Origin of the sequence: Vibrio salinus (assembly GCF_021272385.1) — a bacterium.
Classification (GTDB): domain Bacteria; phylum Pseudomonadota; class Gammaproteobacteria; order Enterobacterales; family Vibrionaceae; genus Vibrio; species Vibrio salinus.
The window spans coordinates 1-57,671 of the sequence record NZ_JAJSDZ010000005.1 but is presented as its reverse complement, the minus strand read 5'-3'; the positions used below and the strand labels follow the sequence as shown (position 1 = coordinate 57,671).

General features: G+C 42.1%; 45 protein-coding genes and 2 tRNA genes (1 of these 47 running past the window's edge). 24 read left to right on the top strand and 23 right to left on the bottom strand.

Annotated elements, in window-relative coordinates; translation table 11 throughout:
* Nucleotides 1–645: the end of an L-serine ammonia-lyase gene (locus LRQ06_RS00415; protein ID WP_232764462.1), read on the top strand. It extends 711 nt beyond the left edge of the window; the window shows 645 of its 1,356 coding nt (coding positions 712–1,356); the start codon falls outside the window, past its left edge; the stop codon is at nucleotides 643–645.
* Nucleotides 646–686: 41 nt separating this feature from the next.
* Here LRQ06_RS00415 and queD read toward each other — a convergent pair whose 3' ends face one another.
* Entirely contained in the window at nucleotides 687–1,046 is a 360-nt protein-coding gene (gene queD / locus LRQ06_RS00410) for a 6-carboxytetrahydropterin synthase QueD (RefSeq protein ID WP_232764461.1), read from the bottom strand.
* A 293-nt stretch (nucleotides 1,047–1,339) separates the two neighbouring features.
* On the opposite strand from queD, the gene asnS reads away from it, so the two are divergent.
* The 3 genes from asnS to LRQ06_RS00395 all read left to right on the top strand — a co-directional run bounded on the left by asnS (nucleotide 1,340) and on the right by LRQ06_RS00395 (nucleotide 4,899).
* Nucleotides 1,340–2,737 carry an asparagine--tRNA ligase gene (gene asnS, locus LRQ06_RS00405; RefSeq protein WP_232764460.1) on the top strand — a complete coding sequence of 466 codons (1,398 nt, stop codon included), beginning with the start codon at nucleotides 1,340–1,342 and terminating at the stop codon, nucleotides 2,735–2,737.
* A 263-nt stretch (nucleotides 2,738–3,000) separates the two neighbouring features.
* Entirely contained in the window at nucleotides 3,001–4,191 is a 1,191-nt protein-coding gene (locus tag LRQ06_RS00400; protein WP_232764459.1) for an amino acid aminotransferase, read from the top strand.
* Nucleotides 4,192–4,314: 123 nt separating this feature from the next.
* A complete protein-coding gene (locus tag LRQ06_RS00395) occupies nucleotides 4,315–4,899 on the top strand; it encodes a class I SAM-dependent methyltransferase (protein ID WP_232764458.1) in 585 nt (194 codons plus the stop codon).
* Nucleotides 4,900–4,957: 58 nt separating this feature from the next.
* Here the strand turns inward: LRQ06_RS00395 and LRQ06_RS00390 are convergent, their stop codons facing one another.
* Nucleotides 4,958–5,221 (bottom strand): hypothetical protein, encoded by a 264-nt coding sequence (locus LRQ06_RS00390; protein WP_232764457.1) that lies wholly within the window; start codon nucleotides 5,219–5,221, stop codon nucleotides 4,958–4,960.
* A 340-nt stretch (nucleotides 5,222–5,561) separates the two neighbouring features.
* Between LRQ06_RS00390 and LRQ06_RS00385 the strand changes: the two genes are divergently transcribed.
* On the top strand, nucleotides 5,562–5,891 hold the full coding sequence (locus LRQ06_RS00385) for a hypothetical protein (protein ID WP_232764456.1): 330 nt from the start codon (nucleotides 5,562–5,564) through the stop codon (nucleotides 5,889–5,891).
* Nucleotides 5,892–5,972: 81 nt separating this feature from the next.
* Here LRQ06_RS00385 and LRQ06_RS00380 read toward each other — a convergent pair whose 3' ends face one another.
* Together LRQ06_RS00380 and LRQ06_RS00375 are read right to left on the bottom strand one after the other, a co-directional pair.
* A complete protein-coding gene (locus tag LRQ06_RS00380) occupies nucleotides 5,973–6,329 on the bottom strand; it encodes a YibL family ribosome-associated protein (protein WP_232764455.1) in 357 nt (118 codons plus the stop codon).
* 118 nt (nucleotides 6,330–6,447) lie between these two features.
* Entirely contained in the window at nucleotides 6,448–7,182 is a 735-nt protein-coding gene (locus LRQ06_RS00375) for a Rossmann-like domain-containing protein (RefSeq protein WP_232764454.1), read from the bottom strand.
* Nucleotides 7,183–7,758: 576 nt separating this feature from the next.
* Between LRQ06_RS00375 and LRQ06_RS00370 the strand changes: the two genes are divergently transcribed.
* Together LRQ06_RS00370 and LRQ06_RS00365 are read left to right on the top strand one after the other, a co-directional pair.
* Nucleotides 7,759–9,696, top strand: coding sequence for a HAMP domain-containing methyl-accepting chemotaxis protein (locus LRQ06_RS00370; protein ID WP_232764453.1), 1,938 nt, complete (start codon nucleotides 7,759–7,761; stop codon nucleotides 9,694–9,696).
* A 292-nt stretch (nucleotides 9,697–9,988) separates the two neighbouring features.
* Nucleotides 9,989–10,516: a PEP-CTERM sorting domain-containing protein gene (locus LRQ06_RS00365; RefSeq protein WP_232764452.1), complete on the top strand. Its 528-nt coding sequence runs from the start codon at nucleotides 9,989–9,991 to the stop codon at nucleotides 10,514–10,516.
* A 70-nt stretch (nucleotides 10,517–10,586) separates the two neighbouring features.
* On the opposite strand, the gene LRQ06_RS00360 is transcribed toward LRQ06_RS00365, so the two are convergent.
* On the bottom strand, nucleotides 10,587–10,799 hold the full coding sequence (locus LRQ06_RS00360; protein ID WP_308218809.1) for a cold-shock protein: 213 nt from the start codon (nucleotides 10,797–10,799) through the stop codon (nucleotides 10,587–10,589).
* A gap of 274 nt (nucleotides 10,800–11,073) precedes the next feature.
* On the opposite strand from LRQ06_RS00360, the gene LRQ06_RS00355 reads away from it, so the two are divergent.
* Both LRQ06_RS00355 and LRQ06_RS00350 read left to right on the top strand, forming a co-directional pair.
* On the top strand, nucleotides 11,074–11,445 hold the full coding sequence (locus LRQ06_RS00355; RefSeq protein ID WP_232764450.1) for a hypothetical protein: 372 nt from the start codon (nucleotides 11,074–11,076) through the stop codon (nucleotides 11,443–11,445).
* A 22-nt stretch (nucleotides 11,446–11,467) separates the two neighbouring features.
* Nucleotides 11,468–12,850, top strand: coding sequence for a class II fumarate hydratase (locus LRQ06_RS00350; RefSeq protein ID WP_232764449.1), 1,383 nt, complete (start codon nucleotides 11,468–11,470; stop codon nucleotides 12,848–12,850).
* A gap of 100 nt (nucleotides 12,851–12,950) precedes the next feature.
* On the opposite strand, the gene LRQ06_RS00345 is transcribed toward LRQ06_RS00350, so the two are convergent.
* Nucleotides 12,951–14,444 (bottom strand): UxaA family hydrolase, encoded by a 1,494-nt coding sequence (locus tag LRQ06_RS00345; protein WP_232764448.1) that lies wholly within the window; start codon nucleotides 14,442–14,444, stop codon nucleotides 12,951–12,953.
* A gap of 301 nt (nucleotides 14,445–14,745) precedes the next feature.
* Here LRQ06_RS00345 and LRQ06_RS00340 point away from each other — a divergent pair, with 301 nt between their 5' ends.
* The 6 genes from LRQ06_RS00340 to LRQ06_RS00315 are packed head-to-tail and all read left to right on the top strand — an operon-like array spanning nucleotide 14,746 to nucleotide 20,684.
* Nucleotides 14,746–16,188, top strand: a complete 1,443-nt coding sequence (locus tag LRQ06_RS00340) for a tagaturonate reductase (RefSeq protein WP_232764447.1) — start codon at nucleotides 14,746–14,748, stop codon at nucleotides 16,186–16,188.
* 35 nt (nucleotides 16,189–16,223) lie between these two features.
* Nucleotides 16,224–17,216 carry a C4-dicarboxylate TRAP transporter substrate-binding protein gene (locus tag LRQ06_RS00335; RefSeq protein WP_232764446.1) on the top strand — a complete coding sequence of 331 codons (993 nt, stop codon included), beginning with the start codon at nucleotides 16,224–16,226 and terminating at the stop codon, nucleotides 17,214–17,216.
* Between the two features lie 57 nt (nucleotides 17,217–17,273).
* Nucleotides 17,274–17,804 carry a TRAP transporter small permease gene (locus LRQ06_RS00330; protein ID WP_232764445.1) on the top strand — a complete coding sequence of 177 codons (531 nt, stop codon included), beginning with the start codon at nucleotides 17,274–17,276 and terminating at the stop codon, nucleotides 17,802–17,804.
* Nucleotides 17,805–17,806: 2 nt separating this feature from the next.
* The gene (locus LRQ06_RS00325) at nucleotides 17,807–19,093 is read left to right on the top strand and encodes a TRAP transporter large permease (RefSeq protein WP_232764444.1); all 1,287 of its coding nucleotides are present in this window, start codon (nucleotides 17,807–17,809) and stop codon (nucleotides 19,091–19,093) included.
* Nucleotides 19,094–19,104: 11 nt separating this feature from the next.
* Nucleotides 19,105–20,061: a sugar kinase gene (locus LRQ06_RS00320; RefSeq protein ID WP_232764443.1), complete on the top strand. Its 957-nt coding sequence runs from the start codon at nucleotides 19,105–19,107 to the stop codon at nucleotides 20,059–20,061.
* On the top strand, nucleotides 20,058–20,684 hold the full coding sequence (locus tag LRQ06_RS00315) for a bifunctional 4-hydroxy-2-oxoglutarate aldolase/2-dehydro-3-deoxy-phosphogluconate aldolase (RefSeq protein ID WP_232764442.1): 627 nt from the start codon (nucleotides 20,058–20,060) through the stop codon (nucleotides 20,682–20,684). Before LRQ06_RS00320 ends, LRQ06_RS00315 begins: the two co-directional genes overlap by 4 nt.
* 36 nt (nucleotides 20,685–20,720) lie before the next feature.
* Here LRQ06_RS00315 and LRQ06_RS00310 read toward each other — a convergent pair whose 3' ends face one another.
* On the bottom strand, nucleotides 20,721–21,632 hold the full coding sequence (locus tag LRQ06_RS00310; RefSeq protein ID WP_232764441.1) for a GntR family transcriptional regulator: 912 nt from the start codon (nucleotides 21,630–21,632) through the stop codon (nucleotides 20,721–20,723).
* Nucleotides 21,633–21,761: 129 nt separating this feature from the next.
* On the opposite strand from LRQ06_RS00310, the gene LRQ06_RS00305 reads away from it, so the two are divergent.
* From LRQ06_RS00305 to LRQ06_RS00295, 3 genes are all read left to right on the top strand, one after another.
* On the top strand, nucleotides 21,762–22,781 hold the full coding sequence (locus LRQ06_RS00305) for a zinc-binding alcohol dehydrogenase family protein (RefSeq protein WP_232764440.1): 1,020 nt from the start codon (nucleotides 21,762–21,764) through the stop codon (nucleotides 22,779–22,781).
* Between the two features lie 399 nt (nucleotides 22,782–23,180).
* On the top strand, nucleotides 23,181–24,167 hold the full coding sequence (locus tag LRQ06_RS00300; protein ID WP_232764439.1) for an aldo/keto reductase: 987 nt from the start codon (nucleotides 23,181–23,183) through the stop codon (nucleotides 24,165–24,167).
* Nucleotides 24,168–24,179: 12 nt separating this feature from the next.
* On the top strand, nucleotides 24,180–25,013 hold the full coding sequence (locus LRQ06_RS00295) for an amidohydrolase family protein (protein ID WP_232764438.1): 834 nt from the start codon (nucleotides 24,180–24,182) through the stop codon (nucleotides 25,011–25,013).
* Nucleotides 25,014–25,166: 153 nt separating this feature from the next.
* Here the strand turns inward: LRQ06_RS00295 and LRQ06_RS00290 are convergent, their stop codons facing one another.
* The 5 genes from LRQ06_RS00290 to LRQ06_RS00270 form a co-directional block, all read right to left on the bottom strand.
* Nucleotides 25,167–25,814: an L-fuculose-phosphate aldolase gene (locus LRQ06_RS00290; protein WP_232764436.1), complete on the bottom strand. Its 648-nt coding sequence runs from the start codon at nucleotides 25,812–25,814 to the stop codon at nucleotides 25,167–25,169.
* A gap of 4 nt (nucleotides 25,815–25,818) precedes the next feature.
* Nucleotides 25,819–26,268 carry an L-fucose mutarotase gene (fucU, locus tag LRQ06_RS00285; protein WP_232764434.1) on the bottom strand — a complete coding sequence of 150 codons (450 nt, stop codon included), beginning with the start codon at nucleotides 26,266–26,268 and terminating at the stop codon, nucleotides 25,819–25,821.
* Nucleotides 26,269–26,270: 2 nt separating this feature from the next.
* Nucleotides 26,271–27,737: an L-fuculokinase gene (gene fucK, locus LRQ06_RS00280; protein ID WP_232764433.1), complete on the bottom strand. Its 1,467-nt coding sequence runs from the start codon at nucleotides 27,735–27,737 to the stop codon at nucleotides 26,271–26,273.
* 66 nt (nucleotides 27,738–27,803) lie between these two features.
* The gene (fucI, locus tag LRQ06_RS00275; RefSeq protein ID WP_232764429.1) at nucleotides 27,804–29,570 is read right to left on the bottom strand and encodes an L-fucose isomerase; all 1,767 of its coding nucleotides are present in this window, start codon (nucleotides 29,568–29,570) and stop codon (nucleotides 27,804–27,806) included.
* Nucleotides 29,571–29,972: 402 nt separating this feature from the next.
* Nucleotides 29,973–30,731 (bottom strand): DeoR/GlpR family DNA-binding transcription regulator, encoded by a 759-nt coding sequence (locus LRQ06_RS00270; protein ID WP_232764431.1) that lies wholly within the window; start codon nucleotides 30,729–30,731, stop codon nucleotides 29,973–29,975.
* Nucleotides 30,732–31,013: 282 nt separating this feature from the next.
* On the opposite strand from LRQ06_RS00270, the gene fucI (LRQ06_RS00265) reads away from it, so the two are divergent.
* Nucleotides 31,014–32,780, top strand: a complete 1,767-nt coding sequence (fucI, locus tag LRQ06_RS00265) for an L-fucose isomerase (RefSeq protein WP_232764429.1) — start codon at nucleotides 31,014–31,016, stop codon at nucleotides 32,778–32,780.
* Between the two features lie 44 nt (nucleotides 32,781–32,824).
* Nucleotides 32,825–34,147: an L-fucose:H+ symporter permease gene (fucP, locus tag LRQ06_RS00260; protein ID WP_232764428.1), complete on the top strand. Its 1,323-nt coding sequence runs from the start codon at nucleotides 32,825–32,827 to the stop codon at nucleotides 34,145–34,147.
* Nucleotides 34,148–34,262: 115 nt separating this feature from the next.
* On the opposite strand, the gene LRQ06_RS00255 is transcribed toward fucP, so the two are convergent.
* A tRNA-Val gene (locus tag LRQ06_RS00255) sits at nucleotides 34,263–34,339 on the bottom strand.
* A gap of 23 nt (nucleotides 34,340–34,362) precedes the next feature.
* Nucleotides 34,363–34,439, bottom strand: a tRNA-Val gene (locus LRQ06_RS00250).
* A 260-nt stretch (nucleotides 34,440–34,699) separates the two neighbouring features.
* Between LRQ06_RS00250 and LRQ06_RS00245 the strand changes: the two genes are divergently transcribed.
* Nucleotides 34,700–35,752 (top strand): GGDEF domain-containing protein, encoded by a 1,053-nt coding sequence (locus LRQ06_RS00245; protein ID WP_232764427.1) that lies wholly within the window; start codon nucleotides 34,700–34,702, stop codon nucleotides 35,750–35,752.
* Here the strand turns inward: LRQ06_RS00245 and LRQ06_RS00240 are convergent.
* Nucleotides 35,749–36,423: a DUF2726 domain-containing protein gene (locus tag LRQ06_RS00240; RefSeq protein WP_232764426.1), complete on the bottom strand. Its 675-nt coding sequence runs from the start codon at nucleotides 36,421–36,423 to the stop codon at nucleotides 35,749–35,751. The two genes, LRQ06_RS00245 and LRQ06_RS00240, sit on opposite strands and share 4 nt — an antisense overlap.
* A 64-nt stretch (nucleotides 36,424–36,487) precedes the next feature.
* Entirely contained in the window at nucleotides 36,488–37,462 is a 975-nt protein-coding gene (locus LRQ06_RS00235; RefSeq protein ID WP_232764425.1) for a chemotaxis protein, read from the bottom strand.
* A 353-nt stretch (nucleotides 37,463–37,815) separates the two neighbouring features.
* Here LRQ06_RS00235 and LRQ06_RS00230 point away from each other — a divergent pair, with 353 nt between their 5' ends.
* Nucleotides 37,816–38,052, top strand: a complete 237-nt coding sequence (locus LRQ06_RS00230; protein WP_232764424.1) for a hypothetical protein — start codon at nucleotides 37,816–37,818, stop codon at nucleotides 38,050–38,052.
* Nucleotides 38,053–38,056: 4 nt separating this feature from the next.
* Here LRQ06_RS00230 and LRQ06_RS00225 read toward each other — a convergent pair whose 3' ends face one another.
* Complete coding sequence (locus LRQ06_RS00225; RefSeq protein ID WP_232764422.1) at nucleotides 38,057–38,425, bottom strand: ATP-binding protein; 369 nt, start codon at nucleotides 38,423–38,425, stop codon at nucleotides 38,057–38,059.
* A 146-nt stretch (nucleotides 38,426–38,571) separates the two neighbouring features.
* Here LRQ06_RS00225 and metA point away from each other — a divergent pair, with 146 nt between their 5' ends.
* Nucleotides 38,572–39,516, top strand: a complete 945-nt coding sequence (metA, locus tag LRQ06_RS00220; RefSeq protein WP_232764420.1) for a homoserine O-acetyltransferase MetA — start codon at nucleotides 38,572–38,574, stop codon at nucleotides 39,514–39,516.
* 124 nt (nucleotides 39,517–39,640) lie between these two features.
* Nucleotides 39,641–40,252, top strand: coding sequence for a hypothetical protein (locus tag LRQ06_RS00215; protein WP_232764414.1), 612 nt, complete (start codon nucleotides 39,641–39,643; stop codon nucleotides 40,250–40,252).
* A gap of 182 nt (nucleotides 40,253–40,434) precedes the next feature.
* Here the strand turns inward: LRQ06_RS00215 and rlmF are convergent, their stop codons facing one another.
* The 6 genes from rlmF to LRQ06_RS00185 all read right to left on the bottom strand — a co-directional run.
* On the bottom strand, nucleotides 40,435–41,418 hold the full coding sequence (gene rlmF, locus LRQ06_RS00210) for a 23S rRNA (adenine(1618)-N(6))-methyltransferase RlmF (protein WP_232764412.1): 984 nt from the start codon (nucleotides 41,416–41,418) through the stop codon (nucleotides 40,435–40,437).
* A 14-nt stretch (nucleotides 41,419–41,432) separates the two neighbouring features.
* Nucleotides 41,433–41,939 carry a YgjP-like metallopeptidase domain-containing protein gene (locus LRQ06_RS00205; RefSeq protein WP_232764411.1) on the bottom strand — a complete coding sequence of 169 codons (507 nt, stop codon included), beginning with the start codon at nucleotides 41,937–41,939 and terminating at the stop codon, nucleotides 41,433–41,435.
* Nucleotides 41,940–42,273: 334 nt separating this feature from the next.
* A complete protein-coding gene (locus tag LRQ06_RS00200) occupies nucleotides 42,274–46,857 on the bottom strand; it encodes an Ig-like domain-containing protein (protein ID WP_232764410.1) in 4,584 nt (1,527 codons plus the stop codon).
* A gap of 139 nt (nucleotides 46,858–46,996) precedes the next feature.
* The gene (locus tag LRQ06_RS00195) at nucleotides 46,997–54,154 is read right to left on the bottom strand and encodes a hypothetical protein (RefSeq protein WP_232764408.1); all 7,158 of its coding nucleotides are present in this window, start codon (nucleotides 54,152–54,154) and stop codon (nucleotides 46,997–46,999) included.
* A complete protein-coding gene (locus tag LRQ06_RS00190) occupies nucleotides 54,117–56,534 on the bottom strand; it encodes a beta strand repeat-containing protein (RefSeq protein WP_232764407.1) in 2,418 nt (805 codons plus the stop codon). The genes LRQ06_RS00195 and LRQ06_RS00190 overlap by 38 nt, the downstream gene beginning before the upstream one ends.
* The coding region (locus LRQ06_RS00185; RefSeq protein WP_232764405.1) for an autotransporter outer membrane beta-barrel domain-containing protein at nucleotides 56,531–57,671 on the bottom strand (1,141 nt) is incomplete at its 5' end. The genes LRQ06_RS00185 and LRQ06_RS00190, both read right to left, overlap by 4 nt.

Genomic DNA, 57,671 nt, shown 5'->3' with positions numbered 1-57,671 from the left:
GCTGCAGCTTTGAAGCAACAACTACAGGCTTCAGAAAGAACATCAAATGATCCGATGGCTGTTGTAGACTGGGTAAATATGTATGCTTTTGCCGTAAATGAAGAGAATGCAGCCGGTGGACGGGTAGTAACAGCGCCGACAAATGGTGCCTGCGGCATTATTCCTGCCGTTCTTGCCTATTATGATAAATTTGTTCAGCCAATTTCATCTGATGATGAAATTCGTTATCTTGCCACCTGTGGTGCAATTGGCGGTTTATATAAAAAGAACGCATCAATCTCTGGAGCCGAAGTTGGATGTCAGGGTGAAGTTGGTGTTGCATGCTCAATGGCAGCTGCCGGCCTTGCGGAGCTGATGGGGGGAAATCCTGAGCAGGTATGCATGGCGGCTGAAATCGCAATGGAACACAATTTAGGGCTAACCTGCGATCCGGTTGCCGGGCAAGTTCAGGTTCCCTGCATTGAACGAAATGGTATTGCTGCTGTTAAGGCGATCAATGCAACAAGAATGGCGTTACGGCGTTCTTCTGCCCCTGCCGTATCTCTCGACAAAGTCATCGAAACAATGTTTGAAACTGGGAAAGATATGAATGCTAAATACAGGGAGACCTCTCAGGGAGGACTTGCAATTAAAGTCATTTGTTAAGAAAATAAGGCCTGTTCAAATAAACAGGCCATTGACAATTGTTATTCCGAGTAGACACATCCTGCCGTGCAGGTTTCTTTCACTTCTACTTTGCTCAATAGAGGTAAGTCCGGCTTTAGTTGTTGCCAAATCCATTTTGCTAAGACTTCACTGGTTGGATTTTCCAGCCCTTCTATATCATTCAGATAATAATGGTCTAAACGATTATAAATAGGTTTAAATGCGGCTTTTATATCACCAAAATCAATAATCCATCCGGTCTGAGGGTCCACCTCACCTTCAACATAAAGACGAACCAGAAATGAATGACCATGTAAGCGACCGCACTTATGACCTTCAGGCACATGAGGAAGTCTATGAGCGGCTTCAAACATAAACTCTTTGTATATTTCTGTTTTCATCTTCAATCTCTAGTAAAAAAACGACGGGCTATGTTAAGAAATATCATTCAAATGCACAAGATTAAACTAATTTAGCTGGTGTACAATGGTCAATTCGTTTATAAACGCATTATAAATACGCGATTTATCCGCGAAAATGACATTAATGGTTGAAGCTGGCAAATTCGCAGGTAAACTGTGCCGTTAAATAAAAAAGTAATGTGTAAGCTCAATCATTATTCTATTTTCAGAAAATGATCCGATTTTCTTGTAAATAAACTTCAATGATTGCCTCAATGGAGAATTAAATAAACATGACTTACGTGCCTGTAGTTGACGTATTAAGCGGAAAACTTTCAGTAGATACTGAAGTAACAGTCAAAGGCTGGATTCGCTCTCGTCGGGATTCTAAAGCCGGAATCTCTTTCCTTGCCATTTATGACGGCTCTTGTTTCAACCCGATTCAGGCCGTGGTTCCGAATTCATTAAATAATTATGCTGACGTACAGAAACTGACAACAGGGTGTTCAGTAAATGTAACCGGAAAAATTGTCGAATCTCCTGCTAAAGGTCAGGATTTTGAACTGGCAGCAAATTCTGTTGAAGTGATTGGTTGGGTGGAAGACGCAGATACTTATCCGATGGCAAAGACCCGGCATTCTATTGAGTACCTTCGGGAAGTTGCACACCTAAGACCAAGAACAAACATAATCGGTGCCGTTGCCCGGGTACGAAACTGCCTGTCTCAGGCTATTCACCGCTTTTATCATGAAAATGGTTTTATGTGGGTTTCTGCTCCACTAATTACAGCTTCTGACTGTGAAGGCGCAGGAGAAATGTTCCGAGTGTCCACTCTGGATATGAACAACCTGCCTCTGACAGACAAAGGTCAGGTTGACTATAACGAGGATTTCTTTGGCAAAGAAACCTTTTTAACAGTATCTGGTCAGCTAAATGCGGAAACGTATGCTTGCGCTCTTAGCAAAGTTTACACTTTCGGTCCAACATTCAGGGCAGAAAACTCAAATACCAGCCGACACCTTGCTGAATTCTGGATGGTTGAACCTGAAGTTGCTTTTGCTGAACTTGACGATGTTGCAGGGCTTGCAGAAAACATGCTGAAGTACGTCTTTAAAGCAGTTTTGGAAGAACGTCGTGATGACCTTGAGTTTTTTGCTCAGCGTGTTGACAAAACCGTCCTTGATCGTTTGGAAAAATTTGTTACATCCGATTTTGCCCAGGTAGATTATACAGATGCTATCGATATTCTTCTTAAATCCGGTAAGAAATTTGAATTCCCTGTAGAATGGGGAATTGATATGTCTTCAGAACATGAGCGCTATCTTGCTGAAGAACATTTCAAAGCACCTGTAATCGTTAAAAACTACCCTAAAGATATCAAAGCATTTTACATGCGCCTTAACGATGATGGCAAAACGGTAGCCGCAATGGATGTTCTTGCCCCCGGAATTGGTGAAATTATCGGTGGTTCTCAACGTGAAGAACGTCTCGATGTGCTCGATGCCCGAATGACAGAAATGGGTATTCAACCAGAACATATGAGCTGGTATCGTGACTTACGTCGTTACGGAACAGTTCCTCACTCTGGTTTCGGACTTGGTTTTGAGCGCTTAGTTTCTTACGTTACTGGTGTATCAAATGTCAGAGATGTTATTCCATTTCCACGAACTCCCCGATCCGCAAATTTCTGATTTGAGTTAATACTTTAGAAATGAAAGCCACTCACTACGAGTGGCTTTCTTTTAGGTGAAATATGCTAAAAAAAGGAAATAAATGCGTGTTTAATTTCTAAGAAATTGTCAATTTACATAGTGTTAACAACATTTAAAAAATAATTTCGGTTTTTTCTTCTGTGACTGTTGTAACATGTTTGCCATAAAGGTATAAATAGCTAAAACCGCCAGGTTCAAAGACGAATTTTAATTCCCACCAATTTAATACATGGATGAAGATTATGTTTGAAAAAGTTGTTGCCGCACCGGCTGACCCTATTCTTGGATTGACTGAAGAATTTAAAAAAGATACCCGGGCTGAAAAAATCAATCTGGGTGTTGGTATATACAAAGATGAATCCGGTCAAACCCCTGTTTTAGCTACAGTAAAAAAAGCGGAAGCAGCCTTGCTGGAAAATGAAAAAACCAAGTCATATTTAACCATTGAAGGTACTGCTGAATATGGGCTTGCCGTGCAAAAACTATTATTTGGAACTGATTCTGATATCGTGATCAACAAACTGGCCAAAACAGCTCAAGCCCCTGGCGGCACAGGTGCATTACGTCTTGCTGGTGAATTTATTAAACGTCACTTACCAACCAACAAAATCTGGATTAGTAATCCAACATGGGCAAACCATAATGGTGTTTTCAAAGCAGCAGGACTAGAAACGGTTCAGTACCGTTACTACAATGCGGAAACAAAAGCGAAAGACTTCAGTGCGATGGTTGCAGATTTGAAAAATGCATCGGAAGGTGATGCGGTGCTCTTTCATGGTTGCTGTCACAATCCAACTGGCATTGACCCCACCATCGAGGAATGGGAAATTTTGGCAAAATTAGTGTCTGAAAAAGGATTACTGCCATTATTTGACTTTGCATATCAAGGTTTTGCAAAAGGTGTAGAAGAAGATGCTCAAGGCCTTCGTATTTTTACTAAATATAATAAAGAAATCCTTGTTGCCAGTTCTTTCTCCAAAAACTTTGGCCTATACAATGAACGTGTCGGTGCATTTACTCTTGTTTCCGAATCGGAAGAAGTGGCAACTTCTGCATTTTCACAGGTGAAAGCGATTATTCGCTCAATCTACTCTAATCCACCAGCACATGGCGCTGCTGTTGTAACATACGTTCTTAACAACACTGAACTTCATGCTGAATGGGAAAAAGAAGTTGCAGAAATGCGTGACCGTATTCAGGAAATGCGAGACCTGTTTGTTGCAACGCTAAAAGAAGAAGGTGTCAAGGAAGACTTTAGTTTCATCTCCCGTCAAAACGGCATGTTCTCTTTCTCCGGTTTAAATAAAGAACAGGTTGCACGCTTAAAAGACGAGTTCGGTATCTATATTGTTGGGTCAGGACGAATCAGTGTAGCAGGAATGACCAAATCAAATATGGTACCTCTTTGTAAAGCAATTGCTGCCGTACTTTAATTTCTCTTAAATCAAAGACTAATTTCAAAGCGCCCTTTTTTGGGCGTTTTTTGTCTGCCGTATTCGTTTCTCTGTGCTACTTTTAAAAAGTCATGGTTAGGAAAAATAATCACAGAGGATATTATGCTTGCAGATGTCAAGGATGAAAAAAAAACCGCGTATAACATTTGCCCGGATGAATTTATTTTTAAAAATCATCACCTTATTCCATCAAATAAAGTATTACTGATTAATGACTGCAATTGTAACAATTCAATCTTTTTGGCAAAACGAGGATTCGATGTTACAACACTTTGTCATTCTAAGTATGCGGTTAGAAAAAGCAAACAAATCACCAACTCCAACCAGACTTCAGTAAATTATATCTGTTCCGATCCCAACGATTTTGATTTAGGAAAAGACAACTGGGACGCTATTATTTCGTTATTCTGCCATTTATCTCCCATTTCCCGTCAGTCATTTCATCACAGACTTGCGCAAGCACTACGTAGCAAAGGTATCTATATTACCGAAAATTGTGTACATATTATCCCAAACGAAACTCGGAAACCTATTGCCCCCCTGGAACAACCTATTAATGTCTCATCAATACGGAATGAATTGAGTCAATTGCAGATTTCTCATATCCAGGAGTTAGAAAAAGAGATAAAAATAAACAACAGGAAAGAATGCAAAGCACAGATAATACAGGCAGTTGCATTCAAATAAATGTGTATCATATGTGAATTACATCAATCGTTTTTGTATGCAAACCAAAAACAGGACATCAACTTGTTTGGCCCGATGCCATTTCTTTGATAATTATTGATCTAAAGTGAGTCAAAACATCAGCAGAAATTTTTATCATTGCCACTACATCCACTCCTTGATACAACATTAATTCATTGTCTTTTGACACACCGAAGTCATCGAAGAAAACTCTCATAGAGGCTTCTTCCATCTGAATCTGATATTTAAATTCACCTGCACATTCAAACACATAATTTGCATCGTTTGTGTCTTTGAATTTATATTGATATGGTTTGATCACTTAATAACCGTATTTTTAAACAACTAATTTACTTATTTTAGCTCAAATTTTACTTAAGATTTTATGCATCAATTCACTTATCTGCAATTTTCACCAAATTCAGCGGCAAAAATTGTCGCAACCATTCATTTATAAATATTACTGATAGCAAGCATTCGATGAAACAGCAACAGATTATATTTTATAAACAAAGGGTTATAAAAAAACACTTATTCATTAAAGAGTTGTTCTAAATGGAACGCAAATTGCTTGTTCATTATTTGTTCAAGATAGTCAGATTTACGTCGATAACCTGATAGAACCTCTATCCGTTAACACAAGTAATGTAGGAGACACAGCAATGCTTAAACAACTACTATGCTCTCTACAGCAGTTTGCTCGAATGAAACATAATGAGGTAAAAAAAGGCTTTTATAGCTGTGAGTTTGCTGCCTCACTTATTCAATCATACACAAAAAGTATGATAAAGGCTTTAACTATAATAGGCAGAGAAGCATATACAAAAAAAATACAGTCCGAGGCAGACAAACTTTGTTTATCTATCTATTCTGGCTATAAGCCGCCAAAACTTAAACTGACAAAGAAGAAAAAAGTTACCCGGCAATCTGGTATAAGGTCACTTAAAAAATGTGCTTCCAGATTTGGTCCTCAGCGAGCTGAAACACACTAAATCTGTATCAGATAAAATAGCCGTAAAATGGATTCTTCCTTTAAAAGTGAGAATCCAAGTTTATTCTTATCCCCCCGACCATCAGAACTTTTTCGGTGCAAACCCCGTCATAACGTCCAAATGAAGAAGTTTGCCCAATTTTGTCATGGGATGAACAATAACCATACCTTTCACTGATTTTTTCAATTTCCCAATATCTGCCTGCTCGCTTTTCGTTATTTCCCGGGAAAATGGCATATCAAGTAATTTCTTACGCTCTTTATTAAGGTTGTAATCCTGTTTACCTTGTAATGACTTAAGCTGTATCTTTAATTCATCGATTTCATTGGTAAATTTGGAAATCATATCATCGTCAGCACGAGATCTTGCGGCTTCCAGCTTATGTTTGCACTTATCTAACCGATTTTTAAGCTGCTGGGTCTGCTCTTTTATACTCATGTAAATTATTCCGTTTTTCTGTAGAGACGAATTATAGCACAGACAAATAATCGAGTATGATTTTAAGTATCAAAGGTAACTAAACAAAACCAGCTAATATAGGTCATATAATTAGGTACTACTGAGCACACAAGCAAAAACGGGGTAAATTCATTAATGCTGCGACACCACTAATCGTTGTCCCATAAAACAACACTGGTTTCTTATGCAGATAATGGACAATGGATCCGTTAGTACATGTGCTGCCGGTTGCAATAATGATGTCGCACCAATCAAGAACTTCATTCAACTTGGCTTCACCATCTTCTATTTCAATACCAAACTTTATCTTACCTATTTTATCTTTATCCAAATCTAAATTACGAACAGAAAAAAAACTTGCAAGTGATTCAAGCATACTTGGTTGAAGCCCAATCAGAGCAATTTTGGGATTTCCAAAATGTTTTTTTACATAATCAACTAAACCTTTGGCGCATTCTTCAGGTTCATTATTCTTGCAATGGACGGTTCGATCTGTAACGCCCAGATAAGCACATACTGCGTTGACCGTAGAAATTAACACCGCTCTTTCCCAGTTATTTTCAGGTTCTTTTTCTATAATTGATGAAATCGTACCACTAAAAAGGCCAGGCATATCTGTAAATGCCTGGCCTCTGAAACCTTTAAATTCAGCCTGCATCAGGCGTTCTTTCCCGGTAAGAAGTGGGTAATCTTTTCGGGTTGGATGACCTATTGCTTCTTCATTTGTTAATACCGTACCGGCAATCGAAATATTTTCATTTAAAAAATCATAGTCATTAACAATTTTCCGAAACTTATTCAATAAATTTGTAAAAAAATCATCTTGATCCATTTTTCTCTCCAACATATTCCTTGCATTTTTTGATATAGAATATCCAAATAAACATCATTTTATTGCATATTCCACTTACCATTATGACACTAAGCACAATTTTCTACAACTGAATAAAATTGGTTGATGTGATTAATAAAAATAAACATTACTACTCCAGTAAAACTGGATAATATTAAATTTATTAGGTGCAAATATAAATATTAAAATCTTATCAATTTAATTAAATTAAAAACAAAGTTATTAATTTATTTTCATTTATTTAATTCACGTAAAATTTGATAGTTTATTTTTCATAAAATGCAGTAAATAGCATATGTATGGTATACATAACTAAATTGTCATTTATTTCCTTTTATTATTCACAGTGCAAATATATAATCAATATATAATCAATATCAATAATTTGTTTATAATTTTTTATGCTCGAAATATATTAGTTGCATATTGACTACTCAATAGTTTAGTCGCAACATCATAGAAAATCATTGAATTAACAATTTCTTAGCTGTTAATCACGGTTTAATATTTTATAAGTCTCAATTTTTAGAATTAGAACAATATATAAGGCTGATTATGAATATTGGAAAAAAAATAGGTGTGGGCTTCGGGGCTGTTTTATTACTGCTATCTTTTGTAATTGGCATTTCTATCAATGCACTGAATAATGCTGATGATGGAATTAGTAAATATCAAAACATGGCACGAGATACTAATTCCATTGGAATATTACAAACTAATATGTTAATGACCCGAATGAGCGTTAAAGATTATCTTATTAATCAAAAAAAAACAGCCATTAATGAATACGATGGCTATATAAAGAAAATGCTTCACACCATTAAAAAAATAAACACCAGCAACTCTAATCATGAGCGAAATGCTTTTATTACAGATCTAAAACCATTAATAAATAAGTATAACGACGGTTTTAAAGAGATTGTGTCGGTAATGGAAAACCGAAAAACTGTTTACAATAGCAAGCTGGTCCCTCATGGGAAAACCATGAAAAAAAACATTTCCCAAATTATTAATTATGCCAAAATGAATGAAAATTCTGCTGTTGCTTATTATGCGTCTTTGGTTCAGGAAAAAATGCTAACCGGAAGAATACTAGCGTTAAAATATTACCAATCAGGAAAGGAAGATGATTACAACACGACAATTAAGTATATAGATTCTTCACTGAAAAACAGCCTTAACGATTTAGAACATCAAAAACAAGATAAGTTGTCAGAAAAGTTATCAAATGAATTCAAGCAGGCTCACAAAGATTACATCAATGACATCAATAAAATTCACGCCCTGACAGTTGAAAAAGACAAAATTATTGGTAGTACACTGGCACCTATCGGAAAAGAAGTCGCGAAACAAATCAATAAGATCAAACTATCGTTGATCAGGCAGCAGGACTCATTAGGACCTAAATTAAAAGAAAAAACAGATTCAGGTGTCAGAATATCACTGATACTTGCCGCTGTTGCACTCATTGTTGGCATTGTTGCGATTTTCCTATTACGTAATTCTATTACTACACCTATCCACAAAGCCATTAACATCGCAAATCGACTTGCCGAAGGTAATCTGACTATAGAGCATAGCAACACCAGAAAAGATGAACTTGGCTTACTTCTGAATGCCATACATAACACAGCACAAAATCTGAAAAGTATGGTCACAACTATTTCAGGTGCAAGCATTGAACTGGCATCTTCCTCGGAAGAGCTGGCCGTTGTTACAGAACAAACTTCAAAAGGAATCATTCAGCAAGAATCTGAAACCAATATGGTTGCAACAGCAATGAATGAAATGACAACCACGGTTCGGAATATCACTAATAATGCAGCAGGAGCTGCAGATGCCGCAGAACAAGCAGAGAAGGAAGCACAAACTGGGAATGTCATTGTGGAAAAAGTCATTGACTCTATCGGTTCTCTGTCTGCCAACGTCACGCATTCATCACAGGAACTTACCAATGTCGAACACGAGGTGCATCACATTAGTAAAATTCTGAATGTTATCCATGAAATATCCGATCAGACGAATTTACTCGCGCTAAATGCGGCTATTGAAGCAGCCAGAGCCGGGAAATACGGACGTGGGTTCGCAGTCGTTGCTGATGAAGTCCGTTCACTTGCAGCAAGAACTCAGGGATCCACGGCTGAAATACAAACTATCATAGAGAAACTACAGACCAGTACACAAGCCACTGTAGACGTCATGGGACAGTGTAAAGAACAATCAAATTATTGTGTTCAGCAATCGAACGATGCTCAGATGGCTCTAAACACAATCACAAATGCTATTAATACAATTAACGATATGAACATTCAGATCGCCAGTGCTTCAGAGCAGCAAAGCATTGTTGCTGAAAGTATTAATGAGAATGTTTTAAACGTTAAGCACATTGCAGAAGAAAACGCGGTAGCATCCAATCAGACTAAGAGTTCCAGTGGAGAAATTGCTCACCTTGCAAATAAATTAAATGAATTGGTTTCACAGTTTAAACTCTAGCAGCCTACACCGATTGTAGTAATAAGAAGATGACTTAGGCCAGCCAGTTGAATGTTGATGGTGGTTTTTACATATACATTAAGCTAACCACACAACAATGAATATGCATCCAGTCTAATTTATGAAACACTCTAAAGCTTTTTATTGGGGCGATATCACATTATAATTAGATCAAATAAGCAACAAATTGCTTTTTTGGAAGATTTTTCAATTTTAGACTCTGGACATTTCCTGCACCAAGTCGGTATTAAAAGCTAATTTAAATTCATAAAATTAAGTGATGTTAATAATAATGAAAATAAACAAATTCTATCTGGCAACCTTCTTTTGTTTAATAACGCACTTCGCCTTTGCCAGCCATATTCCAGTTTACAGCCTTACAGCAGATTATGTTACTCAAGAGGAGATAAGATGGTTTGATGGGGATAGACAAAACACTCAATATACCTATCAGAACAGGAAGTATACCGATAATCCTTTTTTTGAATTTTATTCCTATCAATCTAAAAGAGGCTTTTTCTCCCTATCTGAGCATGATTTAAACGTTCCTTATATTATCTTCAAATCAATTTCATATAGACATGGATTTATCGACTTTCCAGTTGAAATTTTAAATCAATTCTTCAGATACTATGATATCGGAGATTTAGGATGTTACCCAATACCATACTGGCCTGGACAACATTCTCATGGCCCTAATGATCCAACTGAAGAACCTTTGCCATCTGAGGTTCCAGAGCCTGCTTCAATCATGTTATTTATCGTTGGAATTGGGATAATCTTATCAGTACGTTTAAGGCAAAGTAAAAATCAGCTTTGATAAAAACAGCCAGATAATGCTCTATTCAAAGAAAATTATCTGGCGACTGATTTAATTAATTCTGTATTAATTACAGAGGACGAACCTTAGTTGCGCAGGGTCCTTTTGGTCCCTGACCAACTTCATATTCGACCTGCTGACCGTCATTGAGGGTCGCGAAGCCACCCCCAGCCTGAATTTCTGAGTGATGGACAAATAAATCCTTTCCGCCATCATCCGGTGCAATAAATCCAAAACCTTTATCTGCATTAAACCACTTAACTGTTCCTTTACTCATGCTCATATCTTCTTTTGATTGGTGAAGTTTCAAAATACTATTAACGAATTCACCGTTTCGGCAATAGTCCATTAATTGATCGCTAAGATTTTAATTTAGTACGTATCTGAGTATTAAACAAATTAACACGACAAATAATCATAAAAATTTAAAAAGAAAGTAAATTCTGTGAATTATGACCAGCAGTACCTTTGAGTTCATCATTGTTGAAATTACAAATGATACGTATTATCATTTGAAAAAATAAACATCATATGAGGTGATAAATCAGGATATGGATATGGATAAATCACAGTGGATTCATAATTGCTACTTTAAAGCTCAGGATGCATTTTGCTCCGCGCACATGGTAAGTGGCAATGAACCTGATGTTGTATACAGCTACATATATCACTCCCGGCGGCTGTCTTCATATTACGGAGAAGGCTCTGAATACTGTAACACATTACTTTGTGAATACTTTCTGAGACAAACTTTTTCCCATTTTCTTACCGCAATTCAGAATACTTCCCTAACCCTGACTTTTCGCCAACTATGTCTGAATTCAATCCATAACCTTCTTTTTGAACTAAAAAAACACTACCAGAACTTATCAGGCGGACAACAGAAATATCTTGAGCTGAAATATCAGCTTCAGACTATCCATATATAATACGCTTAATCAAGGACATCTTATGACCAAGACTTATCGGATCGAAAAAGACAGCATGGGCGAAGTTCGGGTCCCCTCAGAAGCACTATACCAGGCACAGACACAAAGAGCCGTCGACAATTTTAACATCAGCCCTTACACCATGCCTGAGGATCTGATTGTCGCTCTGGCCTACATAAAACAATCGGCGGCAATAACCAATTCTCAACTGGGGTTAATGGATGAAGACATCGCCGATGCTATCAGCAGTTCAGCTCAGTCAATCATTGATGGGCAGTATTATGATCAATTCCCCATTGATGTTTTTCAGACAGGGTCTGGTACCAGTACCAACATGAACGCCAATGAAGTCATCTCTACTCTGGCCAGTGAACGAATAAAAAAGCTGGTCAGTCCTAATGATCATGTCAATATGGGGCAAAGTAGTAATGATGTGATACCAACTGCCATTCAGATTAGCGCGGTCATTACTACCGAGACACAACTAATCCCTGCAATGAAACATCTGACGGGTTCACTTATTAAAAAGCAACGGGAACTGGAAGGCATTGTAAAAACAGGGCGAACACACCTAATGGACGCGATGCCGGTTACTTTCAGTCAGGAGTTAAGTGGCTGGGAAAGCCAGATAAACCATGTCAAACAATCCATTAATACATCACTTAGTTCGGTAAGGGCTTTGGCTCAGGGAGGAACAGCTGTTGGTACAGGAATCAATGCTCATCCACGCTTCGCTGAGGATTTTTGTCAAAACTTAACTCAGTTAACTGGTGTATCTTTTGAACCCAGCGATAATTTCTTTTTTAACTTAAGTAGTCAGGATGCGATTGTGGCGTTATCCGGACAGTTGAAAACGTTAGCCGTGTCCCTGATGAAAATATCTAACGACTTGCGGTGGATGAATTCCGGTCCACTGGCCGGGTTGGGAGAAATAGAACTAAAAGCATTACAACCTGGGTCTTCTATTATGCCGGGCAAGGTCAATCCCGTCATTCCAGAAGCGGTGGCCATGGTGTCAGCACAAGTTATTGGAAACGACTCAACTATCACTATCGCAGGCCAATCAGGCAATTTTCAGCTCAATGTCATGCTTCCGGTTATTGCTCATAACCTGCTTGAATCAATTCATCTTCTCACGAATGCTTGCATATCACTGGCCGATCAGGCCATCACTCCATTTACTGTGAGACGGGATAATATTGATAAAGCACTGGCTAAAAACCCGATTCTGATAACGGCCTTGAACCCTGTTATCGGCTACCTGAAAGCTGCAGATATTGCCAAAAAAGCCTATAAACAAGGAAGACCTATTATTGATGTTGCAGAAGAAGAAACCGATATCAGCAGAGAAGATTTAGAAAAATTGCTCACCCCTAAAACACTTACTATTGGTGGGATCGCTTAAAATAATAAAATGAAATACGAGAGGAGGTTTTCCCTCCTCTTCCCAATGTTCATTTGTACGTATAACATGCCATCAATCATGTTTAGGCCAGAACGCAACTTTACAACGTCACACCTGATTTAAAAATAGCCAGCTCTCTTATCTCATTCATTTCATTACAGGTAAGCTCTCCACTCGCAACTGCAACAATTTTTTCTATAAACAATACCAGCAATTCATCAACAGAAGTGTTTTCCACCAATGCACCGGCATTAAAATCGATCCAATGCGGTTTTTGTTTATACAATGAGGTGTTGGTCGAAATTTTTATCGTAGGGACAAAACCACCATATGGTGTGCCACGCCCGGTTGAAAAAAGAACGATATGGCACCCACTTGCTGCTAATGCGGAAGTTGCAACGGCATCATTCCCTGGCGCGCTTAATAAATTCAGTCCCGGTTTCTTTAATTTTTCTCCATATTTTAATACGTCAGTCACTGGACTGGACCCGGCTTTTTGAGTACATCCCATCGATTTATCTTCTAAGGTAGTAATGCCACCTTTTTTATTTCCAGGGGATGGATTTTCATAGATCGGTTGATCATGTGAAAGAAAATAGTCTTTAAAGCCATTAATCATAGAGACCGCTTTATTAAAAATATCTTCATTAGCACAGCGTTCAAACAAAAGATGTTCAGCCCCAAACATCTCCGGGACCTCAGTAAGCACGGATGTCCCCCCCTCAGAGATAAGGTAATCAGAAAACAATCCGATTAAAGGATTTGCCGTAATTCCTGAAAGACCGTCAGATCCCCCACATTCCAGACCAATTTTCAGACGGCCGAGATTTACCGGTGTTCTTTTATCCTTTTTAACTGTCCCATATATTTGTTCCAAATGGTCAACAGCTGCCTCAATTTCATCGCCTTCCTCCTGAGCAATCATGTAATGAACCCGATCAGGATCTACACTACCCACCGTCTCCTTAAAAGGTGCTATTTGATTATTTTCACACCCCAACCCGATAACAAGCGCTCCACCAGCATTAGGATGTGTCACCATATTTGCCAGGATGCTTTTTGTATTATTATGATCTTCTCCAAGTTGAGAACAACCATAGTTATGAGAAAAAAGATGGACTCCATCACACTCCAGATCCGGATGTTTTTTTAGAAATAACTTAATCGCCTGACTGGCAATTCCATTGACACACCCAACCGTCGGAATAACCCAAATTTCGTTTCTGACTCCCACCTGACCATCACTTCTTTCATATCCCTGAAAAATATTTTTCGTATGAACCAGAGTCTTAGTAACCGGTGAAAATTTAGGAGAATAACGATAGTTCAACGTTTCAGATAACGTTGTTTTCACGTTATGAGTATGAACTAAGTCACCACAAATGATATCCTGAGTGGCAGTACCAATAACACCACCGTATTTTTTGATCTCAGAACCCTTAGAAATATCCGTTATTGCAACTTTACTTCCTCTATCAATATTCTGAGCAATAATTATCTCTTTCCCATCTATATCAAGAGACTGATTAGCGTCTATAGGCTGAAGACAAACAACAACATTGTCTGATGAGTGAATTTTTATATACTTTTGCATAGGAATCCCAATATATCGCGATCCCGTCCGACAAAAAAATAATATACTTGTGATGTTTTTTAATCAAATAAAAACATCATTTTTATCGATAAATAGAATAAAAATACCCATTACATCCAATATGTATGTATAAATGACTCTATTTAAAAAATAAAAAACAGATAAAAACCACCCAAAAATGATCAATTGCACGTTTAAGATGAATAAAGCAAGTCCACTCAATTTATATTAATAAAATCCTTAATACGTTAAATAAAATCCCTGTCCGACAACAGACTATTTATCGATTTGAGGGAAAAAAATGAAAAAACAACTGGTAAGAGACGTATTAAGTCACCCATACCGGCCAGAAAAAATACTTCAATTTGGAGAAGGGAATTTTCTCCGTGCATTTATCGACTGGCAATTCGATTTATTAAATGAACATACCGCTATTGATGCTGGCATTACGATAGTAAGACCGATTGATTCCACACACACCAAACTGGATACACAAAATGGTATTTATACGGCATTAATCAGAGGGTTAGATGAAAATGGAAAGCCTGTCGCCCAGCCCCGTCTTATCACATCTGTTAACCGAGAAATACTTGCGTATGGTGAATATGAGAAAGTTTTGAAAGTTGCAGAAAATCCACATCTAGAATGGATCGTTTCCAATACAACTGAAGCAGGGATTTGTTTTGATGGTTCAGATAAATTAGATCAAAATCCACCATCCACTTTCCCGGCAAAGCTCACTCAGTTTCTGTTTCACCGGTTTGAGTATTTTAAAGGCAACCCAGAAAAAGGGCTGGTTCTACTCCCTTGTGAATTAATTGATAATAATGGTGCACAGCTAAAATCGATAGTTTTAAAATACTCGAGTTTATGGAATTTGGGTAATAAGTTTATTGATTGGATAAATAACTCAAACACATTTTGTTCAACATTAGTAGACAGAATCGTTACCGGTTATCCGAAAGATGAAATAAACACACTTGAGGAACAATTAGGATATCAGGATCAATTTCTAGTAACTGCGGAATATTTTTATCTGTTTATTATTCAGGGGCCATCGTGGTTAAAAGACAAATTACAGATGGATAAATACCCTCTTAATATAAAAATCGTTGATGACATAAAACCCTACAAAGAAAGAAAAGTGGGCATATTAAATGGCGCTCACACTGCGATGGTTCCTGTTGCTTATTTAGCAGGTTTAAATACGGTCAAAGAAGCGATTGACGACAATGAAATTTTTACGTTCGTCAACACACTTCTTAATAGTGAAATAATTCCATCGCTAGACATGCCGGCAGATGAATTGATGGATTTTAAAGAAAGTGTTTTATTCAGATTCAAAAATCCATACATCAAACACTATCTTTTATCTATCGCATTAAATTCAATCACAAAATTCAAAACCCGGTTGCTTCCACAATTATTAACCTATGCAAAAACAAATGATTGTGCTCCTGGATTACTTAGCTTCAGTCTGGCTGCCCTATATTGTTTTTATCTAGGGCAAAGGGACGGACAAGACATATTACAGGACAACCAAATTTTTATTGATATGTTTAAAAGATGGAAAAATGACGACAGTAACCAGTCTGAAAATATCATAGAATTTTTATCAATGTCATCACATTGGGGATATGACTTAACTAACATACCTAACTTAGTCCCCCTTATGACTGAATACGTTACAAACATTCAGAATAAAGGGATAAGACAGGCCCTTAGAGAAATACATTCAATATAAAAATTATTATAAACAATGACACACGAGGAACATCTATGAGTACTCTACATAACAAACTAACTAAAATATCAATTTTACTGGGTTTGGCCGTCGGAGCCAGTTGCTCAGTCAATGCGGCAACTGAAATTATGATTGCCTATGGCAATCAACCCGGGGAACCAATTGATCAGGCTATGCATTATTGGGCAGATCAGGTAAATAAAGAATCGAATGGAGATATCAAATTTGAGCTATTTCCATCAAGTCAGTTGGGAAGCGAGACTGAAGTGTTAGAACAGGCAAAATTTGGCGCTAATATCATCACTATCAGTTCTTATGGTTATTTAATGGATACGGTTCCCGATCTTGGTGTCATTAATGCGCCATATCTGACTCAATCTTTTGAGAAAAAATCAAAATTACTTCATACAAAATGGTTTAAGGGACTGAGCAAACAGCTTGAAGATAAAGGATTGAAAATTGTTGTTCCAGACGTGGTTTACGGAACACGAGACCTACTTTCTGAGATGCCGGTCAAAGAGCCAAGTGATTTAAAAGGAGTGAAAATTCGGGTCCAGAATTCCCGGTTATTTGTTGCGACGGTTAAAGCCATGGGCGGTGTCCCGACTCCAATGTCCCTGGCAGACGTATATCCAGCTTTATCTCAGGGTGTGATTGAAGGTGTCGAAAATCCTGCTGTTGTTTTGTATGGAGGCAAATTCTACGAAGTTGCCAAAAACCTCAATATTACTGAGCATACCAAACATATGTCCCCATTTGTAGCCGGTACCACATTCTGGAATACACTAACACCTAAGCAACAAAAAATCATTTTAGATACCAGCCATGAAATGGTTTCTTACGGAGCGAAACTGATTGAAAAAAGTGAGCAGGATGCGATCGCGAAACTCAAAGCAGAAGGGGTTAAAGTCAATCAGGTTGACCTTCCCGCTTTTGAAAAATCAGCCCGAAGCATGGTACAAAAAGAATTTCCTGAGTGGTCTCCCAATCTATACCAAAAAATTCAGGATAAATTAGCCAATTTGTAAACCGGATAGGGACTGATGCTCAGTCCCTTTTAGTCTAGCGTCACTCTGGAGTGTTTTATGGACACGCGTGTTCCAATTAAACGTATTGAGTTTACATTTAAGCAAAAAGTACTTTGTATCCTTGAGAGAATAAGTCAGCTCGATACGATAATTTCAGCTTCCTTTTTAGCAATCATTGTACTGTTGATGATATATGGTGTCATAACACGTTATATCTTCAATTCACCATGCTCATGGGTAGAAGAAGCATCATTAAGTCTGTTCGTATGGATGACATTCATGGGGGCGAGTGCTTTGATGCGTAACAATGAGTTAGTCCGGATTGATTATATTTCCACCAAATTACCATCATATCTGGCCAATATACTGGACAATTTAATCAGCCCTATCCTCGTCATTTTTGCCCTTATTTTTATGACCTACTGGGGATGGAAACTTCTGATGTTTTCTCAGGTCCGATTTACTCCGGCTTTGAAAATTCCCTACATCTATATTTATGCTGCGGTACCAATAAGCTCAGTATTTATGATCTATCACCAGTTAAAACAATTAAATACATTTTTTAAAGTCAGAAATCAGGAGCATTAATCATGTCTGTTATTTTACCCATTTCTGCTCTTCTTATATTATTTGCTATTGGTATTCCGGTTGCTTTTTGTATTTTTCTGGCGACTTTGTCTTATTTTCTGATAAACAATCACCTGCCAATGATTATGCTGGTCCAAAGACTGGCTGGAGGGCTGGATTCTGTCACACTTCTTGCCATTCCGTTTTTTGTCATGGCCGGCGTATTTATGAATCATTCAGGCATCAGCCAAAGGCTACTCAAATTCTCAGAAGTACTAACCGGTCATATGAATGGTGGACTTGCACAGGTTAATGTTGTACTCAGCACACTGATGGGAGGATTATCCGGTTCTAATATTGCTGATGCGGCTATGAATTCAAAATTACTGGTACCACAAATGGTTGTCAGAGGTTACAGTGCTTCCTTTTCATCTGCTGTAACGGCAGCATCTTCCCTGATAACTCCTATCATTCCACCCGGTATTGCACTCATAATTTACGGTTATGTTAATAATGTCTCAATTGGGAAATTATTTCTAGCCGGTGTGGTTCCCGGAATTATGCTGTGTGTCATGATGATGATTCTCGTGTCTATCATTTCTAAAAAAAGGGGCTACACACCGATTCGGGAAAAAAGAGCTCCCGTTTCCGAGGTTTTAGTCTCCGCCAAAGATGCTTTTCTGGCTCTTCTGTTACCCGTTGTTATTATTGGCGGGATTCGGGCCGGAGTCTTCACCCCGACAGAAGCTGGCGCTGTCGCCGTTTTATATGCTCTATTACTTGGGATGTTTGTCTATAAACAAATGAACACCAGATTATTGTGGGATGCGACCAAAGAATCCGTTCTATCATCTGCAAATGTTTTGCTTATTATCTGTATGGCTGTCGGATTTTCAAAATTTCTCACCTGGGAAAGAGCTCCTCAGGAGCTTGCTACATGGTTAACCGGTACCGTTGAAAGCCCACTGACCTTTCTTCTTCTGGTCAACCTGTTTTTATTAATTATCGGAATGTTCCTGGAAGGCAATGCTGTCATGATAGTTTTAGCACCATTGTTGGCTCCGGTTGCTCATTCTTATGGTATTGATCCCGTTCACTTCGGCATTGTTTTCATTTTTAACAGCGCAATCGGTACTATAACACCACCATTAGGAACAGTTATGTTTACCACCTGTTCTATTACCAAAGTATCTATTGAAGATTTTGTCAAAGAAGTCCTGCCGTTCTGGTTACTATTGTTGCTAGCTTTATTAATGCTGACCTATATCCCTGAAATATCAATAGGCTTGCCTAATTTAATCTTTAGCTAAGGAAGGGAAATATGTCGAATAAAAAGGTAGCCATTATTGGCGAGTGCATGTTTGAACTCAAAGGGCAACCATTTGGTGAAATGCAGCACAGTTACGGAGGTGATACGCTCAATACGGCTGTTTATCTATCCCGGATGAGTACTGAAGTATCACCTTTCTATATCACAGCGGTTGGTAATGATGCTACCAGCACTCAGCTCTGCCAACGATGGTGTGAGGAAGGTGTATCTACTCAGTTCGTGCTAAGAGATGATAACCACTCCACCGGCCTTTACATCATAAATGTGGATGCTGACGGAGAACGCTCTTTTCAATACTGGCGAGATAACTCTGCTGCAAAATATCTGGTCCAACATGATGATTTCAAAAACGTATTGCAGGAAATAATGAAAATGGATGCCGTCTATCTAAGCGGTATCTCATTGGCAATCCTGAATAAAGCAGACAGGGATATCTTGTTTTCATCACTGAAGCTGTGTCGGCAAAACGGTGCCGAAATCATATTTGACAGCAATTATCGTCCGGTATTGTGGGAATCTCTGGAAGCAGCCCGTAGCACCTATAACAAAATGTTAAATCTATCCGATATTGCCCTAATGACTTTTGATGATGAGCAGGCAATTTGGGGAGATATTTCTCCAGTAGAAACATTAAACCGGTTACAAAAATCAGAGGTATCAAAAGCAGTAGTAAAAACCGGATCGGAAGGGTGTATATACCAGAATTTTAATACCGACCAAAACTATAGACTGGTACCGGGAATCAAAGTCAATCGGGTTGTAGATACAACATCTGCAGGGGATTCATTTAATGGCGCCTTTCTGGCATTTTATCTTTCTGGGCAGAATATTCAGTCCTGCTGCAAGGCGGCTAATCTGCTTGCCGGGCAGGTCATTCAACATAAGGGCGCCATCATACCTAAATCGGTTACTCAAAACGTCTATCATTCATTAAAGGCAAATTTATGAACACAATTATTGAGCAGATATCGGCTCTGAAAATTATTCCGGTGATTGCGATTGACGACGCGGAAGACATTATCCCCCTAGGAAAAGCCCTGGTAGAAAATGGCTTGCCTGTAGCTGAAATCACGTTCCGGTCATCCTCAGCCGGAGAAGCTATACGCCTGTTAAGACAATCTCAGCCGGACATGTTAATAGGTGCAGGTACTGTATTAACACAACAGCAGATTTTCGATGCCAAAAATGCAGGAGCAACCTTTATTGTTACTCCCGGATTCAATCCAAATATAGTGAGAACATGCCAGGATCTCAATATTCCAATTATCCCCGGCATTAACAACCCAACTGCGCTGGAAGCGGCAGTGGAGATGGGATTAACAACACTGAAATTCTTCCCGGCAGAAGCATCCGGAGGCATCTCAATGATCAAGTCACTGACAGGACCGTATAGAAATGTAAAGTTCATGCCAACCGGGGGAATTAATCCGGGAAATATACAAAAATATCTATCTGTCCCTGAAGTCATTTGCTGTGGTGGTTCATGGATGGTGGATAAGACAATGATCGCCAATAGAGATTGGGACAAACTGGCAACACTCATTCGCCAATCAGTCGAACTTGTAAAATAACCCGACCTCTTCAGATTTAGCTAGCTCATTAAAGAGCTAGCTCTGGATACTATCCATAATAAGACTATTTTCCATCGTTCTTTTTGCTGTATGTAAATGACGACGTAATTCACTCATTGCACCAATATCATCACCACTTAGCATTTTACTAAGTACAGCCATGTGTTCTTCAATAGCAACCATATTTCTTGTTCGCAAGTCACTGTTATCCCATTGATAGTGAAAGTGAAAAATCACTGATATAATACCAAAGAAGTGATCCATAAAAGGATTATCAGCGGCAGAAAGAAGAAGTCCGTGAAACATATGATCCAGTTCGGAGAAAGCCTTATATTCACTCACTACGGTTTCTCTCAGCTCCCTGTGCCGGTGTAATAACATTTGCGCTTTATCCCATCTAACATCACTATGCGGCAAATTCATAAAGCGACTCAGGGAATGACACTCTAGCATTTCCCGTAATTCAAAAAGATTGGCAGCATAATGCTTTTCAAACCGAATCATTTTCCAGCGTCCCCGCTCAATATTTTCGATAAGATTAAAGCGGGAAAATCGGATCAAATATTCTCTGACAATTGTTGTAGAACACTGGCTACGTTTCGATAATTCTAATTCGGTAAATTCCTGTCCGGGCATAATCACTTTGTTTTTGATAGCATCATTAAAAAAACGTTCAAACTCTTCCGTTTCAATGTCTTTATCTGACAAATGTCTGGTATATCCATCTTCTTCTGTTGGCCGCCGACAGATCAAATATTGGTCCCCGGACTGACTGAGAATTCCTTTGTCAATAAGCTCCCGGACAATGTACCGAATCGTGGTCCGACTGACACTAAATAACTCGGCTAAAGAAGACTGTGACGGAACCGGAGACTCAATATGTCCCAGTCGGATCGCGTCCAGAACCTGATTTGTTGTACTTTCCCGTAAATTTTTATTTCTGGCCATCCTATCCTCCATACATTAAATACAATTAAAAAACAGATTAGGTAGAGATAAAACACAAAATCTGGGGGAACACACAAAATAAAAACCAGCCTCTTTATACTTTAAATGACAGGTATGGAGATAAGTATTATGAAATCATTAGTTTGTGATAAACCATTCAATTTAAAATATATTGAAACTGAAAAACCGGATATAAAGGCCGACGAATTACTGGTAAAAGTTTCTTCTGTCGGAATATGTGGAACAGATATTCATGCTTACACCGGTAATCAGCCATTTTTCAGTTATCCCCGGGTTCTCGGGCATGAACTATGTGGTATTGTCGAAGCGGTCGGAGAAAATGAAAATAAAACCTTTAAAACCGGAGACAAAGTAGCACTGATCCCGTATGTTGCCTGTCAACAATGCCCATCATGTTTAAGCGGAAAAACAAATTGTTGCGAAAATATATCGGTTATCGGTGTACATGAAGATGGTGGTTTTAGTGAATACCTGGCTGTACCGAAAGATAACGTACTGCTAGTCAATGATATTGATAACCACACTGCCGCACTCATTGAGCCTTTTGCTATTAGTGCACATGGTGTCCGAAGAGCTAATTTAAAACAGAACGAACATGTTTTGGTTGTTGGAGCCGGACCTATAGGGCTTGGCGCAGCAGCAATAGCCGCTGCGGATGGAGCCCATGTCCTCGTTGCTGACACTCAGCCAGAGCGAAGAGAACACGTAAAAACGTATCTGAATCTTCCGACATTAAACCCTATTGACGATGATTTTCATGAAAAAATGTCGTCATTCTTTAATGGTGCTCTTGCAGAAACAGTTATTGATGCAACGGGTAATGCTGTGGCGATGAATACTGCCGTTAATCACATCCGCCACGGCGGTAAAATCGTGTTTATTGGACTATTTAAAGGTAATATCGAGATCCACGACCCGGATTTTCATAAAAAAGAAACGACGTTGATAGGTAGCCGTAATGCCACAAGAGAAGATTTTGAAAAAGTGTTGATTTTAATGGAACAGGGAAAATTAAAAGCAGAAATGATGCAAACACATACTTTTGATTTTCATACCATCGGTATGTCTTATGAGGAATCTGTGATAAATAATCGCTCTCTGCTTAAAGGTGTCATTGACTTTATTTAAACTTCGTTTTCATTAAGCCATCACTATTAATTTTTTAGCATATAATATTAAGTGATGGCTTTCCATATATTAAAAAAATATTTAATATCAACTTTCTTAATTTACATAATTCATACAATATTTTGTATAACTTTAAAATTACAAAGTACGCAACCTTTCATATAAATAATTACGACACATTTATTGATAGTATTATCATTCACAATCAGTCAATGTAAATTAAATACATAATAAGAACCGAAAATATTGACATAACACAAGCGCCCCTCAAGATTTTACATATAAAGCCAACTCCACATATATAATATATATTTCTGATATGATTAGATTTAAATTTTACTCATGTTCAGTATTACATATCGGTTAGTTTGATAAATATATAATAACAAGGCCAGCACAATGGAGAAGAAAACATTAGGTAATACAGCATTAAAACTTACAAAAATCGGGTTTGGAGCAAGTGGTTTAGGAAATCTATATCACGAAATAACTTATCATCAGGCAGAAATTGCAGTTGATAATATTTGGAATATGGGTTGCCGCTACTATGATGTTGCCCCTCACTATGGCGCCGGACTTGCTGAACGACGCTTAGGACTTTGCTTGCATAAATATGATCGTTGTAAATACATATTGTCATCAAAAGTCGGTCGTATTTTAAAACCACGGTTTGAGCCAGGAGAACAACTACCTAATGACTTTCCTAATGAGGGACCGTTTAACCGATATTATGACTATTCTTACAGCGGAATAATGCGTTCATATGAAGATAGTTGTCAACGCCTTGGTACCAATCATCTTGATATTATCTTAATGCATGATATCGGTAGCTATACTCACGGTGACAATCACGACAAATTATTCAAAATAGCAATCGAAAGTGGTTATAAAGCTATGGATGAACTTCGTAGTCAGGGGTTAGTGAAAGCTATTGGAATGGGTTGTAATGAACATGAAATTTTTAAACAATCGATGCAATATACTGATTTCGACTGCTTTCTCTTAGCTGGGAGATATACGCTATTAGACCAAACAGCAGACGATGGCTTTCTGGATGATTGTGTCAAAAAGAATATTTCTATTATTTCAGCAGGTGTATTTAATTCAGGAATTCTGGCGACAGGTCCTGTTAAAGGTGCTTACTTTAACTACGCGCCGGCATCTACTGAAATTTTGGCGAAAGTAAGAAAAATTTATCAGGTTTGCAATAAATACAATGTTCCTCCAATTGCCGCTGCAATTCAATTTCCATTCCGCCATAAGGCAACAATTAGTGTCTTACTCAATGCGCTGTCTGAAAAACATATGGCAAATAATATGGACTACCTATATCAATCAATCCCAACTGAATTTTGGAAGGAAATTGATAAATTGAATTTCTTATAGGAACAAATTAACATGAAAATAATTGATGCACATCAACATTTTTGGCAATACAATAATATTGATTTTAGCTGGATTGATAATTCGATGGAAAAACTGAAAGCCAATTTTTTACCAGAAGATTATCTTTCTAACATGTCTACTCTGCAAATTATCGGTAGCGTGGCAATTGAGGCAAGGCAAAGTAACGATGAAACAAATTGGCTGCTAGAACTTAGTGATAAACATGATTTCATTCTCGGTGTTGTAGGATGGATTGACCTAAAAGATAAAGACTTAGAAAGGCATCTGGTCAACTATAAAAAATTTCCTAAGTTAAAAGGTTTCCGCCATGTAATTCATGATGAACCTGAACTTGATTTTATGCTTGATTCAGATTTTATTAAAGGTGTTGAGCTACTCGCTAAGTATAATTATACCTATGATATTTTAATCAAAAGTGATCATCTTGATAATACCATTGCTTTCTTAGAGCAATTACCTGCCATGAATATTGTTATTGATCACATTGCAAAACCACATATTAAACAGAAACAATGGAACGGTTGGGCAGACAAAATGGCATATATCGCAACCAATTTTCCACATGTGTATTGCAAGATATCTGGTGTTGTGACAGAAGCTGACTGGCATTCATGGAAATCCGAACAAATACGGTGTTATATTAAAGAAGTTATAAAACAATTTGGACATAAAAGAATTATGTTTGGTTCAGACTGGCCAGTTTGTCAAATAGCTGCACCTATAAATAAAGTGATAGAACTATGCCAAATCTCCATCGATGAATGTGATGTTGACAATCCAAATCTGTTTTATTACGAAAATGCAAAACAGTTTTATTCTCTTTAAAAATACACCGACCAGGGAAGTGGTAACTACCCCCTAATGATTGGTTCTCCGAAAACCTTTATAGCTTTTTACATCGTCTGCTAACAAATGAATAAGCGCCCTACAGAATGAGCGCTTTTCAATTACTTTTGATTAGATGAAATAAGATTTAACTTATTCTTCAATACGAAGGCCATAATTCTTAAATTTTGCTAGCACGATATCCATTTCCCCATCCGATAATAATTGAAACTTTTTACCTGTTGCTAACAGTTGCATATACCACGTAGCGAGAATCTCAACTTCATGAGCAAGCCAAAGTGCTTTTTCTAAGTTATCTTCAGCAGCAATACAGCCATGGTGTGACAATAAAATTGCTTTACTTTTTTTAATCCCTTGAGCAACATTCTCAGCTAATTTTTTAGTACCAAAAGTGGCATAAGGTACACAAGGAATATGATTATTTCCTCCTACAGCAACCATGTAATGAATTGCTGGGATGCATTCATCAAAAATTGAAACTGCTGCGCAGTGAGTTGCATGATTGTGAACAACCGCATTTACATCATCACGTTCTTTATAAATTGCTAAATGAAATCCCCACTCACTTGATGGTAACTTACCTTCCTCATATTTACCCTCACCATCGACGTATACTATTTTTTCTGTTGTTAACTGTTCATATGGGATACCTGTTGGCGTAATTAACATCCCACTTTGATAGCGCACACTGACATTGCCAGCAGTACCTTGATTTAATCCTAGACGTGTCATTTCTAGGCATGTATGAATAATCTGTTTTGATAATAATTCCCGGTTCATTTTTTTACCTATTAATTGATTTATATGCTGGAGTGACGCCTTTTTTAATGATGATATTTCCATATTTAGCTGTTTCACCAGTTACAACAACAGCAAAGGCTTTTTTAGCTCGTTCATAAAAAGCAAATCTTTCAATTCTTTGAAGGTTTAATTCATCTTGCGTATATTTTCTTATTGCATCCATATATTTTCCTTCAACTTTTGGGTCTAACTCGTCACCAACTACAGCATCCATCATAATTAATGGCGCATCAGCATATGAATCAAACTCAAATAAAGGAGTGATTCCATCAAGTAACATATCAATACTGATTCCATCCATACGTAGTACCCTATGGTGAATTTTATGTCCTGGGAAATGAGCATCAGCAAGTACCAATTCATCACCGTGCCCCATCTCTGATAATGTTTTAAGTAGCTCAGGTGAAATGATCGGATTAATTCCTTTGAGCATAATTAGTTTCTCCCATTCTCTATAAATATATTTTTGTATATTTCCTGATTAGCTGATGGATAAATACGAGTTTTATTAGGAGCCATATAATCTTGTGCTTCTTGAGGAGACCTGAAGAAACCGACACCTGAAAATGCAAACATTGCTGCCCCTAATACAGTTGTTTCAGGCATGTCCACAATGTCAATTGGCATATTTAAAACATCAGCTCTGATTTGATTCCATAAATTATTTTTGGAACCACCACCAACACATATAATTGAATCTGTCTTCGAATCACTAATTTTTTGTAATATATTCAAACCAGCATCAAGCTTTAAAGAAAGGTGTTCCAAAGCACTTCTATAAATTTGAATACGATTCTTGTCTATATTTAGACCAGTAATATTGAATGAATGTTGATTATTTTCATCAATTAATTCTTTAAAATATACCCCATCAGATCCAGGAGGAATTAACGATGCTGCTTCAATAATATATTCATAGTAATTTTCTGAATCTTTAATATCTAAAAACATCTGATTTTTTAACCATTCAAGAACACCAGAACCTAACCATTGAACACCGGGATTAAATACACCATCAATGGCATCAAACTCTGTAGTGAGTCCATCATTAAGATAACGACTATCAGGCTGTGCTTTCTTTGTTCGCAGCATTAGTATTTCCCAGGTCCCTGAACTTAAAACAGGTTGATCTAACTTTGCTCCAGAGCCAAATAATGCAAACTGTGTATCGTGGCCACACGAAACAACCTTCGGGGGAAATGGTAAATTTAATTCTTGAGTAAGTTCATTGGTTAACGGGCCAACTATATCACCAGCGCTAACAGATTTAGGGAATTGTTTATTATCAAGCTGTAATAATGATAAGATTTCCGGATCCCAGTCCCCACTGTCTAAATTAGTCATCATTGATGTTCCAGCCATGGTTTTATCTGTTGTGATCAAACCGGTTAGACGATAATTTATAATTGAAGATATAAAGAGAAAATAATCGAAATTATTATATATCTCTTGTTTGTTTTCTTTCAGCCAAAGCATTTTATACAATGTATTAAACGAATATTGACCAATACCATTTCTTTTATAGAATTTATCAATATCTATTAATTTAGGTAATTTAGCTACCTGTTCTTTTGTTCTGGGACATTTCCATGAAATCATAGGATATTGAAGATCAAGATTATTATTAAACAAAGCACCATCAACACCGAAAGTTGTTACTCCAATTGTTATAATATCGCTATTTCTATATCCATTAATGTTTAATTTAGCTATTGTATTCTTTGCACAGACTAATAACGCATTCCATATTCGTTCAATGTCCCATATATGATACTCAGGAGACTCCAAGTCTGGACTTGTTTCATTTGCTATGTGATGTGAAGCAATCAAATTCCCAGATTCAGACACAGCTATTGTTCTGATATTCGTTGCACCACAATCAAATATTAGGGCTAAAGGCATAAAATAATCCTTAATATTTAAAGATAATAAATATTTTGTCGAAAAAAATTCCTTATTTATAACAACTTACTTATACAGAGGCCCAAAGGCACTGCATGCCCGATAGTCCTGTCCGTCACTGGATGAACCAAATGCACTCCAGGTACTTGGTCTGAAAATGTCTTTTTCTTCTATATTGTGCATACTGACCGGAATACGCAGCATCGAAGCCAGTGAAATTAAATCAGCCCCGACATGCCCGTGCGATATGACGCAGTGGTTCGCTCCCCAGTTCGCCATAACAGAATACACATCCGTAAATGCACCCTTGCCGGTCAGACGCGGAACGAACCAGGTGCATGGCCAGGTCTGATTTGTCCGTTCATTAAGCACCGTATCGACTTCTTCCGGAAGCTCTAATGACCAGCCTTCCGCCAGTTGTAAAACGGGTCCCAGCCCCCGAATTATATTGATACGGCTCATAGTAAACGGCATTCCCCCCCTGGTCAGGAATTGAGAGGAATAACCGCCTCCCCGAAAATATTCGTGTACTGCAGGACACCATTTCGTGTGTGCCAGACATCGTTTACCGTCTTCTTCGGTCATATCCCACACGGGCTTAACGGTGGCTTCGCCATCTTCGTAATGATGCTGGCCCGTTCCATCAAGTGCTGCAGAGCCAGAATTAAGCAGGTGCAAAAAACCGGTCTCCGGTCTGAAGCCGGTAATCTTTTCTACGGAATCTTCACTCCAGTAAGTGCGTACATCGGCAAAAATCTGTGCTTTTCCGGATAGCTGATTGTTCAGCAACATACAAACCCCATTAAGTGAGTCGTTTTCTGTTGCCAGTAGGTGAGGTGCTCTGATGCCATTCCAGTCGTAGGTCGAATTGAGCATCGCTTCCATAAAATCGCCATTTGGAAGATGATCTGTCCATTGACGTTGGCCCTGAAATCCAGCGACAATCGCATTATGACCTAATGCTTCTTCACCAAAACCTAAGGTCGCCAGTTTCTCATTTCCTACCATCAGGTCTCTGGCGATCATGGTCATCTTAATCACGTTGGCCCATAATGCTTCACGTTCACCGGAATTTCGCTGATTCTCAGGCGCATTGACATCAATGCCTTCCTGGCAATGATCCTTAACCCAGCGAGATGCCAGTTCAAACTCTGCTTTGTCGTAAATTTCCCGATCCAACCGGCGCTTAATTTCGGTCATATCGACGTATTCATTACGCATCCCCAGATAGTGCTGGAAGAATTCCTGATTAACGATTGAGCCGGCGATGCCCATGGAAACAGATCCAATTGACAGGTAAGACTTACCGCGGATATTGGCGACCGTTAATCCGGCCCGGGCAAAGCGTAATAGCTTGTCCTGTACATCTTCAGGAATGGTTGAATCATTCGCATCCTGAACGTCTTTTCCATAAATAGAAAAAGCGGGTAAGCCGAGTTGTGAATGCCCTGCTAATGCTGCCGCCAGATAAACCGCTCCGGGTCTCTCTGTTCCATTGAATCCCCAAATTGCTTTTGGCATATAAGGATCCATATCAATCGTTTCAGTGCCGTAACACCAGCATGGTGTAACCGTGACGGTCAGGCCAACATTACTTATTTTAAATTTTTCTGCACAGGTTGCGGCTTCGGCAACACCGCCAATACAAGTATCTGCAATAACACATTCAACGGATTGTCCGTCGGGGTGATGAAGGGTTGATTCAAATAGTGTGGCGACAGATTTGGCCATATTCATAGTTTGTTCTTCTAATGATTCTCTGACCCCCATGCGTCGCCCATCAATTGTTGGACGAATACCTATTTTTATTAAATTATTCTTTTGTGCATTCATTAGGGTACCTCTGTTTCGTTATTGTTTTTGATTAGATAAACTATCAACCCAAAACACACAAAACGGAAACTATTTTGGTTAAATCGTTCATCATGTGTGACCGAAATCAACATTTAAATCGAAAATTGTTGTGTTTATCACTTATATAACAACCGAAAAATAAAATAAACCACATAACGGGCATTAACCGATAGGGTGAATATAAGAACTCGAAAACGCTATAAGAATTCATCAGGTAGTTAATAATGAGTTAATGATGGAGGGAGGGAAAATCTCACCGCAATGAAAACGATGATATTATATAACTGTGAACTTATAAGCTGGCCGGATTAATATTCCGACTGGACAACAAACGGTGGTCAATGCTGTTTGACCACGTCATCTGGTGATACCATAAACATTCTAAGATTTGAAATTTATGGCGACACCATTTTCCTGAGCATAATTAACTAATTCAACATTTGGTTTCTTTTCAACAAATAAGGTATCAAACTCAGATAACGGTGCGAGCTGAATTAGGTTTCTTTTTCCAAACTTAGAGCTATCTGCTAATAAAAATTTACGCTCACATACTCTCATAAACTTTTTCTTAATGGATGCATTTAACTCATTTGATTCCCAAATATTCCCTTCATTATCAAGTCCAACACATGAGAAGATCCCAACATCTATGTGTATTTGATTAAGCATACGTTCAGCTAACGGGCCATAAAATCCAAAATATTTTTCTGAAAAAACGCCACCCGTTGCAATAATCTCAATATTTTTCTTTTCAGCTAAGGCCTGAACATTATACATAGAGTTTGTAATTACAGTGCAAGGAATATCAGGCATTAATTGAGCGAAATACCAACTGGTAGAACTCGCATCAAGTCCAATAATAGAGCCTTCATAAATATGCTTAACAACATTTTCTGCCAAAGATTTTTTAGGGTGTGTATTTGATCTTTGCCTACTCTGAAAAGAATGACCAACATCAGATTTATTTTTGCTAATTGCCCCACCATGAGTTCTGATTAAGGCACCGGTTTTGGAAAGCCTTCTTAAGTCTCTTCTGGCACTTTCTAAAGATATATTATGTTGCTCGGCTATATCCTTAACTGAAATAGTTCCTTTCACGGATAATTTTTCAAGTATCCATGTATCTCTACTGCTATTCATTTTCTCTCCTCACGCATATTTTATTTGAGCAAATTAAACAGAAGTTATTAAACATAAATTACACATTTCACTTCCGTTCGCACTTCTTGTCTCTTTTTTGCCCGTTTATTTCTGTTTTATTATAATTCGGACATTTAAAAAGTAAAACATTATGTTTTTAATTGCCTTTATAGCGATAAATATCACAATTCGTATACATTTTAACCAAAATAGTTTCCGTTTTGTGTGTTTTGGGTTGATAGTTTATCTAATCAAAAACAATAACGAAACAGAGGTACCCTAATGAATGCACAAAAGAATAATTTAATAAAAATAGGTATTCGTCCAACAATTGATGGGCGACGCATGGGGGTCAGAGAATCATTAGAAGAACAAACTATGAATATGGCCAAATCTGTTGCCACACTATTTGAATCAACCCTTCATCACCCCGACGGACAATCCGTTGAATGTGTTATTGCAGATACTTGTATTGGCGGTGTTGCCGAAGCCGCAACCTGTGCAGAAAAATTTAAAATAAGTAATGTTGGCCTGACCGTCACGGTTACACCATGCTGGTGTTACGGCACTGAAACGATTGATATGGATCCTTATATGCCAAAAGCAATTTGGGGATTCAATGGAACAGAGAGACCCGGAGCGGTTTATCTGGCGGCAGCATTAGCAGGGCATTCACAACTCGGCTTACCCGCTTTTTCTATTTATGGAAAAGACGTTCAGGATGCGAATGATTCAACCATTCCTGAAGATGTACAGGACAAGCTATTACGCTTTGCCCGGGCCGGATTAACGGTCGCCAATATCCGCGGTAAGTCTTACCTGTCAATTGGATCTGTTTCCATGGGCATCGCCGGCTCAATCGTTAATCAGGAATTCTTCCAGCACTATCTGGGGATGCGTAATGAATACGTCGATATGACCGAAATTAAGCGCCGGTTGGATCGGGAAATTTACGACAAAGCAGAGTTTGAACTGGCATCTCGCTGGGTTAAGGATCATTGCCAGGAAGGCATTGATGTCAATGCGCCTGAGAATCAGCGAAATTCCGGTGAACGTGAAGCATTATGGGCCAACGTGATTAAGATGACCATGATCGCCAGAGACCTGATGGTAGGAAATGAGAAACTGGCGACCTTAGGTTTTGGTGAAGAAGCATTAGGTCATAATGCGATTGTCGCTGGATTTCAGGGCCAACGTCAATGGACAGATCATCTTCCAAATGGCGATTTTATGGAAGCGATGCTCAATTCGACCTACGACTGGAATGGCATCAGAGCACCTCACCTACTGGCAACAGAAAACGACTCACTTAATGGGGTTTGTATGTTGCTGAATAATCAGCTATCCGGAAAAGCACAGATTTTTGCCGATGTACGCACCTACTGGAGTGAAGATTCCGTAGAAAAGATTACCGGCTTCAGACCGGAGACCGGTTTTTTGCACCTGCTTAATTCTGGCTCTGCAGCACTTGATGGAACGGGCCAGCATCATTACGAAGATGGCGAAGCCACCGTTAAGCCCGTGTGGGATATGACCGAAGAAGACGGTAAACGATGTCTGGCACACACGAAATGGTGTCCTGCAGTACACGAATATTTTCGGGGAGGCGGTTATTCCTCTCAATTCCTGACCAGGGGGGGAATGCCGTTTACTATGAGCCGTATCAATATAATTCGGGGGCTGGGACCCGTTTTACAACTGGCGGAAGGCTGGTCATTAGAGCTTCCGGAAGAAGTCGATACAGTGCTTAATGAACGGACAAATCAGACCTGGCCATGCACCTGGTTCGTTCCGCGTCTGACCGGCAAGGGCGCATTTACGGATGTGTATTCTGTTATGGCGAACTGGGGAGCGAACCACTGCGTCATATCGCACGGGCATGTCGGGGCTGATTTAATTTCACTGGCTTCGATGCTGCGTATTCCGGTCAGTATGCACAATATAGAAGAAAAAGACATTTTCAGACCAAGTACCTGGAGTGCATTTGGTTCATCCAGCGACGGACAGGACTATCGGGCATGCAGTGCTTTTGGGCCTCTGTATAAGTAATCACATCATAATTCTAAGAAAGTAAACAATCTAAAGGTATTGTTATGACTACTCAGGTATTAGATAAAAGTTCGCAACAACAAGTAGTAGAAAAAAAATATTTAGTTCCGTTTATTTTAATAACAAGTTTGTTTGCATTATGGGGTTTTGCCAATGATATTACAAACCCCATGGTCGCTGCATTCCAAACCGTAATGGAAATACCGGCGTCAGAAGCAGCGCTTGTTCAATTCGCTTTTTATGGTGGATATGGAACGATGGCAATTCCAGCTGCTTATTTTATCAGCAAATATAGTTATAAAGCTGGTATTTTAATTGGGCTGGGGTTATACGCAACAGGAGCTTTGCTGTTTTACCCTGCTGCAAAATATGAGTTATTTATATTTTTCCTGATTTCATTATATATTTTGACATTTGGGCTGGCATTTTTAGAAACAACGGCAAATCCATATATCTTATCAATGGGGGATGAGCAAACAGCAACAAGACGTTTGAATTTTGCACAGTCCTTTAATCCCTTGGGATCAATCACTGGCATGTTTATAGCGTCAAATTTTGTTTTACAATACTTGGACTCCGATAAACGTGATAGTACGGGAAACCTTATCTTTAACACGTTGCCAAATGCACAGAAAGCGTTGATAAAAGCGCATGATCTCGAAGTTATACGTAATCCATATGTGATATTAGGTTTTGTCGTCATTGCTATCTTTGTTGTTATCGCATTTTACAAAATGCCAAAAACAAAAACGGGTGGCGATGGGAATTATGTTCGTTTTTCCGACTCAGCCGGACGATTATTTCGAAATGCAAAGTACAGAGAAGGAGTTATAGCGCAAGTATTCTATGTTGGTGCTCAAATCATGTGCTGGACGTTCATTATTCAGTATGCTGGACGTTTAGGCTTCACAAAAGCTGAAGCACAAAATTACAACATTATTGCTATGGCACTCTTTATATCCAGTCGCTTCATTTCTACTGCGATAATGAAATACTTAAAGGCCGATCTAATGTTAACACTATTTGCTTTAGGTGGTTTCATCAGTATCTTAGGCGTCATTTTTATTGATGGAATCGGTGGGTTATACTGCTTAATATCAACGTCAGTATTTATGTCTCTTATGTTCCCAACTATTTATGGCATTGCATTATATGGTTTAAAAGAAGATTCATCTTATGGCGCAGCAGGTCTTGTGATGGCTATTGTGGGAGGAGCGCTTATGCCACCATTACAGGGTGTCATTATTGATCAGGAAGTTGTTATGGGATTACCGGCCGTAAATGCATCATTTATTCTGCCTCTTATTTGTTTTGTCGTTATTGGTCTATTTGGTTACAGAACAATGACTGTCCATAAAAATAAGTAACTTAGCGCCATTTTCAGCCATCAGATTAACTCCCATTTTAAAAATGGGATAAAGGTAAAAAAGACATACTGAAAAAACAACAAAGCCCGCATAAATGCGGGCTTTGTCTGGAATCTGGTGGGTCTAGGCAGACTCGAACTGCCGACCCCTACCATGTCAAGGTAGTACTCTAACCAACTGAGCTATAGACCCAAATTCTTTTCCATTCAATTTAATGGTGCGTCCGAGTGGACTCGAACCACCGACCCCCGCCATGTCAAGGCGATACTCTAACCAACTGAGCTACGGACGCAACTTATTGAACGGAAGCGATATTAACCACAGAAAGAGAGGAGTGCAAGAAAAATTTCCGAAATTGATAACCGTTTGCTCTATACTTCGCCAACCTGAGCTAAATGCACTCAATTTACTCATTCTATTCTTCTATCACTACTCTCTGACCAAAACAGGAGCGACATCTCCTTATTATTATACAGCTCAAATAAATTGTTGCGCGTAACTTTCATTTCCGTAACATACACCAATTGTATAAAATTCACACTCTCAGGGCAGATGGATAAGTTTACTCATTCACATGTAACTTCATTTAACGCATCAATAGCCAAAAGTATTATTTTTTTACTTAGTGCAGTGTCTCTGCTTCTTAGCGTTATTGAGCTGTTCAGTCATAATTTGACAGAAACAACAGTCCTGATTCTCTTCGCCGGATACAGTGGGATTCTGTATTACCTGCATTCTTTCTCAAAATGTTCTTCTATTCTGGTTTCGTCTCTTTTATTTTTTTATACAATATTAGTCGCCGCATGTACTTACTTTAGAGTAACAGACAACGACTTCTGGCTATGTATTACACCGCTGATCATGTATTTTCTAGCCGGGTTCAACAAAGGTTTACTATACACTGCCCTATTTTTTTTAGTGCAGACAACCATTTTTTCCTGTCACAATATTACGACTTCTCAATTGAATAACAGCTACTATACAAGTCTGCTGATTTCTTTTCTGTTCACATGGATAAGCATCCATCTGTATGAAAAAAAACGCATGAATGTTGAAGATACGCTAATGTCTCTGGCCACTCGCGATCCACTGACAGGAGCCAATAACAGACTATCTCTGGCAAAGTCCTTCGGCCAGTATAAAGAGCATAAGAATCACCTTCCGACATTACATTTGTTAATATTAGATATTGACCATTTCAAACAGGTTAATGATACCTATGGGCATGATATTGGAGATAAAGTCTTAATTGATCTCACGTTGTTAATCAGAAAAGTCGTCGGTGATGGCAATGTATACCGAATTGGTGGAGAAGAGTTCTGTATTACAATCTTTGAAAATGGCTTCGAAGAAGTGCTCGCAATTAGTGAGAAATTACGTCAGACAATCGGCGATCATATTTTTAATTTCGGAACGCAGCGATTTCAAATGACATCCAGTATTGGCATCTGTACCTACCGGGATGGTGAAAACCTGCCCAGATTATTAAAGTCTGCCGACATAGAACTATATAAAGCAAAAAATAATGGTCGTAACCAAATATGCATTTGTAATTCGGCCAATGCTGATGACTTTTTTCAAACTGAGCAACCTGAAAATAGTTAAGACTCAAACTCCTCTTCTTCATCTTCAAAAACAACGTTGTAATTTTCAGTATAAGTGCAATGTGGTTGCCTGCTGCAGGTGAAGAAACGCCTGCCTTTAAATTCCCCCATCGTCGCAACTTTAACAACCATTGGGCTACCGCATTTTTTGCAGAAACGAACTTCTTTATCTACCTGAATAAGATCAATATGTGCAGCCAGTAATCGCCGCAACTTACTTACCTGATAGCTATACTTAATCGTCGTTCCAATCAAAGGTATATTGGCGCTTTTACAAACCTGTATAAGCAGCTTCTCCCTATCCACTTTACCTTTATCCAAAGGCCTTCCGTCATTAAGTTCCACAACAGCCCTTGGCTCAAAGGTTCTTGCATCACAAATCACAAACTGAAAATAACTCCGCGCTATTTTCCCTGATGCAATAAACATATCCTTCTTTTTCCGGATATCACGAGGCCGGATAACTTTATCCATCGTAATGTTTGCCAGCACAATGCCATGCTCACCGACAGCACTAACTAACGCATGGTAGAACGAAGTTTCATTCGAACTTAAAACCGGACCTTTGATCTTGTAACTATAGTCCTTTGCTTTATCTTCCTTAATTACGTATTTCTGTGAAATAAAGAAAATAACAAGCAAAATGAGCAAAACAAGAAAGACATTTACCATAACAAAAAGACCCGGTCACAAAAGTAGGTATTATATACCGTTTTTTATTCTATAAATTACCTGGTTAATTAAAGATATACTGGTCCATCATCGCAACCATGCGCCCCAGCTCAGGTTTAGTAATTGTATCATTCGCACCCAACAACAAAGCTTTTGCTCTGTTATCTTCACTCATTAACGAGGAAAACATAACAATAGGCAATTCAGCATAATCTGCACTATCACGAAGTTTTTTCACTAAATGCATACCATCCATCCGGGGCATTTCGACATCGGTAACCAGAGCATCAATCAAATCTGATGTTTTAACGCCTTCTTCCTTCGCAGATTCAGCAATACCAATCAGTTTTTCATAGGCTTCACCGCCGTCCTTGGCGACAATGACATTATAACCGGCAGAACTCAGCGTATCCTGAATCAAAGAACGAATAAAGGCAGAATCATCAACAACCATGATTGTCGCACCATTTCGTTTTGATACCATTTTCTGATTCAGATTAACGGACTTATCTTTCTGAATATCGTATTTCTCCATACTCAATTCAGGATTGATATCAGCAATAATTTTTTCAAAGTCCAGAATCATGATTAAATTTCCATCCATCCGTACTACGGCAACCACGCAATCCTGCTCACCCGATTCCAAAAACTGGCTTGGTGATTCAACATCATTCCACGAAATCCGGTGAATACGGCTGATACTGTCAATTAAAAAGCCATTGGTCATTTTGTTAAAATCCGTCACTATAACGAATTTATTATCAAAACCTTCTTTGGTTTTTACCCCTAACCATCCGGCTAAATCAACCAACGGTGTTAATACATCCCTGGATGAAAAAACGCCCAACATATGAGGCTGAGCATTTGGGTAATCTGTCGTTTCCGGAACCTGAATGACTTCTCTGACTTTGGCAACATTAATGCCGTAATAACACGTCTTCGTACTACCATCCGGTAACACTTTCTCAAGATGAAATTCAATGATCTCTAATTCATTTGTACCGCTTTCGGTCAAAATTGTGCTCGATGGATTACTCATAGTTACCACTTATCATTATGTTAGAATAACAGCTCACAGGGCTTAGCAATTAAAGTATAGAAGTTGTCTCATTTGTTGCTAAAATAAATGCTTAACTTTATTAATAATTTCAGTTAATCAACCTGGCTACCTTATAAATATATCAACAAATATTCAACAAAAAACCGAATCATATAAACGTTCTTTTCTATTGTCGTCACTTCAAAAAGAACTTTAATCAAGATCATCTAAAACATGAATTACTTCCCAAAAAAATTTTATCGTTTCAAGGCAGATACATTCACCTTGTCTATAATTTCAAAGAGCCTTTAAAAGGGATGTTGATTTAACAAAAAGACACGGAGCCACAAACCATGATAAGAGATGAATTTGGTATTTGCTTATCACAAGAAATGCTGAAAAAAAATCTTAGTTCGACATTTACCCATGTACGAGCTTACGAAATAGAAAAACCAGATAATGAGTCAGTTGACGACGCCCAGGTATTACTATCTTATCCACAAATGACAGGTGAAGATGTGCTGATTTCACAAAAGAAAAACGCAACCCTCGCCTGGAGAGCGGAGCATTTCTGTCCTTCTTTTAAGTAGAAGGTCATTTTTCCCAGTTCCGTCTCATCTTTGTTATTGTGCTTTCGGGAACATTATGGATGTTCCCGAAGTTTTTATTACAAACCCGAATAACCAACCGGACTTTATACCGTTTAGCTAAACGTTTGTATGGAAGCATTTCCCAATATTGAACAAAGGTATTTGCAACAACAACGTCAAATCCATCGTTAAGATACTGCTCCGTCATTTTCTGACACCACTGATGTGCTCTCGGTAATAACTCAGGATGGAAACGATATTCCCCGTCTTTTTCAAAAAACATATCAGCTTCAATATGTTTTGCATTCATCGACTTCGCCAGGGTTGATTTACCGGACCCAGGCAGACCCCGAATTAAATATAACGTTTGCATAACCGGTTTTGGCAACACCGTAGAATCATTTTTAATATTGTACCGATTATTTTGTTATTAGATATGACTTTCTTATCGACAAAATCTGAATATTCGGTTACTTTTAGAAGTATAGATGTCCAGACACTTTTTCTTAGGAGTTTGTTGTGCCTATTAAGATTCCAGATATGCTCCCGGCCGGCGATATTTTACGTAATGAAAACATTTTCGTAATGAATGAAACCCGGGCATCCACTCAGGAAATCAGACCATTAAAAGTGTTGATCTTAAACTTAATGCCAAAAAAGATAGAAACAGAAACACAGTTTCTTCGTCTGTTATCCAACAGCCCACTTCAGGTCGATATTGAACTATTACGTATTGATAACAGGCCAAGCCGAAATACACCTGAAGAGCACCTGAATAACTTTTACCGCCAGTTTGAAATGGTAAAAGATCGGTATTTCGATGGCCTGATTGTCACAGGAGCACCTCTTGGACTGGTTCAGTTTGAAGATGTGGTTTACTGGCCTCATTTGGAGAAAATCATTAACTGGGCGAAGGATCACGTTACATCGACCCTGTATGTCTGCTGGGCAGTACAAGCGGCATTAAATATTATTTATGGATTACCTAAAAAAACCCGGAGCCAGAAACTGTCCGGTGTTTATCAGCACAGTATACAGCAGGAATTTCATCCTTTAATCAGAGGGTTCGATGACTCTTTCCTTGCTCCTCATTCAAGAAATGCAGACTTTCCTATTGATTTTATTCAGGAAAATACCGATCTAAAAATTCTTGCCTCTTCGGATGAAGCCGGTGTTTACCTTGCTTCCAGTCAAAACATGAGACACGTTTTTGTTACCGGACACCCTGAATATGATGCCACGACTCTCCATGGCGAATACATTCGGGACTTGGGTGAGGGCCTGGAACCAGTGATTCCATTTAATTACTACCCCAATGACAACCCGGATAATCACCCGTGTGCAAGCTGGCGAAGTCACGGGCATCTGCTCTTTTCAAACTGGCTCAATTATTGTGTTTATCAGTTAACACCGTATGACCTGAATCAGTTCAGTGAAGATAACTTCACCATCAGTGAAGAGTAATACCTCAAAAAGGCATCATACGATGCCTTTTCTTTTGTCCTTGATCCTAAAATTTTACTCACAATATCAACAAAATAAACGAATTCTCTATCATAACGCCCAAATGAAATTATCGGGATTTATTATGAAATTGCGAATTTTAGTACCAATTTTTCTTTTACTTTGTGGATGTTCACACCACCCATCCCCATCATCGATAGCCAATAAACGTCTTGTCGATACAAGAATCGACTTAGCTCTCGCCTATATGGAAACCGGTAACCTTGGCAGAGCTGACTTCCACTTGCAGAGAGCGGCTCAAATTTCATCTGAAAGCCTAAGGTACCACCTGGCAAAAATACATTACTATGAGCTGACTCAGCAAAACCAAAAAGCGCTAAATTCATATCTATCATTGCTTAAGAAAAACAAAACCAACCCAAATTTGCTGAACAACTTTGCACTGTACCAGTGTCGGCATGCAACTCTGAAGCAGGCAACCGAATTATTTGAAAAAGGAATCCGGCATACGACCGGCGCATTAACCGGAGTAATTTACAAAAATGCAGCAATATGTGCTCTTAACCATAATGATTACCTCGCAGCCCAAAAGCTGTTTACCAAAGCACTACATTATCAGCCGGATAATCAGGAAATAGTGCATATTATTGAACAACTAAAACACAAGAAATTACCGCTTCCTGTTATTAACGCGGGGTCTGATCCGTCTTTTCAGCCGACGTTTAACGATATATGAGTGAGTTTTTATCCTGCGGCTTTCTTTAACAATATAGACAATCAACCAGATGATCAGAATAAGAAACAAAACCCCGAAAAAATAGAGTAATGGTTCACATAACCATCTGGGCTCACACGGGAGATATACATCAAATTCCATCACCCCTCCCGAATTTAGTTTTCTGATACTTATATATTAGTTTATGGTGCTGAAGAAAACCAAAGCTTGCGACTATCAGGGCATTGGTATGTCCAGGCTAAAAATCGGCTGACCTTATTTCCATGCTTCATTTCAACAATTCTCAGTTCATCCGCGCCCTGTTTTTCGATTAACTTTCTCAATGGGCGAACGTTGTCTCCTTTTGAAATAAGGCACGAAAACCACAGTATTTGCTCTGAATAACGGACACTTTCCCTAATCATCCGGCTTACAAAACCAAATTCACCTCCCGGGCACCATAACTCGTTATTTTGCCCGCCAAAATTTAATGACTTATCCCCTTTGTCTGACTGATGAGCATGTGGCTTCTGAAATCTACTGTGTGTACCATGTTTTCCTAAATTTTTTACTTTTCTTCTTGTTCCGGTTGCTGCTTCTTCAGCAGAACGGTGAAACGGTGGGTTACACAGAGAAAAATGATACTTCACCTCTGGCTGAACTACGCCTTTAAACAAATGATTAGGATTAGTCTGTAAACAAGGAGTAATCGCCTTGTTCAAGGTAGGATTATTATTGAGAATTTGACAAATATTATCGATGGAAGGTTTATTAATATCGGACGAAATAAACGTCCATCCATAAACAGAGGCCCCAATGATTGAATAAACAGCATTTGCTCCCGCTCCTATGTCCAATCCCTTTACAGAAGAAGAATAGACACTGCCATCATCTTGAAGAATGTCGGCCAAACGATGAATATAATCGGCCCGGCTGGGTATCGGTGGACACAGATATTGTTTGGGAATACTCCAGTTATTAATATGATAAAACGTTTTCAGAAGTGCTTTGTTGAGAAGAATGACGCTATCCGCGTCACTAAAATCTATCGTCCATTCCCCTTTTGGATTTTTTTTTAATTTCTGCTTAAGCGTAGGCACTGCATCTACTAATTCAGAAAAATTGTATTTACCTTTGTGGACATTTTTTTTATGTACACCGGAAGACTTTATTTTTACTAATTTCATTCTATTTCTCAGAATCACTGATCTTGGATGCTTTTAAAAATACAAAATAACCTGGCATCAAACTCCAGCTGATGATATTCAGGCTCCATATGACAACACAGTTGATAAAAAGATTTATCGTGACTTTTCTCTTTTATATGGGCAAGTTCATGCACTACCAGCATTTTTAGTAAAGGTTCAGGAGCCTGTTTAAAGAGATTGGCTATCCTTATTTCGTTCTTGCGAATAATCCGGTTACCATGCTGCTTAGTATGGAAGGAATGAAGTCCTAACGCATTGTTGATAATATGTATTTTGCTGTCAAACTGAACTTTGGAGATGGGAGCGGCTTTCTTCAGATATTGGCTTTTAAATGCCATAACGTAATTATAAAGGGCCTTATCATTTTGAATTTCATGATTCATCACCGGGTAGCGCTTCTCAAACCATGAAAGAAATGAACCGTTTTCAATCATATTCCTAATCTGGTTAACTATAGGTTCGGGATAGCCCTGAATAACTTTTAAATCAGGCATGGCCATAACGTACTCAACTTAAATAACGTTTACTTGAAACTAAGTAGGTAAGTCTACAGGAAATGATTAACTGAATGAACTCAGACAAAAATATAAAAGCACGCAAAAGGCCATACTCACCTTTGAGAGCATAAATGCCGTTAATTTAATGGTGGTTATCGACAAAAAATTCCATCTCATTTACACGAAGAGAAATCGTATCACCAGTCATATTGCTTTTGTTACCGAACTGGACAACGGTATTATCATTACCAATTTTCATCGATGAACTGTCAACAGCAACATTAGAATCCAAATACGCTTGTATCGCTGCTTTAAGCTCTTCTTCATCTGGATCAGTTTAAATGTCACTGACATCAATCAAATCTGAAATATCAATGATATCTTCATTACTGTTAAAGTCTTCAATGGTATCAACGCTATCATGATCTAACACAAAGATGTCTTCCCCTGCATCACCATGTAAATGGTCAACTCCGGCCCCTCCATAAATGATATCATCACCCGAACCACCATGAATTTCATCCTCACCGCCATATCCATACAGTATGTCATTACCGGCGCCACCATCGATATCATCATCCCCACCCTCATTGGTATCTGATGCAAACATATCAGGATTTTCAGAAATATAATTAAAGACCTCTTCATCTGTCACATCAGAATCGCCGGTGGATTCTAAAAAAGACTTAATTGCATCAACTCCGACCAGATCAGCATGATTATCATCTTCCCAGGGTAAGTTTGATGTATCAACTGAATCACCAAAAATAATATCGTTATCATCCCCGCCGACCAGATTATCATTGGCAGAGCTTAGCTGTTGCACACCAATATTATCGATAGAAGCAATACCATCGCCGGAGATAGAAAGCTCCAGCTTATAAACACCATCTGGAAGGCTTCCTGTTTCATAAGTTTTCTTTCCGCTGGTTTGAGTGGAAATTTCTACTGAATCAACTAATACCCAACTCTCATCCGTAAGTTGCTGATACACATTTACGTGAACGTCCGCATTTCCGGCAGATTTATCTTTATCATATTTAATATCAAAACTAATACTTTGGGCAGAACCATCAAAAGTCAGTGGTATCGACGTAAGTGTTGCAGCTTCTCCGTCACCTCCGTCATTATCTCTTACTCCAATATCATCGTTTTTATTCGCATCTGAATTACCACCTCCTGCAGACAACACTTTTTCACCATTATCAGATACGATCCAGAAGTCATTGATATCAAGGTCATCTTCATTACCTTTAAAGTCAATAATACTGGAAGGCATTCCATCATCATCAAATTCTCCAACAAGAATATCGCCATAAGTCATCGTTGTCATAGCTAACATATAACCCGAGCCACTGTTTCCCGCTATATCAACATAACTATCATCAGGAACAGAAATAGTTGGTTCAGAATCAACCGTATGTGTATAGGTTGCCGTCCATGTATCATCATCAACCTGCTGAAAATTACTCAATGAACCACCTGTGACACTTACATCGACAGCGGTGAAATCCTGTACCATTTCACTAAATTGAAAAGTCACAGTTGTACTCTCTCCAATACTTAAATTGGTATCCAACGCAGTAATCGTGACAGTCGGAGCAATAAGATCAGCACCCAATGCAGTAGCGCTGGCTTCTGTGGAGGTATTTCCCGCTCCATCAACAATATACGCCCGGATTTCTTCTTGCGGATCAATATCTACCGTGACACTGCCACTGCTGATTTCATCCGCGGACAGCGTATAGTCAGAGTCGTTGATATATAAGGTATCTGTCGCCGAGTTAAAGTCACCCGGTAAGGTAATCGTGGCTTCCACCGTTCCGTCGGCGCCCAGCTCTGCCGAGTTATACACCCCATCGTCATTACTATCCGCGTCTTCCAGCGCAATCACCGGTGGCTGCACTTCCGTGTCCGCAGACAATGCGGTAGCACTCACCTCGTCAGAAGTATTGCCTGCCCCATCAACAATATACGCCCGGATTTCTTCTTGCGGATCAATATCAACCATCACACTGCCACTGCTGATTTCATCCGCAGACAGCGTATAGTCAGAGTCGTTGATATATAAGCTATCTGTCGCCGAGTTAAAATCACCCGGTAAGGTAATCGTGGCTTCTACTGTTCCGTCGCCACCCAGCTCATCGGCGTTATACACGCCATCGTCATTACTATCGGCGTCTTCCAGGGCAATCACCGGTGGCTGCACTTCCGTATCAGCACCCAATGCGGTAGCGCTGGCCTCTGTGGAGGTGTTTCCCGCCCCATCGACAATATACGCCCGGATTTCTTCTTGCGGATCAATATCTACCGTGACACTGCCACTGCTGATTTCATCCGCGGACAGCGTATAGTCAGAGTCGTTGATATATAAGGTATCTGTCGCCGAGTTAAAGTCATTCGGTAAAGTAATGGTGGCTTCCACCGTTCCGTCAGCGCCCAGCTCTGCCGAGTTATACACCCCATCGTCATTACTATCCGCGTCTTCCAGCGCAATCACCGGTGGCTGCACTTCCGTGTCCGCAGACAATGCGGTAGCGCTGGCTTCTGTGGAGGTGTTTCCCGCCCCATCAACAATATACGCCCGGATTTCTTCTTGGGGATCAATATCCACCATCACGCTGCCATTGCTGATTTCACCGGCCGATAACGTATATTCAGAGTCGTTGATATATAAGGTATCTGTCGCCGAGTTAAAATCACCCGGTAAGGTAATCGTGGCTTCTACTGTTCCGTCGCCACCCAGCTCATCGGCGTTATACACGCCATCGTCATTACTATCGGCGTCTTCCAGGGCAATCACCGGTGGCTGCACTTCCGTATCAGCACCCAATGCGGTAGCGCTGGCCTCTGTGGAGGTGTTTCCCGCCCCATCGACAATATACGCCCGGATTTCTTCTTGCGGATCAATATCTACCGTGACACTGCCACTGCTGATTTCATCCGCGGACAGCGTATAGTCAGAGTCGTTGATATATAAGGTATCTGTCGCCGAGTTAAAGTCATCCGGTAAGGTAATGGTGGCTTCCACCGTTCCGTCAGCGCCCAGCTCTGCCGAGTTATACACCCCATCGTCATTACTATCCGCGTCTTCCAGCGCAATCACCGGTGGCTGCACTTCCGTGTCCGCAGACAATGCGGTAGCGCTGGCTTCTGTGGAGGTGTTTCCCGCCCCATCAACAATATACGCCCGGATTTCTTCTTGGGGATCAATATCCACCATCACGCTGCCATTGCTGATTTCACCGGCCGATAACGTATATTCAGAGTCGTTGATATACAGGGTATCTGTCGCCGAGTTAAAGTCATCCGGTAAGGTAATCGTGGCTTCCACTGTTCCGTCGGCGCCCAGCTCATCGGCGTTATACACCCCATCGTCATTACTATCCGCGTCTTCCAGCGCAATCACTGGTGGCTGCACTTCCGTATCGGCAGACAATGCAGTAGCGCTGGCTTCTGTGGAGGTGTTTCCCGCCCCATCGACAATGTACGCCCGGATTTCTTCTGTCGGATCGATGTTGACGGTCACGCTGCCACTGCTGATTTCATCCGCAGACAGCGTATAGTCAGAGTCGTTGATATATAAGGTATCTGTCGCCGAGTTAAAGTCATCCGGTAAGGTAATGGTGGCTTCCACCGTTCCGTCAGCGCCCAGCTCTGCCGAGTTATACACGCCATCATCATTGGCATCGGCGTCTTCCAGCGCAATCACCGGTGGCTGCACTTCCGTATCTGCACCCAATGCGGTAGCGCTGGCTTCTGTGGAGGTGTTTCCCGCCCCATCGACAATATACGCCCGGATTTCTTCTGTCGGATCGATGTTGACGGTCACGCTGCCACTGCTGATTTCATCCGCAGACAGCGTATATTCAGAGTCGTTGATATATAAGGTATCTGTCGCCGAGTTAAAATCACCCGGTAAGGTAATGGTGGCTTCCACCGTTCCGTCAGCACCTAATTCATTTGAGTTATATACACCATCGTCATTGGTATCGGCGTCTTCCAGTACAATCACCGGTGGCTGCACTTCCGTATCGGCAGACAATGCGGTGGCACTGGCTTCTGTGGAGGTGTTTGCCGCCCCATCGATAATATACGCCCGGATTTCTTCTTGCGGATCAATATCTACCGTCACGCTGCCACTGCTGATTTCATCCGCAGACAGCGTATATTCAGAGTCGTTGATATATAAGCTATCTGTCGCCGAGTTGAAATCACCCGGTAAGGTAACGGTGGCTTCCACTGTTCCGTCGCCACCCAGCTCTGCCGAGTTATACACCCCATCATTATTGACATCGGCGTCTTCCAGTGAAATAGAAGCTGATCGCACAACATTATCAAAAGATATTGTAGGCACAGATCTTGTTATATCACTAGAAGATGGGATGGCAGAAGATATATCTGCTAATGGTGAACTGTCACTGGATAAATCAGTGTCTAAAACGTCAGTTGTTGTAGCAATAGTTGGAACTAAAGTTTGGACCAATGCAAGACTTTGAGCCTGAGTAATTCCTGTTCCCGCTGTGGCTGATGTATCGAAAAATGTTGATGCCAGTAACTCGGTATTATTACTGGTAATGGTTGCGCTCCCTGCCAGACTGGAACCTGTTACACCTCCGGCTGCGGCAGCGAACTCATCAGCCAACTGAGTAGGATCCACTCCCTGTTCTAAAGCTGTGATAATCTGATCAATTTCATTTGTTATAGCAATACTTTGGTTATCAGGAGTGATCAGTTCAGCGGAAAACTGTGGAGACTGACCATCATTTTCTACATTAAAAAATTGACCATTTTTTACCAAAATAGAACCAGATGGCACCGATTCATTATTGGGAATGACCGTCACATTTCCATCTTTGTCAATGACAATAGACTGATCAATACCTATATCAGCAGGCGAAATAATTGTTTTCTGGTCCATAAATAATGCCTTCACAACAGCAGAAACTTTTTCACTTACTATATTCTAGTTCACATTTTTGCTTTTCGACGTTCTTTCATCTTTATCCAGATAAAAAAGGGAGGCCAAAGCCTCCCTTGATTCAGTATCAATAATGAATTTAGGATTTATTCACTGTCAAATTCAGATCATCAACCATAACGGAGACCGAGCTACTGGCAAAATCACTACCAAAATCGACAACACTGTTGCCTTCAACTGAAAGGTAAGTATGTCCATCATCCGCGGTACTGACTGACACATAGTCGGCGATGTTCTCAGAAGATATGTCATTGACACCATCCAGCAATTCCGAAATATCAATCACATCTTCATTACTATTGTAATCAGTTATCTTATCGGTTCCGCCATCCTGTTCAAGGATAAAGGTATCTTTACCCGATCCGCCAGTCAGCGTATCGTTACCGGTACCGCCTTTAAGGATATCGTCACCTGAACCACCGGTAAGCACGTCATTACCACTGCCACCGATGAGAGTGTCATTTCCGATACCACCAATAAGAGTATCATTACCTGCCCCGCCGAATAACATATCAGCGCCGGAACCACCGTCTAACTGATCATCACCACCAAGACCAAATAGAATGTCGTTGCCAGAATCGCCGGTAAGAATATCATCTCCACCGATTTCCGTTGTAGAGTCGAATAGTGATGCATGTTCAGAAATAAAACTGAATATATCTTCGTCGGTAACATTGTCATCGGTCTGAGCCAGATAGCTTTCAACAGCATCAAGTCCTTCTTTATCTGTGTCAAAATTGAATTCAGCTTCTAATCCACTGGCATCAACATCGTCTCCAAATAAGATATCATCACCAGACCCACCATCAATCTGATCATTTCCGGATTGAGATGCGTCTGCAGATTGATAGGTAATATCATCCATCCACATAGAACCACCATTTGTAGATAGTTCCAGCCTATACTCTCCAGATTCTAACGTATCCGTTGTGTAACTATCCCAGTTAGTCGATGTAACGAAAACAGTATCAACAATGTCCCATGAAGATGAAGTTTCATCATATTTTAAAATGTTTACTTCGCTATCAGCCCACCATCCTGAAGCTGCACTGAAAGTTATTTGAGAGTAATCTCCGTCCAATACAAATGAATCCGATAGTGTAGTGGCTGCGTAGTTATCCCATCTATTAGCGTCATCAAGTTGCAAAAATCCGCCATAAATAGACAGAGAAGCATTATTATCTGGGCTCCAGTCAGACCTTGTATCCAATGGATTCAAACCGTAAATATTCGAAGACCGCCCATGACGATAACCATCCCCCCAGTAATGTGTGAAATCGGCTAAGGTACCACTATAACTCCATGAAGAAGAATCGATGATGGCATCACTTCCAACAATAATATCAGAGGCGCCATATCCGGAAGTAACACCATCGTTATCGTGGATCACAACAACATTATAAGGTTCAATTGAGACAGTACTACTTGCCGTATCCCCATCTCCATCAGTAAGCTGATAAACAAAATCAATTGTTTTATCTGTCGACAAAGCAATATATTGGTTATAGTTCCACTCACCGGACTCTGATAGTGTTATTTCAAATGCAACAGAACCACTATCACCATAGCTACCAACTACGTGTTCGCCATCAGAACTGATTGTCACAGAAATTGCTTCACCAGATGCCGTATATAAGTCACTATCTGCAAGACCTGTAATAACCAGAGAATCTGTATCTGAACGACCGTCAGCGCCATAGTCTAGAGATAGTGTTCCAGATGCACTGGCCGCTGCGGAACCACTAAAGGTAATAGCTGAAATGGAGAAATCACTGTTATCTAAAATATCCCTATTCCAGTAAAAGCCATCTGACTGATTTCCGTTATCTGTTGCTACAATGACAATTTCATCGAAGCCAACATCAACAACAGAGAAATCAGCAGCATATTTTCCATTAGCCCCCGTCGTATCAGAACTGAAATCCTGAGTTGAAACTAAAACACCATCTTTATAAAAATAGGCAGTACCAGACTCTAACTCGCCTCCATACATATTTTCAAAATCAATGGAACAACCGTAAGCCACTTTGCCATTAAGACTTATAGTCAAAGCTTCTGATAAACCCTGATCGGTTTCATCATCATAAATATAATCAATCTCTGAGCTAAAATGGTCGGTATCCGTATGCCCCCCATTGGAGGTAACTGAAACACCAGTTGTACTTTGGTAAACACTCGCATCAGTTCGAATTAAATTCCCCGTGGAGTCATAAGTAACACCCTGAGAAGAAATAGTAATATCACCCGAATCAAGAGTGAGGGTATCTGATGTGATTGTGGAATTACTGGTTAAATCTATGGTTCCTGTTAATACCGAATCAGAATCAACAGGAGTAGCTTGAACTGTCGAAGATTCATAAACATAAGGTGTATCATCGGCAATATTAATCGTGATTTCACTGGTAGTCGTATCCAAGCCATCTGATACCGTTACACCAACACCAAAAGATACAAGTTGATCATAAGTTGAATCGGAATTGTCGATCGGACTAGTTTGCGTAATGGAATAAGTACATTGACCATTAGCATCAACATCACCTAGTGACACAGTAATAGCTACAGTACCATCCGCCAAAGTACCAATAAGGTCCCCATCTGAATTGATACTAAATGTCAAAGGATAATCATCGGGAACACTCGGCAATGTTAGTGAAACAGACAAATCATCTGTATTACTATCAGCATCATGAATAGTGAGTGTTCCACTATGTCTATAAATTCCAGTCTGTAAATTTGCTTCGGATAAATCCACGGTTCCCAAATCAGATGGAGAAATAACTGGGGCATCATTAACTCTCGCCGCTGTCTCGCTCGCTTGCGTCGACGTGTTACCCGCCGCATCGGTGATTTGCGCGGTCACTGTGCCTTCCGGAGCCACTTCGACTGTCACGGAACCCGCGGCGATTTCATCCGCAGACAAGCTGTATTCTTCACCGTTGATGGTCAACGTGTCGTTCGCCGCATCGAAGTCGTCTGGCAAGCTGATGGTCGCCGTCACGGTGCCATCTTCGCCCACTTCCGCGTTGTTGTAGATGTCATCATCACCTGTGCTTTCTAGCGTGATGGTCGGTGCTTTCACTTCTGTGTCCGCTGCCGCCGCTGTCTCGCTCGCTTGCGTCGACGTGTTACCCGCCGCATCGGTGATTTGCGCGGTCACTGTGCCTTCCGGAGCCACTTCGACTGTCACGGAACCCGCGGCGATTTCATCCGCAGACAAGCTGTATTCTTCACCGTTGATGGTCAACGTGTCGTTCGCCGCATCGAAGTCGTCTGGCAAGCTGATGGTCGCCGTCACGGTGCCATCTTCGCCCACTTCCGCGTTGTTGTAGATGTCATCATCACCTGTGCTTTCTAGCGTGATGGTCGGTGCTTTCACTTCTGTGTCCGCTGCCGCCGCTGTCTCGCTCGCTTGCGTCGACGTGTTACCCGCCGCATCGGTGATTTGCGCGGTCACTGTGCCTTCCGGAGCCACTTCGACTGTCACGGAACCCGCGGCGATTTCATCCGCAGACAAGCTGTATTCTTCACCGTTGATGGTCAACGTGTCGTTCGCCGCATCGAAGTCGTCTGGCAAGCTGATGGTCGCCGTCACGGTGCCATCTTCGCCCACTTCCGCGTTGTTGTAGATGTCATCATCACCTGTGCTTTCTAGCGTGATGGTCGGTGCTTTCACTTCTGTGTCCGCTGCCGCCGCTGTCTCGCTCGCTTGCGTCGACGTGTTACCCGCCGCATCGGTGATTTGCGCGGTCACTGTGCCTTCCGGAGCCACTTCGACTGTCACGGAACCCGCGGCGATTTCATCCGCAGACAAGCTGTATTCTTCACCGTTGATGGTCAACGTGTCGTTCGCCGCATCGAAGTCGTCTGGCAAGCTGATGGTCGCCGTCACGGTGCCATCTTCGCCCACTTCCGCGTTGTTGTAGATGTCATCATCACCTGTGCTTTCTAGCGTGATGGTCGGTGCTTTCACTTCTGTGTCCGCTGCCGCCGCTGTCTCGCTCGCTTGCGTCGACGTGTTACCCGCCGCATCGGTGATTTGCGCGGTCACTGTGCCTTCCGGAGCCACTTCGACTGTCACGGAACCCGCGGCGATTTCATCCGCAGACAAGCTGTATTCTTCACCGTTGATGGTCAACGTGTCGTTCGCCGCATCGAAGTCGTCTGGCAAGCTGATGGTCGCCGTCACGGTGCCATCTTCGCCCACTTCCGCGTTGTTGTAGATGTCATCATCACCTGTGCTTTCTAGCGTGATGGTCGGTGCTTTCACTTCTGTGTCCGCTGCCGCCGCTGTCTCGCTCGCTTGCGTCGACGTGTTACCCGCCGCATCGGTGATTTGCGCGGTCACTGTGCCTTCCGGAGCCACTTCGACTGTCACGGAACCCGCGGCGATTTCATCCGCAGACAAGCTGTATTCTTCACCGTTGATGGTCAACGTGTCGTTCGCCGCATCGAAGTCGTCTGGCAAGCTGATGGTCGCCGTCACGGTGCCATCTTCGCCCACTTCCGCGTTGTTGTAGATGTCATCATCACCTGTGCTTTCTAGCGTGATGGTCGGTGCTTTCACTTCTGTGTCCGCTGCCGCCGCTGTCTCGCTCGCTTGCGTCGACGTGTTACCCGCCGCATCGGTGATTTGCGCGGTCACTGTGCCTTCCGGAGCCACTTCGACTGTCACGGAACCCGCGGCGATTTCATCCGCAGACAAGCTGTATTCTTCACCGTTGATGGTCAACGTGTCGTTCGCCGCATCGAAGTCGTCTGGCAAGCTGATGGTCGCCGTCACGGTGCCATCTTCGCCCACTTCCGCGTTGTTGTAGATGTCATCATCACCTGTGCTTTCTAGCGTGATGGTCGGTGCTTTCACTTCTGTGTCCGCTGCCGCCGCTGTCTCGCTCGCTTGCGTCGACGTGTTACCCGCCGCATCGGTGATTTGCGCGGTCACTGTGCCTTCCGGAGCCACTTCGACTGTCACGGAACCCGCGGCGATTTCATCCGCAGACAAGCTGTATTCTTCACCGTTGATGGTCAACGTGTCGTTCGCCGCATCGAAGTCGTCTGGCAAGCTGATGGTCGCCGTCACGGTGCCATCTTCGCCCACTTCCGCGTTGTTGTAGATGTCATCATCACCTGTGCTTTCTAGCGTGATGGTCGGTGCTTTCACTTCTGTGTCCGCTGCCGCCGCTGTCTCGCTCGCTTGCGTCGACGTGTTACCCGCCGCATCGGTGATTTGCGCGGTCACTGTGCCTTCCGGAGCCACTTCGACTGTCACGGAACCCGCGGCGATTTCATCCGCAGACAAGCTGTATTCTTCACCGTTGATGGTCAACGTGTCGTTCGCCGCATCGAAGTCGTCTGGCAAGCTGATGGTCGCCGTCACGGTGCCATCTTCGCCCACTTCCGCGTTGTTGTAGATGTCATCATCACCTGTGCTTTCTAGCGTGATGGTCGGTGCTTTCACTTCTGTGTCCGCTGCCGCCGCTGTCTCGCTCGCTTGCGTCGACGTGTTACCCGCCGCATCGGTGATTTGCGCGGTCACTGTGCCTTCCGGAGCCACTTCGACTGTCACGGAACCCGCGGCGATTTCATCCGCAGACAAGCTGTATTCTTCACCGTTGATGGTCAACGTGTCGTTCGCCGCATCGAAGTCGTCTGGCAAGCTGATGGTCGCCGTCACGGTGCCATCTTCGCCCACTTCCGCGTTGTTGTAGATGTCATCATCACCTGTGCTTTCTAGCGTGATGGTCGGTGCTTTCACTTCTGTGTCCGCTGCCGCCGCTGTCTCGCTCGCTTGCGTCGACGTGTTACCCGCCGCATCGGTGATTTGCGCGGTCACTGTGCCTTCCGGAGCCACTTCGACTGTCACGGAACCCGCGGCGATTTCATCCGCAGACAAGCTGTATTCTTCACCGTTGATGGTCAACGTGTCGTTCGCCGCATCGAAGTCGTCTGGCAAGCTGATGGTCGCCGTCACGGTGCCATCTTCGCCCACTTCCGCGTTGTTGTAGATGTCATCATCACCTGTGCTTTCTAGCGTGATGGTCGGTGCTTTCACTTCTGTGTCCGCTGCCGCCGCTGTCTCGCTCGCTTGCGTCGACGTGTTACCCGCCGCATCGGTGATTTGCGCGGTCACTGTGCCTTCCGGAGCCACTTCGACTGTCACGGAACCCGCGGCGATTTCATCCGCAGACAAGCTGTATTCTTCACCGTTGATGGTCAACGTGTCGTTCGCCGCATCGAAGTCGTCTGGCAAGCTGATGGTCGCCGTCACGGTGCCATCTTCGCCCACTTCCGCGTTGTTGTAGATGTCATCATCACCTGTGCTTTCTAGCGTGATGGTCGGTGCTTTCACTTCTGTGTCCGCTGCCGCCGCTGTCTCGCTCGCTTGCGTCGACGTGTTACCCGCCGCATCGGTGATTTGCGCGGTCACTGTGCCTTCCGGAGCCACTTCGACTGTCACGGAACCCGCGGCGATTTCATCCGCAGACAAGCTGTATTCTTCACCGTTGATGGTCAACGTGTCGTTCGCCGCATCGAAGTCGTCTGGCAAGCTGATGGTCGCCGTCACGGTGCCATCTTCGCCCACTTCCGCGTTGTTGTAGATGTCATCATCACCTGTGCTTTCTAGCGTGATGGTCGGTGCTTTCACTTCTGTGTCCGCTGCCGCCGCTGTCTCGCTCGCTTGCGTCGACGTGTTACCCGCCGCATCGGTGATTTGCGCGGTCACTGTGCCTTCCGGAGCCACTTCGACTGTCACGGAACCCGCGGCGATTTCATCCGCAGACAAGCTGTATTCTTCACCGTTGATGGTCAACGTGTCGTTCGCCGCATCGAAGTCGTCTGGCAAGCTGATGGTCGCCGTCACGGTGCCATCTTCGCCCACTTCCGCGTTGTTGTAGATGTCATCATCACCTGTGCTTTCTAGCGTGATGGTCGGTGCTTTCACTTCTGTGTCCGCTGCCGCCGCTGTCTCGCTCGCTTGCGTCGACGTGTTACCCGCCGCATCGGTGATTTGCGCGGTCACTGTGCCTTCCGGAGCCACTTCGACTGTCACGGAACCCGCGGCGATTTCATCCGCAGACAAGCTGTATTCTTCACCGTTGATGGTCAACGTGTCGTTCGCCGCATCGAAGTCGTCTGGCAAGCTGATGGTCGCCGTCACGGTGCCATCTTCGCCCACTTCCGCGTTGTTGTAGATGTCATCATCACCTGTGCTTTCTAGCGTGATGGTCGGTGCTTTCACTTCTGTGTCCCGCTGCCGCCGCTGTCTCGCTCGCTTGCGTCGACGTGTTACCCGCCGCATCGGTGATTTGCGCGGTCACTGTGCCTTCCGGAGCCACTTCGACTGTCACGGAACCTCTGCCGGCGATTTCATCCGCAGACAAGCTGTATTCTTCACCGTTGATGGTCAACGTGTCGTTCGCCGCATCGAAGTCGTCTGGCAAGCTGATGGTCGCCGTCACGGTGCCATCTTCGCCCACTTCCGCGTTGTTGTAGATGTCATCATCACCTGTGCTTTCTAGCGTGATGGTCGGTGCTTTCACTTCTGTGTCCGCTGCCGCCGCTGTCTCGCTCGCTTGCGTCGACGTGTTACCCGCCGCATCGGTGATTTGCGCGGTCACTGTGCCTTCCGGAGCCACTTCGACTGTCACGGAACCCGCGGCGATTTCATCCGCAGACAAGCTGTATTCTTCACCGTTGATGGTCAACGTGTCGTTCGCCGCATCGAAGTCGTCTGGCAAGCTGATGGTCGCCGTCACGGTGCCATCTTCGCCCACTTCCGCGTTGTTGTAGATGTCATCATCACCTGTGCTTTCTAGCGTGATGGTCGGTGCTTTCACTTCTGTGTCCGCTGCCGCCGCTGTCTCGCTCGCTTGCGTCGACGTGTTACCCGCCGCATCGGTGATTTGCGCGGTCACTGTGCCTTCCGGAGCCACTTCGACTGTCACGGAACCCGCGGCGATTTCATCCGCAGACAAGCTGTATTCTTCACCGTTGATGGTCAACGTGTCGTTCGCCGCATCGAAGTCGTCTGGCAAGCTGATGGTCGCCGTCACGGTGCCATCTTCGCCCACTTCCGCGTTGTTGTAGATGTCATCATCACCTGTGCTTTCTAGCGTGATGGTCGGTGCTTTCACTTCTGTGTCCGCTGCCGCCGCTGTCTCGCTCGCTTGCGTCGACGTGTTACCCGCCGCATCGGTGATTTGCGCGGTCACTGTGCCTTCCGGAGCCACTTCGACTGTCACGGAACCCGCGGCGATTTCATCCGCAGACAAGCTGTATTCTTCACCGTTGATGGTCAACGTGTCGTTCGCCGCATCGAAGTCGTCTGGCAAGCTGATGGTCGCCGTCACGGTGCCATCTTCGCCCACTTCCGCGTTGTTGTAGATGTCATCATCACCTGTGCTTTCTAGCGTGATGGTCGGTGCTTTCACTTCTGTGTCCGCTGCCGCCGCTGTCTCGCTCGCTTGCGTCGACGTGTTACCCGCCGCATCGGTGATTTGCGCGGTCACTGTGCCTTCCGGAGCCACTTCGACTGTCACGGAACCCGCGGCGATTTCATCCGCAGACAAGCTGTATTCTTCACCGTTGATGGTCAACGTGTCGTTCGCCGCATCGAAGTCGTCTGGCAAGCTGATGGTCGCCGTCACGGTGCCATCTTCGCCCACTTCCGCGTTGTTGTAGATGTCATCATCACCTGTGCTTTCTAGCGTGATGGTCGGTGCTTTCACTTCTGTGTCCGCTGCCGCCGCTGTCTCGCTCGCTTGCGTCGACGTGTTACCCGCCGCATCGGTGATTTGCGCGGTCACTGTGCCTTCCGGAGCCACTTCGACTGTCACGGAACCCGCGGCGATTTCATCCGCAGACAAGCTGTATTCTTCACCGTTGATGGTCAACGTGTCGTTCGCCGCATCGAAGTCGTCTGGCAAGCTGATGGTCGCCGTCACGGTGCCATCTTCGCCCACTTCCGCGTTGTTGTAGATGTCATCATCACCTGTGCTTTCTAGCGTGATGGTCGGTGCTTTCACTTCTGTGTCCGCTGCCGCCGCTGTCTCGCTCGCTTGCGTCGACGTGTTACCCGCCGCATCGGTGATTTGCGCGGTCACTGTGCCTTCCGGAGCCACTTCGACTGTCACGGAACCCGCGGCGATTTCATCCGCAGACAAGCTGTATTCTTCACCGTTGATGGTCAACGTGTCGTTCGCCGCATCGAAGTCGTCTGGCAAGCTGATGGTCGCCGTCACGGTGCCATCTTCGCCCACTTCCGCGTTGTTGTAGATGTCATCATCACCTGTGCTTTCTAGCGTGATGGTCGGTGCTTTCACTTCTGTGTCCGCTGCCGCCGCTGTCTCGCTCGCTTGCGTCGACGTGTTACCCGCCGCATCGGTGATTTGCGCGGTCACTGTGCCTTCCGGAGCCACTTCGACTGTCACGGAACCCGCGGCGATTTCATCCGCAGACAAGCTGTATTCTTCACCGTTGATGGTCAACGTGTCGTTCGCCGCATCGAAGTCGTCTGGCAAGCTGATGGTCGCCGTCACGGTGCCATCTTCGCCCACTTCCGCGTTGTTGTAGATGTCATCATCACCTGTGCTTTCTAGCGTGATGGTCGGTGCTTTCACTTCTGTGTCGCTGCTGCCGCCGCTGTCTCGCTCGCTTGCGTCGACGTGTTACCCGCCGCATCGGTGATTTGCGCGGTCACTGTGCCTTCCGGAGCCACTTCGACTGTCACGGAACCCGCGGCGATTTCATCCGCAGACAAGCTGTATTCTTCACCGTTGATGGTCAACGTGTCGTTCGCCGCATCGAAGTCGTCTGGCAAGCTGATGGTCGCCGTCACGGTGCCATCTTCGCCCACTTCCGCGTTGTTGTAGATGTCATCATCACCTGTGCTTTCTAGCGTGATGGTCGGTGCTTTCACTTCTGTGTCCGCTGCCGCCGCTGTCTCGCTCGCTTGCGTCGACGTGTTACCCGCCGCATCGGTGATTTGCGCGGTCACTGTGCCTTCCGGAGCCACTTCGACTGTCACGGAACCCGCGGCGATTTCATCCGCAGACAAGCTGTATTCTTCACCGTTGATGGTCAACGTGTCGTTCGCCGCATCGAAGTCGTCTGGCAAGCTGATGGTCGCCGTCACGGTGCCATCTTCGCCCACTTCCGCGTTGTTGTAGATGTCATCATCACCTGTGCTTTCTAGCGTGATGGTCGGTGCTTTCACTTCTGTGTCCGCTGCCGCCGCTGTCTCGCTCGCTTGCGTCGACGTGTTACCCGCCGCATCGGTGATTTGCGCGGTCACTGTGCCTTCCGGAGCCACTTCGACTGTCACGGAACCCGCGGCGATTTCATCCGCAGACAAGCTGTATTCTTCACCGTTGATGGTCAACGTGTCGTTCGCCGCATCGAAGTCGTCTGGCAAGCTGATGGTCGCCGTCACGGTGCCATCTTCGCCCACTTCCGCGTTGTTGTAGATGTCATCATCACCTGTGCTTTCTAGCGTGATGGTCGGTGCTTTCACTTCTGTGTCCGCTGCCGCCGCTGTCTCGCTCGCTTGCGTCGACGTGTTACCCGCCGCATCGGTGATTTGCGCGGTCACTGTGCCTTCCGGAGCCACTTCGACTGTCACGGAACCCGCGGCGATTTCATCCGCAGACAAGCTGTATTCTTCACCGTTGATGGTCAACGTGTCGTTCGCCGCATCGAAGTCGTCTGGCAAGCTGATGGTCGCCGTCACGGTGCCATCTTCGCCCACTTCCGCTTGT

Bases quoted from the DNA above. Each gene is read 5' to 3' on its own strand.
- fucI (WP_232764429.1), bottom strand. From the start codon at position 29,570: ATGAATGCACAAAAGAATAATTTAATAAAAATAGGTATTCGTCCAACA.
- LRQ06_RS00245 (WP_232764427.1), top strand. From the start codon at position 34,700: ATGGATAAGTTTACTCATTCACATGTAACTTCATTTAACGCATCAATA.
- asnS (WP_232764460.1), top strand. From the start codon at position 1,340: ATGACTTACGTGCCTGTAGTTGACGTATTAAGCGGAAAACTTTCAGTA.
- LRQ06_RS00375 (WP_232764454.1), bottom strand. From the start codon at position 7,182: ATGGATCAAGATGATTTTTTTACAAATTTATTGAATAAGTTTCGGAAA.
- LRQ06_RS00370 (WP_232764453.1), top strand. From the start codon at position 7,759: ATGAATATTGGAAAAAAAATAGGTGTGGGCTTCGGGGCTGTTTTATTA.
- LRQ06_RS00200 (WP_232764410.1), bottom strand. From the start codon at position 46,857: ATGGACCAGAAAACAATTATTTCGCCTGCTGATATAGGTATTGATCAG.
- LRQ06_RS00345 (WP_232764448.1), bottom strand. From the start codon at position 14,444: ATGCAAAAGTATATAAAAATTCACTCATCAGACAATGTTGTTGTTTGT.
- LRQ06_RS00215 (WP_232764414.1), top strand. From the start codon at position 39,641: ATGAAATTGCGAATTTTAGTACCAATTTTTCTTTTACTTTGTGGATGT.
- LRQ06_RS00295 (WP_232764438.1), top strand. From the start codon at position 24,180: ATGAAAATAATTGATGCACATCAACATTTTTGGCAATACAATAATATT.
- LRQ06_RS00290 (WP_232764436.1), bottom strand. From the start codon at position 25,814: ATGAACCGGGAATTATTATCAAAACAGATTATTCATACATGCCTAGAA.
- LRQ06_RS00360 (WP_308218809.1), bottom strand. From the start codon at position 10,799: ATGAGCATGAGTAAAGGAACAGTTAAGTGGTTTAATGCAGATAAAGGT.
- LRQ06_RS00365 (WP_232764452.1), top strand. From the start codon at position 9,989: ATGAAAATAAACAAATTCTATCTGGCAACCTTCTTTTGTTTAATAACG.
- LRQ06_RS00310 (WP_232764441.1), bottom strand. From the start codon at position 21,632: ATGGCCAGAAATAAAAATTTACGGGAAAGTACAACAAATCAGGTTCTG.
- LRQ06_RS00340 (WP_232764447.1), top strand. From the start codon at position 14,746: ATGAAAAAACAACTGGTAAGAGACGTATTAAGTCACCCATACCGGCCA.
- LRQ06_RS00320 (WP_232764443.1), top strand. From the start codon at position 19,105: ATGTCGAATAAAAAGGTAGCCATTATTGGCGAGTGCATGTTTGAACTC.
- LRQ06_RS00395 (WP_232764458.1), top strand. From the start codon at position 4,315: ATGCTTGCAGATGTCAAGGATGAAAAAAAAACCGCGTATAACATTTGC.
- LRQ06_RS00235 (WP_232764425.1), bottom strand. From the start codon at position 37,462: ATGAGTAATCCATCGAGCACAATTTTGACCGAAAGCGGTACAAATGAA.
- LRQ06_RS00355 (WP_232764450.1), top strand. From the start codon at position 11,074: ATGGATAAATCACAGTGGATTCATAATTGCTACTTTAAAGCTCAGGAT.
- LRQ06_RS00230 (WP_232764424.1), top strand. From the start codon at position 37,816: ATGATAAGAGATGAATTTGGTATTTGCTTATCACAAGAAATGCTGAAA.
- LRQ06_RS00325 (WP_232764444.1), top strand. From the start codon at position 17,807: ATGTCTGTTATTTTACCCATTTCTGCTCTTCTTATATTATTTGCTATT.
- fucP (WP_232764428.1), top strand. From the start codon at position 32,825: ATGACTACTCAGGTATTAGATAAAAGTTCGCAACAACAAGTAGTAGAA.
- LRQ06_RS00205 (WP_232764411.1), bottom strand. From the start codon at position 41,939: ATGGCCATGCCTGATTTAAAAGTTATTCAGGGCTATCCCGAACCTATA.
- fucU (WP_232764434.1), bottom strand. From the start codon at position 26,268: ATGCTCAAAGGAATTAATCCGATCATTTCACCTGAGCTACTTAAAACA.
- LRQ06_RS00300 (WP_232764439.1), top strand. From the start codon at position 23,181: ATGGAGAAGAAAACATTAGGTAATACAGCATTAAAACTTACAAAAATC.
- LRQ06_RS00305 (WP_232764440.1), top strand. From the start codon at position 21,762: ATGAAATCATTAGTTTGTGATAAACCATTCAATTTAAAATATATTGAA.
- LRQ06_RS00350 (WP_232764449.1), top strand. From the start codon at position 11,468: ATGACCAAGACTTATCGGATCGAAAAAGACAGCATGGGCGAAGTTCGG.
- LRQ06_RS00270 (WP_232764431.1), bottom strand. From the start codon at position 30,731: ATGAATAGCAGTAGAGATACATGGATACTTGAAAAATTATCCGTGAAA.
- LRQ06_RS00380 (WP_232764455.1), bottom strand. From the start codon at position 6,329: ATGAGTATAAAAGAGCAGACCCAGCAGCTTAAAAATCGGTTAGATAAG.
- fucI (WP_232764429.1), top strand. From the start codon at position 31,014: ATGAATGCACAAAAGAATAATTTAATAAAAATAGGTATTCGTCCAACA.
- fucK (WP_232764433.1), bottom strand. From the start codon at position 27,737: ATGCCTTTAGCCCTAATATTTGATTGTGGTGCAACGAATATCAGAACA.
- LRQ06_RS00240 (WP_232764426.1), bottom strand. From the start codon at position 36,423: ATGGTAAATGTCTTTCTTGTTTTGCTCATTTTGCTTGTTATTTTCTTT.
- LRQ06_RS00330 (WP_232764445.1), top strand. From the start codon at position 17,274: ATGGACACGCGTGTTCCAATTAAACGTATTGAGTTTACATTTAAGCAA.
- LRQ06_RS00335 (WP_232764446.1), top strand. From the start codon at position 16,224: ATGAGTACTCTACATAACAAACTAACTAAAATATCAATTTTACTGGGT.
- queD (WP_232764461.1), bottom strand. From the start codon at position 1,046: ATGAAAACAGAAATATACAAAGAGTTTATGTTTGAAGCCGCTCATAGA.
- LRQ06_RS00400 (WP_232764459.1), top strand. From the start codon at position 3,001: ATGTTTGAAAAAGTTGTTGCCGCACCGGCTGACCCTATTCTTGGATTG.
- LRQ06_RS00315 (WP_232764442.1), top strand. From the start codon at position 20,058: ATGAACACAATTATTGAGCAGATATCGGCTCTGAAAATTATTCCGGTG.
- LRQ06_RS00385 (WP_232764456.1), top strand. From the start codon at position 5,562: ATGCTTAAACAACTACTATGCTCTCTACAGCAGTTTGCTCGAATGAAA.
- LRQ06_RS00225 (WP_232764422.1), bottom strand. From the start codon at position 38,425: ATGCAAACGTTATATTTAATTCGGGGTCTGCCTGGGTCCGGTAAATCA.
- rlmF (WP_232764412.1), bottom strand. From the start codon at position 41,418: ATGAAATTAGTAAAAATAAAGTCTTCCGGTGTACATAAAAAAAATGTC.